Genomic DNA, 55,556 nt, shown 5'->3' with positions numbered 1-55,556 from the left:
CGCCGAGGCCGAGAGCGACGGCATCATCCAGGTCTCGACCGGTGGTGCCGAGTTCGCCTCGGGCACCAAGGTCAAGGACATGGTGACCGGCGCTGTGGCGCTCGCCGAGTTCGCGCACGTGGTTGCCGCGAAGTACCCGGTGAACATCGCACTGCACACCGACCACTGCCCGAAGGACAAGCTCGACGGGTACGTGCGTCCGCTCATCGCCATCAGCCAGGAGCGGGTCGACAAGGGCGGCAACCCGCTCTTCCAGTCGCACATGTGGGACGGGTCCGCTGTCCCGCTGGAGGAGAACCTCCAGATCGCGAGCGAGCTGCTGGACCTCGCGGCCAAGGCGAAGATCGTCCTCGAGATCGAGGTCGGTGTCGTCGGTGGCGAGGAGGACGGCGTCGACAACGAGATCAACGACAAGCTCTACACGACGGCGGACGACTACCTGTTGACGGTCGACGCCCTCGGTACCGGCGAGAAGGGCCGCTACCTGCTGGCAGCGACCTTCGGCAACGTGCACGGCGTCTACAAGCCGGGCAACGTCAAGCTCCGCCCGGAGATCCTCAAGCAGGGCCAGGACGTCGTGGCCGAGAAGCTCGGCCTGGCGGCCGGCTCGAAGCCGTTCGACCTGGTCTTCCACGGCGGCTCCGGCTCGCTGCTGGAGGAGATCCACGAGGCCGTGTCGTACGGCGTCATCAAGATGAACATCGACACGGACACGCAGTACGCCTTCACCCGTCCGATCGCGGCGCACATGTTCGCGAACTACGACGGCGTGCTGAAGGTCGACGGCGAGGTCGGCAACAAGAAGGCCTACGACCCGCGCAGCTACCTCAAGGCAGCCGAGCAGGCCATGGCCGCCCGCATCGCCCAGGCGTGCGAGCACCTCAAGTCGTCGGGCCGCATGATCGCGGGCTGACCGCTCTGACCCCACGCGGGGACCTTTCGTCCGCTCCTGTCGGGCGAAAGGTCCCCGCGTGGCGTTTCACGGGCTAGCGGAACGCGGCGGCGTTGCGGGAGGCCCAGGCCGTGAACGGGCGGGGCGCGCGGCCGAGGACGGTCTCGACGTCCGGGCTGACGCGCAGCTCGGTCCCGGTCGGGTTGCCGAGGATGTCGAGGGTGTCGTCGGCGAGCTCGGCCGGCATCACCCGCGCCATGCCCGCCCTGGCCTCCGCACGGGTGAGCTCGTGGAACCGCACCGGCTCGCCGAGCGCGGCGGCGATGGCCGCGGTCTGCTCGCGCGGCGTGACCACCTCCGGCCCGGTGAGCTCGTACACGCCACCGGTGTGCCGGTGGTCGGTCAGGCAGGCGGCGGCGACCTCCGCGATGTCCGCCGGGTCGACGACCGGCACGCCGACGTCCCCGAACGGCGCGGCCACGGTCCGTTGCGCACGGACGGACTCCGCCCACCACAGCGCGTTGGAGGCGAACCCGCCCGGCCGCAGGAGCGACCAGTCCGCACCCGACGACCGCAGCACGTCCTCCAGCGCACGCAGCTCGACCCGGGTCGTGCCGAACGGCCTGGTCACCACGCCCAGCGAGGACAGCAGGACGACCCGGCGCACCCCGCTCGCCACCGCCCTGGTGATGACGTCGGCCGGGTTGGCGCCGACGGCGTGCAGGTCCCCGGACAGCAGCACGAACAACGCCTTCGCCCCGGTCAGCGCCGGGTCGAGGCTCGCGGGCTCCGCGAGGTCGGCCACCACGTGCCGGACGCCGGACGGCACCTGCGCGGCGTGCCGCGACACCGCCGTCACCTGCTCGCCTGCCTCGGCCAGCGCCTGGACCAACGGCCGGCCCACGTTCCCGGTAGCCCCGGTCACCACGATCATGAACAGCTCCTTCGTCGTTGTGGGCACGACGCTAGGAACCGGGCTTACCATTCGTAAGGACGTACCTGCGGGTAAGCTCACAACGTGGCGGGAGGCGTGCAGGTGGACCAGACCGGGCAGGCGAAGCGGTATGACGTGTTTCACACCGACTGTCCCGCGCGGGACATGGTCGACCACGTCACCAGCCGGTGGGGCATCTGGGTGCTGATCTCCCTGCGCGGCGGCGACCTCAGGTTCTTCGAGCTGCGCGACAGCATCCGCGGCATCAGCGAGAAGATGCTCTCCCAGACCCTGCGCGGCCTCGTCGAGGACGGCCTGGTCTGGCGGCACGTGGAACCGACGACCCCGCCGCAGGTCAGCTACGGGCTGACCGAGTTCGGACGGGACGTCGGCGAACCACTCACGGACCTGTTCGACCGGATCACCAGCAAGCTCGCGGCGTCCGGCGCGGTCCGGCCGGAACCGCGCTAGCCCAGCTTCAGGCGCGCGGCGAGCAACTGCGTCTCCGGCCGCCGGATCGCCATGTCGCCCGCGGTCCACAGCACCGCCATCAGCACGGCCGTGACCGCCGCCGACGAGAACGAGATGGGCGGCGCCCACAGGTACTGCTGCTGCGCCCAGATCCCCACGTACCCGACCGTGGTGACCGCGGCCGACCCGAGCACCGCCGCGGCCGGCGTCGGCATCTTCACCAGGTGTGCCGCGTCGATCACCAGACCCACCGCGACCAGGAACAACGGCACCGCGGACTTCGGGAAGTCGATCCCGGCGAGCAACGGCCAGATCAGGCACCGGTACGCGATGTACCCGCCGGCCACCGCCGTCGCCGCCCACGGCCGGCCGATCGTGCGCCGCGCGATCACGAGCACGATGGCCGCCGCCACCAGGCCCCACACCGGGTAGACCCAGTCGGCGATGGGCAGCGCGAAGTTGACGACCGCCGCCCGCCCGACCGGGATGCCCAGCTGGTCGGCGGCGAACTGCAGCAGGATCGGCTCGGCCTCCGGCTTACCGCTGTCGTAGGCCTGCAACGCGCGCACGCCGTACTCCTGGTGCTGGTTGGGGAACCAGAAGTTCTCCAACACGAAGAACCACAGCGCCACCAGCCCGAACGTGCGCTGGTTGCCGGCGGGGAAGTACTTGATCCACCCGCGGACCGCGCCCGCCAGCATCACCGCCGTCCCCAGGTACAGCAGCGCGTGCGAGCCCGACCAGCTGGTGATGTCCAGGCCGTTGATCCGGTGGTTGATCACGTCGATCGGCAGGGCGATCAGAAAGATCCCGCAGCCGACCTGCATGAGCCGCACCGTGGCCTTGTCGACGCCGTAGCCGGTGAAGGTGTGGAACAGCGTGAGCCCCACCACGATCACCGTGCCGACGGTGTTGATCAGGTGCGGTGGCGCGAGGTCGTCGCGCAGCCACTTGAAGTGCCACGAGACGTCCCACGACGAGCCGATCAGCTTCAGCAGCAGCCCGACGAGCCACAACCGGTAGAGCTGCCTGGTCAGCACGGCAGGTGTCTCCCTGCCGGGCGCACCCCGCTCCCAGTACGTGTCCCTGAACTGCCTAACCCCCTGAATCATCCGCCCATCATGAGGTGACGGTCGGTGATCAGGAAGGCCGACTCACCCTGGTTTTACCCTGATGTTTCCAATTCGTGTGCACCACCGGGTGAATCGCGTTGATCTGTCCAGCTCGGCGCGGCACCATGCTCGCCCATGAGCAAGAAGATCGTCGCCGGTGTGCTCGTCACCGCCCTGGTGCTCGCCGTGGTGGCCACCGTCCTGAGGCTGTTCGTGTAGCAGTCACGGCGCGTGCGGCAGGATGGGCCGCATGGTTGAGAACCTCCTCGGGCCCGAGCCGACTCGTCTCCCCGACCGTCCTGAGGCGCAGGCCGCTGCGGACGGCGGGACGGACCCCGCCAAGATCGTGCGCGCCTACCCGGACTTCTCCGAGGCCTGGGCGTCGCTGGCCGAACGCTCGCTGCACGCCGGCGACCCGGTCGCCGCCTACGCCTACGCCCGCACCGGCTACCACCGCGGCCTCGACCAGCTGCGCCGCTCCGGCTGGAAGGGCTTCGGCCCCGTGCCGTGGGACCACCGGCCCAACCAGGGTTTCCTGCGCGCCCTCGCCGCGCTCGCCCTCGCCGCACGTGAGATCGGCGAGGACGAGGAGTGGGAGCGCTGCTCGAAGTTCCTCGCCGAGAGCGACCCGAAGGCACCGGCCGCACTCGGCCTCTGACGTCCGGGGGTGGTCGGCTCGCCACCGACCGCACCCGACTCCGCCACCGGCGGCGGCTTGGGGCCGCCGCCGGTGTGAGCCTGCTCGCCGCAGCACCGCAACCGGGTCTGCGCAGGTTGTGCCCCGTGGCCGTGGGATCAAGACTGGCTGCGGACGGCGAGCGGAAGACGGGGTGGCAGTGGTGGGCGCGGTGCGGGATGCGGTCGGTCGTGGGCTGAAGCGGTGGCGTGCCGCCGCGTTGCCGATCGTCCACTGCGCCCTGTCCGCCGGCCTGGCCTGGGTGGTGGCCACGCTCGTGATCGGCCACCAGCACCCGTTCTTCGCCCCCATCGCGGCGGTCGTCTGCCTCGGGGTCTCGCTGGGGCAACGGCTCCGGCGCGTCGGCGAGCTCGTCGTCGGCGTGTCGGTCGGCGTCGGCGTGGGTGACGCGCTGATCAGCTGGATCGGCAGCGGGCCGTGGCAGATCGCGCTGGTGGTCGCGCTCGCGATGTCGGCGGCGGTGCTGCTGGACGGCGGTTCGGTGATCGCGCTGCAGGCCGGGTCGAGCGCGGTGCTCGTCGCCACCCTGCTGCCGCCGAGCGCGGGCGGCGGGTTCGACCGCATGATCGACGCGCTGACCGGCGGGCTCGTGGGGCTGGCCGTCGCGGCGTTGCTCCCGGCCAACCCGATGACCGTCGCCCAGCGCCAGGCCAAAGCGCTCACCGGCACCCTGAGCAGCGCGCTGCGGAACATCGCCGAGGCCATCACCGGGCAGGACGCGGTGAAGGCGGCCGGTGTCCTCGCGGAGCTGCGGACCAGCCAGACCGCGATCGACGACTACAAGGCGGCGCTGCAGACCGGCAGCGAGATCGCGAAGATCGCGCCGATCCGGTGGCGCTCCAAGGACGAGCTCCGGCGGTACCACACGGCGGCGGGCCCGGTGGACTACGCGATCCGCAACACGCGCGTGCTCGCGCGCAGGACCATGGCGGCGCTCAAGGCGGAGGAGCAGATCCCGGACGGCGTGGCGCAGGTGCTCATGGCCTACGCGGACGCCGTCGACTGCCTCAGGGCCGAGCTGGAGAAGGGGCAGACGGCGCAGCGGACCAGGGAGGCCGTGCGGGACGCCGCACGTCAGCTGACCGCGCGGCGTCTCGGCGGGGACGGGTTCTCGTCCAAGGTGGTGCTGGCCCAGATCCGCAGCATCGCGGTGGACCTGCTGCAGGCGACCGGGCTGAACCGGAGCGAGGCGGTGGAGGCGCTGCCCCCGCTCAGCCCTCCGGCCGGTTCAGCAGACCCAGCAGCAGCGAGTGAACCGGCTCGTGGTCGCGAGGATCGGCCAGGGCGCACGCAGCGCCCGTGATGGCGTACCACTCTTCCGCGCCTTCGTAGCGGACCCGTGCGATGAGCTTTCCGTCCTCGGAGAGTTCCGTGCACAGTTCCAGGTCGCCCGTGACGACACCGACCTCGTCGGTCATCACGCCGCCGGGTCCGGCCTTGAAGAGCGAGGAGAGTGACGCCATCAGCACCTTCCGAGCATGTCCGCCAAAGCCGATTTCTCCGACGAGTTCACGCTGAGGCTCCAGCGGTACTTCGTGTGTACCCACATCTTCGCGTACGTGCACCAGTACGACGTCAGCGGCGGCTTCCAGGTGGCCGGGGTCTGGTCGCCCTTCGCCTGGTTCACGTTGTCGGTGACCGCGATGAGCTGCGGGCCGGACATGTCGTTGGCGAACGCCTGGCGCTGCGCCGTCGTCCAGGAGGCCGCTCCTGACCGCCAGGCGGCCGCCAGGGGCACGACGTGGTCGATGTCGACGTCGGAGGCCGCGGACCAGGTCGCGCCGTCGTACGGCGAGAACCAGCGGCCCGAGGTGGCGGCGCAGGACGAGTCGGTCACGACGTCGGTGCCGTCCCGCTTCAGCACGGCCTCACGGGTGTTGCAGGTCCCCGACTGGGTGATCCAATGGGGGAATTTGTCCCGTGAATAGCCCGTCATCGTGCCGTCTGCGCGCACGGTCAAGCCCGCCAGTTCCGCTTTCGCGGTGTCGGCGGTGGGGATGTTCGGCGGTGTCGCGAGTGCAGGGGAAACAAAGCCGATGGCGAGAGCAATCGTGGTGATCGCAACACCAATGGCCCGGTTAACTTTTGACATCGTCCCGACCTTCCTGGTTGGAAGTGATCGGGACCACCCTGGGTCACATTAAGAAATTAAGCAATGCTTTCGAGTGACACACGAGTGAACGACAACCGCCGAACAAGTCCATTTCTAGAGACCACGAACGAGCCGCAGGTCCTCGGTGTGGCGGTACCAGGTCCACTTGTCGACCGGCCTGGGGTGCCGGTGCCCGTCGAGGACGGCGGTCGTAGGCAGGCAGCCGAGCTGGAACGCGCGCGGCCGGCTCTCCCGCACCCGTGACCCGATCAGGCGCTTGTTGACGATCCGGACGGTGAGCCCCAGCCCGCCCTCGGTGTCGGGCGTGCACTCGACCCGCGACGCCTGGCCACGCAGCACGTTGTCCGCGTCGCTGTAACCGACGCCACGAACGGGCGACAAAACGCCGAGACCCATCAGCACTCCGCCGACGTCGTCGCGGATGAACGGCACGGGATCCACGTCACCGTTCAGGGCGATGTCCAACGCCCGCGCGGGGTCGGTCGACAGGCCCCACAGCGCGGCCACCGCCGACTGCCCGACCGGCACGAAACCGAGTGCGACGGACGCCAGCTTCTCCTTGCGCAGCAACCGAACCCCGACGGCGGCGAGGTCGGCGTCCGTGCCCGCGACGACCAGGCGTTCGACGTCCAGCCAGGGGTCGACGTGGTCCTTGCCGGGGCGGGCCGGCACCACCCGCACGTCGTCACGTTCAGTGATCTTTGGCAACTGCGTGTTTCCGCAGGCCAACACGATTCCGCGCACGGTCATCTCCTGGTCTACCCTCGCTTACCGGCATTCGCTCGAACCAGTCCAAGCGCTTGGAGTTTCACATGCCGGCCGTCGTGCTGATCGGTGCCCAGTGGGGCGATGAGGGCAAGGGCAAGGCCACCGACATCCTCGGTGAGCGTGTCCAGTGGATCGTCCGCTACCAGGGCGGCAACAACGCGGGACACACCGTCGTCCTCCCCGACGGCCAGAAGTTCGCCCTGCACCTGATCCCGTCCGGCATCCTCACGCCCGGCGTGAAGAACGTCATCGGCAACGGTGTCGTGGTCGACCCGGGCGTGCTGCTCGAGGAGCTCGCGGGGCTGGAGGAGAAGGGCGTCGACACCGGCGGCCTGCTGATCTCGTCCGACGCGCACCTGATCATGCCGTACCACGTGGCCATCGACAAGGTCACCGAGCGCTACCTGGGCAAGGCGAAGATCGGCACCACCGGTCGCGGCATCGGTCCCGCCTACCAGGACAAGCTCGCCCGCGTCGGCGTGCGCGTGCAGGACCTGCTGGACGAGAAGATCCTCCGGCAGAAGGTCGAGGCGGCACTGGACTTCAAGAACCAGGTGCTGGTCAAGGTCTACAACCGCAAGGCGCTCGATCCCGACCAGGTCGTGGACCAGGTGCTGGAGCGCGGTCAGCACTTCGTGCACCGCATCGCCGACACCCGCCTGCTGCTCAACCAGGCGCTCGACCGCGGCGAGATCGTCGTGCTGGAGGGCTCGCAGGGCACCCTGCTCGACGTCGACCACGGCACCTATCCGTTCGTCACGTCCTCGAACCCGACCTCGGGTGGCGCGACGGTCGGCTCCGGTGTGGGCCCGACCCGCATCAGCACCGTGATCGGCATCCTCAAGGCCTACACGACCCGCGTCGGCTCCGGCCCGTTCCCGACCGAGCTCGACGACGACATGGGCGAGTACCTGCGCAAGCAGGGCGGTGAGTTCGGCGTCACCACCGGCCGCTCGCGCCGCACCGGCTGGTTCGACGCCGTGATCGCCCGCTACGCCTCGCGCGTCAACGGCATCACCGACTACTTCCTCACCAAGCTGGACGTGCTGTCGGGCCTGGAGAAGGTGCCGGTCTGCGTCGCGTACGAGGTGGACGGCCGCCGCGTCGACGAGATGCCGATGACGCAGACCGACGTGCACCACGCCGTGCCGGTGTACGAGGAGCTGCCGGGCTGGTTCGAGGACATCTCGTCCTGCCGCTCGTTCGAGGAGCTGCCGGCCAACGCGCGGGCCTACGTCGAGTACCTGGAGAGCATCATCGGCGCCCGCGTGTCGGCGATCGGCGTCGGCCCGGGCCGCGATCAGACGATCGTGCGCCACGACGTTCTCGGCTGACCCAGACTATCTCGAAGTACGACGCTTTTTCACGATTTGGGCGTCGTTGACGAAGGGCCACGGCTCGCCTGTAATTCGCGCCGTGGCCCTTTCACTTGCCAGGAAACCAGCGCTCACCCAGCGCTGGACACTGCGCTGGATCAGCCCGGTGGCGCTGCTCCTGCTGTGGCAAACGGCCAGTTCAACGGGCCTGCTCCCACCCGAGAAACTGGCGTCGCCGCTGACCGTGGCGCAGTCGGCGGCCGATCTCGTCGCGAACGGCCAATTGGCTGACGCATTTCTCGTCTCACTGGGCCGCGTTTTCTTCGGATTTCTCCTCGGCGGCGTCGTCGGTGTCGCTCTCGGACTCGCCTCCGGTCTTTCCCGGTGGGGCGAGACGTTGCTCGACCCGCCCGTCCAGATGCTGCGGACGCTCCCGCACCTCGGCCTGATCCCGCTGTTCATCCTCTGGTTCGGCATCGGCGAGGAGCCCAAGCTCGCGCTGGTCGCGTCCGGTGTCGCGTTCCCGCTCTACCTGAACCTGCACTCCGGCATCCGGCAGACCGACGCCGGTCTGGTCGAGGCCGCCAGGGCACTGGGCTACAGCCGGTTCGAACGCGTCGTGCACGTCGTGCTGCCCTCGGCCGTGCCGCAGACCCTCGTGGGCCTGCGGATCGCGCTCGGCACCGCCTGGCTGTCGCTGATCGTCGGTGAGCAGATCAACGCCGACGCCGGGCTCGGCTACCTCATCAACAACGCCCGTGAGTTCCTCCGCACCGACGTCGTGGTCGTCGGCCTCGTGGTCTACGCGCTGCTCGGTCTCACGACCGACGCGCTGGTGCGCCTGCTGGAAAGGAGAGTGCTGCGATGGCGAACCCGGTGAGCGTGCGCGGACTGCGCAAGGCGTTCGGTGCGCGGACCGTCCTGGACGACGTCGACCTGGAGATCGCGCCCGGCGAGTTCGTGGCCCTGCTCGGCCGCAGCGGCTGCGGGAAGTCGACGCTGCTGCGCATCCTCGCGGGCCTGGACCGGGAGATCTCCGGCGAGGCACGGGTCTCCGGCACGGTGTCGATCGCGTTCCAGCAGCCGCGGCTGCTGCCGTGGCGCAAGGTCTGGCGCAACATCGCGCTGGGCCTGCACCGGCCGGACGGCCGCGAGGTCGCGCTCCGTGCGCTGGAGGAGGTCCGGCTGCCCGGTCACGCCGACGCGTGGCCGCTGACGTTGTCCGGCGGTGAGGCGCAACGGGTCTCGCTCGCGCGGGCGCTGGTCCGCGAACCCGACGTGCTGCTGCTGGACGAACCGTTCGGCGCGCTGGACGCGCTGACCCGCCTGGCCATGCACCACCTGGTGGAGGACCTGTGGTCCCGCCACCGGCCCGCCGTGCTGCTCGTGACGCACGACGTCGACGAGGCGTTGCTGCTGGCCGACCGGGTCCTCGTGCTCGACGCGGGCCGGGTCGTCGCGGAGCACCACGTGGACCTGCCCCGCCCGCGCCGCCGGGCCTCCGTTGTGGAGCAACGCACCCGCGTGCTCGCCGACCTGGGAGTGGATGTTGAAACAGCTGCCTAGCCGCACGTGGCTCAGCCTGCTGGCCGCGATCCTGTTCACGACCGGGTGCTCGGCGACCGCGCAGGACACCCCGGCGGCCGACGTCGTGCTGAAGGTCGGCGACCAGAAGGGCGGCGCGAAGGCGTTGCTCACCGCCGCCAACCTGCTGAACGACTTCCCGTACAAGATCGAGTGGGCGACGTTCACGTCCGGCCCGCCGCTGCTGGAGGCCGCGTCCGCCGGTGCGATCGACCTCGGTGGCGTCGGCAACACACCGCCGATCTTCGCCGCCGCCGCGAACGCCAAGATTGCCGCCGTCGCCGCGTCGAAGGGCGAGGTCGAGGCCGACGCGATCCTGGTGCCGGAGAGTTCGCCGCTGCGGACGGTGGCCGAGCTCAAGGGCAAGAAGATCGCGGTCGCGAAGGGCAGCTCGGCGCACGGCCAGGTGCTGCTCACGTTGCGCGCCAACGGGTTGAGCACCAAGGACGTGACGCTGAACTTCCTGCAGCCCTCCGACGCGTACGGCGCGTTCACCCAGGGCAAGGTCGACGCGTGGGCGGTCTGGGACCCCTACACCGCGCAGGCGCAGCAAGAGGCCAAGGCCCGCGTGCTGACCGACGGCCGCGGCAAGTCCAACGGGTACGGCTTCCAGGTCGCGGGCCGCAAGGCGCTGGACGACAAGGGGAAGCACGAGGCGATCAAGGAGTACCTGGTCCGCTACTACAAGGCGCAGAAGTGGGCCGACACGCACCGCGAGGAGTGGGCGAAGGCGTGGGCGGCGGAGACCGGGCTCAGGTACGACGTCGCGCTCACCGCGGTGAACCGCAACGGCGACCTGCCGGTGAAGATCGACGACACGCTGGTCGGGTCCGAGCAGGAGCTGGCCGACGCGTTCACCGAGGACGGGACGTTGCCCGGCAAGGTCGACTTCGCGAAGTTCGTCGACCCGCGCTTCCAGGGAGATCTCGCATGAGCATCACGCTGCACTGGTTCCTGCCCACCTCCGGCGACGGGCGCACGGTCGTGGAGCACTTCCACGCCAACCGCGCGCCGGCCGCGGGAGCCCGCCGCGAGCCGGACATCGACTACCTGGCGCAGATCGCGCGCACGGCCGAGCAGGTCGGGTTCACCGGTGTGCTCACGCCGACCGGCACGTGGTGCGAGGATGCCTGGCTCACCACGGCCGCGTTGATCAGCCAGACCTCGACGCTGAAGTTCCTGGTGGCGTTCCGGCCCGGCGTGCTCTCGCCGACGCTGGCCGCGCAGATGGCCGCGACCTACCAGCGGATCTCCCGCGGCCGGCTGCTGCTCAACGTCGTGACCGGCGGTGACTCCGTCGAGCAGCGGCGGTTCGGCGACTGGCTCGACCACGACGAGCGCTACTCGCGCACCGACGAGTTCCTCCAGGTCGTGCGCGGGGTGTGGAGCGGCGAGCCGTACTCGTTCCACGGCAGGCACTACCAGGTCGAGGGCGCGACCGTGCTGCGTGCGCCGGACCCGGTGCCGCCCATCTACTTCGGTGGCTCGTCCGACGCCGCGCTGCCGGTGGCGGCCGCCCGTGCCGACGTGTACCTGACCTGGGGCGAGCCGCCCGCCGACGTGGCGGCGAAGATCGCGCGGGTGCGGGCGCTGACGGACCGGCCGATCCGGTTCGGCATCCGGCTGCACACCATCAGCCGGGACACCTCGGCCGAGGCGTGGGCGGCGGCCGCGCGGTTGCTCGACGCGCTGGACCCGGCGGCCGTGGCGCAGGCACAGGCGCAGCTGAGCAAGTCGGAGTCCGTTGGGCAGCAACGGATGGTGGCCCTGCACGGCGGCGACCTCAGCCGCGGCGTGCGCGGCCTGGAGATACACCCGAACCTGTGGGCCGGGGTCGGACTGGTGCGCGGTGGCGCAGGGACGGCGCTGGTGGGCTCGCACGCCGAGGTGGCGGACCTGATCGAGGAGTACCACGCGATCGGGATCAGCGAGTTCATCCTCTCCGGCTACCCGCACCTGGAAGAGGCCTACTGGTTCGGGGAGGGCGTGCGGCCCCTGTTGCGGCAACGCGGGTTGCTCGGCGGGGACCGCACGCTCTCGCTCGCTAGCGCTTGACCTTGGCCTCGACGGCCGTGTCGGGGTTGTCCGCGAACACGCCGTCGAGCCCCTGCTTGAAGAACAGGTCGTACTCCTCGAAGGCCCGGCCGTACGCGGCCGGGTCGGTCGAGGACCGGAAGTCGGCCGGCAGGAACGAGTTCTCGTTGCGGAACGTCCACGCGTGCACGACCAGCCCGAGCTTGTGCGCGTCCTTCACGACCGTGGTCGGCGCCTTGAGGAAGCCGCCTGCGTCCCGCGGGATGATGATGTCCTTGGTCAGGCCGACGCCGTCGGCGTACGAGCGGACCTCGCGCAGACCGGCCGGCGTCACCAGGTCGGCGTAGGTGCGCTTGTCACCGGCGGCGACGAAGTCGTACGGCGCGCCGGAACCGTTGACCAGCTGGACGATCGGCACGCGCAGCGACCGGTTGAGCTCCTTGAGGTTCGCGACCTCGAACGACTGCACGTACACCTTGGCCCCGCGGCGGTTGAGGCCGTTGCGGTTGAGCGCGTCGACGAGCTTCGGCTCCAGCGCGAGCCCGATCGAGGAGAAGTACGTCGGGTGCTTGGTCTCCGGGTAGATGCCGATCTCGCGGTGCAGCTCGCGGGACAGGCGCTTCGACAGGTCGATGACCTCCTGCAGCGTCGGGATCTCGAAGCGGCCGTCGTAGAGCGTGTTGCGCGGGCGGATCGCCGGGATGCGTTCCTTGGCGCGCAACGTCTTCAGCTCGGCCAGCGTGAAGTCCTCGGTGAACCACCCGGTGACCGCGGTGCCGTCGATCGTCTTGGTCTTCCTGCGGTCGGCGAACTGCGGCTTGGCCGAGACGTCGGTCGTGCCGCCGATCTCGTTCTCGTGCCGGGCCACCAGCTGCCCGTCCTTCGTCGGCACCAGGTCCGGTTCGATGAAGTCCGCGCCCATGCGCGCCGCCAGCTCGTAGGACGCGAGCGTGTGCTCCGGCCGGTACGCCGAAGCGCCGCGGTGGCCGATCACGATCGGGCCCTTGTCGTCGTGTGCGGACGCGGACGGCAGCGACGCCACCACCGCACCCGCGAACACGAGGACCACGGCGGCCAGACCACGGCCTCGAACCCTCTTGGGATCCATCGTTCGACCTCCCATTTCGTGTTGAGAGCGCACCCAAGCATCGCAACACGAAAAGCAGGTGAACGGTTACTCACGAGACAGTGCTGCCTCCTCCAGGTCCAGCTCGCGCAGCACCCGGAACAGCACCTCGTCGTCGATCTCGCCAGAGTCCCTGGCCTTGATGAACTCGTCGCGTTCGGCGCTCAGCATCACCCGGCGCAACCGCCGGTACGCCGCGGCCGGGCTCTCCAGCTCCTGCCGCCCCAGGCGTTCCCACGCGGCGTTGCCCCGGTGCTCGGCGAGCGAGCGCAGCTGGTCGCGCACGTGGTCGGGCACGTCGTCGACCTCCTGGTCGAGCCGGTCGACCGCCGCCTGCGCCGCCCGGTGCTGCACCTGGGCCTCGGCCAGCGCGTCCTGCCGTGCGTCGTCACCCTCGAAGCCGATCTTGTTGATCAGCCACGGCAGCGTCGTGCCCTGTAGCAGCAGCGTGGCGACCGTCACGACGAACGCGCAGAACACGATGATGTCGCGGCCCGGCACGTCCGGCGGGATTGCGGCCGCCGCGGCGAGGGTGACCACACCCCGCATGCCCGCCCACGAGATCACCGTCACCTGCCCGAGGTGAGGTGGGCGTTCGCGTTCACGCAGCCGTTTCGACAGGTACCTCGGAATGTAGGTGGCCGGGTACATCCAGACGAACCGCGCGAGGATCGTCGCCAGCAGCACGGCGGTGGCGCCCAGCAGCAGGCTCGCGTTCAGGTCGGCGTCGGCGACGATCGACGACAGCTGCAGGCCGATGAGCGCGAAGACGAACGACTCCAGCAGCACGTCGAGCGACCGCCACACCGCCGCGTCCTGCAGCCGGGTCGAGTAGGTGCCGCGCGGCGAGTGGTGGCCGATGTACAGGCCCGCGACGACGACCGCGAGCACACCGGAGACGTGCGCCGCCTCCTCGGCGAGCAGGTAGGCGCCGAACGGCACCAGCAGGCCGAGCGCGCTCTCCAGCACGCCCTCGCACAACCGCTTGCGCAAGAACCTGACCACCACGCCGACGACCAGGCCGATCGCGATGCCGCCCGCCGTCACCAGCAGGAACATCCCGACGCCCTGCGCCGGGTGCATGGCGGTGCCGGCCGCTGCCGCCACCGCGACCTTGAACGCGGTCAGCGCCGTGGCGTCGTTGATCAGGCTCTCGCCGACCAGCAACGTCATCGCGCGGCGCTGCAGCCCGAGCTTGCGCCCGATCGCGACCGCGGCCACGGCGTCCGGCGGCGCCACCACGGCCCCCAGGACCAGCGCGGCGGCGAACGGCAGGTCCGGGAACACCAGCGTCGCCGTCACGCCCACCACGAACGTCGTGAACAGCACCAGCCCGACCGCGAGCAGGCCGATCGGCCGCAGGTTCGCGCGGATGTTGAGGTAGGAGCTGTCCAGCGCCGCGCTGTAGAGCAGCGGCGGCAGCACCACCAGCAGGATCAGGTGCGGGTCCAGCTCGAACTCCGGCACGCCCGGTATGAACGAGACCACGAGCCCGACGGCGACCAGCACCAGCGGTGCCGACCAGTTCAGGCGGCGCGCGATGGAGGTGACCACCAGCGCACCGAGCAACAGCAGCAGCAGTTCAGGCCCGACCATGCCGCTCATTGTGCGTAATGCTGGAAGCCCCGACCTGTTCGCACCGGGCGGCGCCGGTGCGGTGTGGACGGTCTGGCCGTCCGAGACTTTGCACTTCCTTTGGAATGATCCGCTGGGGCTGTGACCGCGCCCACAGTACGGTTCGACCGTGGCCAACCCGGACCTCGCCCGCATCGTCGCGGAGCACGACGAGGAGATGCCGTCGCGCGCGCTCTCACCCCGGTGGGAGCGGGCGCTGTGGATCGCCGGTCTGCTGATCGCGTTCCTCGTGCTGAAGCAGGTGTTCTTCCCGTTCGCCAAGGGGAGCCAGTACTACCTGATCATCTTCCTGGCGGTGACGCTGCCGCTGGTCTTCCTGTCCTACGGCCGCGGCCATGAGCCGCCGTGGTGGGACTGGGCGCTGGCAGCGCTGGCGTTCGTCGTGGGCGCCTACCCGCTGTTCGGCGGCTTCGACGAGTTCCTGAACCGGCAGGGCCAGCTCACCGGGCTGGACGTCGCCGCGGGCGCGGTGCTGCTGGTGCTGGTCCTCGAAGCCTGCCGGCGCACGACCGGGTGGGTGCTTCCGGTGGTGTGCCTGGCGTTCATCGCCTACGCCTACTACGGCGGGTTCCTGCCGCCGTCGTGGTCGATCGCGCACTCCGGCGTCGACTTCTCGCAGATCATCAACGGGTTCTTCAACGACGCCAGCGGCTTCTACGGCACGCCGCTGGACGTCGCGGCGACCTACATCGTGCTGTTCACGATCTACGGTGCCGTGCTGAACGCCTCCGGCGCCGGGAAGTTCTTCGTCGACATCAGCTTTGCCGCGTTCCGCAAGTCGCGGACCGCACCGGGACGCACCGCCGCGACGGCCGGGTTCCTGCTCGGCACGGTCTCCGGCTCCGGCACCGCGACCACGGTGTCACTGGGTGCGGTGACGTGGCCGATGCTGCAGAAGGCCGGGTATCCCAGGGAGAACGCGGGCGGGCTGCTGGCCGCCTCGGGCATCGGCGCGATCCTGTCGCCGCCGACGCTGGGTGCCGCCGCGTTCATCATCGCCGAGTACCTGCAGGTGTCGTACCTGTCGGTGCTGATCTGGGCGATCATCCCGACGCTGCTCTACTACCTGGGCATCGCGCTGGCCGTCGAGGCCGACGCGCGGCGGTTCGGGGCCAAGCCGGTCGACGTGGACGCGCCGCGGTTCCTCGACGTGCTGAAGCCCGGCTGGTACCACTTCCTGTCGCTCGGGATCATCATCGTCTTCCTGGCGCTGGACATCCCGGTCTACAAGGCCGTCGTGTACGCGACAGGCGTGGCGGCGCTGTTCGCGTTGGTCAGCCACCGGCGCGACTGGGTCCGGCTGGTCGCCGACTCCCTGTCGACCGGCGTGCGCTCGGCGTTCCCGGTGATCGCGGTGTGCGCGGCGGCCGGGGTGATCACGTCGACGATCACCAAGACCGGGCTGGGGCAAGCGCTTGCGGGGTCGTTGGTGGACCTGGCTTCCGCGCTGACCTCGGAACCGGCGGTGGTGCTGGCGCTCACCGCGGTGCTGGCGGCCGTGGCGGTGTCGGTGCTCGGGCTGGCCGTGCCGGTGACGGCGTCGTTCATCATCTCGTGGGTCGTCATCGGGCCCGCGCTGATCACGCTGGGCGTCGAGCCGGCCGAGACCGCGATGTTCATCTTCTACTACGCGGTGCTGTCCGAGGTGACGCCGCCGACGGCGCTCGCCGCGGTCGCCGCGGCCGCGCTGACCGGCGGCGACGTCATGAAGACGATGTGGCAGACGTGGAAGTACACGCTGCCCGCGTTCCTGGTGCCGCTGGCGTTCGTCCTGACCGACGAGGGCGCCGGGCTGCTGCTGCGCGGGTCGTTGCTCGACTCCGCGTGGACGTTCGCGGCGTCCGCGCTGGGGGTGGCCGCCCTCGCCGTGCTGACGGGCGGCTGGCTGTTCGGTCCCGCGCGCTGGCCGGAACGCCTGCTGTGCGTGCCGGCCGCGGTGTTCCTGCTTTACCTGCAGCCGCTGACGATCGCCATCGGGACCGGGTTCCTGGTGGCGGCCGTGGCGGTCCACCTGGTCACACGTAGGAGGGTTCCTGATGCTGCGTAGGTACGCGGTCGGTGCGATCGCCTTGGCGCTCGTGGTTTCCGGGTGTGGTGGCAAGCGCACGCCCACGACGCCGGACGCCGGCGGTTCCCAGGCGTCGTGCGAGGCCTCCGACGGGCGGATCACGATCGCCACCGGCAACTCCGGCGGCGTGTACTTCGTGGTCGGCGGCGGCCTGGCCAAGCTGATCAGCGACAACTCGAAGCTGAAGGCGTCGGCCGCGGAGACCGGCGCGTCCGTGCAGAACATCCAGCAGCTCGTCAGCGGCACGTACGACATCGCGTTCTCGCTCGCCGACACCGCCGCGGACGCCGTCAACGGCACCGGGGCGTTCAACGGCAAGAAGGAGAAGGTCGCCGCGCTGGCGCGGATCTACCCGAACTACACGCAGGTGCTGGTCAGGGCCGACTCCGGGATCAACTCGGTCGCGGACATGAAGGGCAAGCGGATCTCCACCGGGTCGCCGAAGTCGGGCACCGAGGTGATCGCGGGCCGGCTGCTGAAGTCGGCCGGTCTCAACATCGACTCCGACGTCTCGGCCCAGCGGCTGGACCTGACCAAGACCGCGGACGGCATGAAGGACGGCAGCATCGACGGCCTGATCTGGTCCGGCGGCCTGCCCACGCCGCAGATCACCGACATCACCACGTCGCTGAAGGACCGGGTGAAGTTCATCGACATCACCCCGCTGCTGCCGGAGATGAAGAAGATCAGCCCGGTGTACGACACCGCGCCGATCCCGGCGGCGACCTACGGCACCGCGGCGGTTCCCACGATCGTGGTGCCGAACCTGCTGCTCGTGCGGGAGGACTTCGCGGCCAACAACGCGTGCGCGGTGACCAAGCTGATCTTCGACAGGAAGGCCGACCTGGAGAAGGTCCACCCGGCCGTGAAGGACATCGACAGGGCGAAGGCCTCGGCCTCCGAGCCCGTTCCGCTGCACCCAGGAGCGAAGCAGGCCCTCGGCTGAACTACGCTGGCGCATCGTGCGCGTCCTGGTCATCGGGTCTGGAGCCCGTGAGCATGCCCTTGTCCTCGCGTTGTCGCGCGACCCGCAGCTGACGGCTTTGGCGTGCGCGCCGGGCAACGCCGGCATCGCGGGGCACGCCGAGATCTACGGCGTGGACGTCGCAGATGCCTCGGCCGTCGCCGCCCTCGCCAAGGAGTGGAAGGCCGACCTCGTCGTCATCGGCCCCGAGCAACCGCTGGTCGCCGGGGCCGCCGACGCGGTCCGCGAGCTCGGCATCCCGTGCTTCGGCCCCTCGAAGGCCGCGGCCTGCATCGAGGGCTCCAAGGCGTTCGCGAAGGACGTCATGAACGCCGCCGGCGTGCCGACCGCCCACAGCGAGGTGGTCGACAACCCGGCCCGCCTCGACGCCGCCCTGGGCCGGTTCGGGCCGACGTGGGTCGTGAAGGACGACGGTCTCGCGGCCGGCAAGGGCGTCGTCGTGACGTCCGACCTGGCCGCCGCCCGCGCGCACGCGATGACGTTGCTCGACGGCGGCCACCCGGTGCTGCTGGAGTCCTTCCTGGACGGTCCGGAGGTGTCGCTGTTCTGCGTCACCGACGGTGTCTCGGTGGTGCCGTTGATCCCGGCGCAGGACTTCAAGCGCGTCGGTGACGGCGACGCCGGGCCCAACACCGGTGGCATGGGCGCCTACGCGCCGCTGCCGTGGGCACCCGAGGGACTGGTCGACGAGATCGTGTCGCGGTGCGTGCAGCCGGTGGTCGACGAGCTGCGTGCGCGCGACACCCCGTTCATCGGTCTGCTGTACGCGGGCCTGGCGCTGACGTCGACCGGCGTGCAGGTGATCGAGTTCAACTGCCGCTTCGGCGACCCGGAGACGCAGTCGGTGCTGGCGCTGCTGAAGTCGCCGATCTCCACGCTGTTCCTGGCCGCCGCCAACGGCACGCTCGACGCGCATCCGGAGCTGGAGTGGGAGAACGGCTACGCCGTGACCGTCGTGGTCGCGGCCGAGGGCTACCCAGGCCGCCCGCGCACCGGTGACGTGATCACCGGCTCCGAGTCCGAGGGCGTCCTGCACGCGGGCACCCGCCGCCGCGAGGACGGCGCCGTCGTCTCCGCGGGCGGCCGGGTGCTGTCGGTGGTGGGCACCGGCAAGTCGCTGGCCAAGGCCCGTGAGCGCGCCTACAAGAAGCTCGCCGACATCCACCTGACCGGTTCCCACCACCGTTCGGACATCGCCCTGAGGGCCGTCGACAACCAGATCACGGTGCCGTGAGCCTGCTCGGGTGCGTCCTGGGAGGGGCCGTCGGCGACGGCCTCGGTGCGCCGGTCGAGTTCTCCTCGATCGACGTGATCCGCCGCCAGCACGGCCCGGCGGGTGTCGTCGACCTCCCCTCGCTGGAGATCACCGACGACACCCAGATGGTCCTCTTCACCCTGGAGGGCCTGCTCCTGGCCCGCCAGCACGGTGTCGACCCCGTGCTGACGGTGCGTGCCGCCTACGGCCGCTGGCTGCACACCCAGGGCGGCCCGCTCGTGGCCGACGACGGCTGGCTGATGTCGGACCGGCGCCTGCACTCGCGCCGGGCACCGGGCCACACCTGCATCACCGCGTTGAAGCACAACGAGAAGAACAACTCCAAGGGCTGCGGCGGCGTCATGCGCGCCGCCCCCGTCGCCGTGTGGTCCCCCGACGTGCGCGAGGTCTTCACCCTGGCGGTGGGAACGGCGCAGATGACCCACCACCACCCCAGCGGCTACCTGTCCGCGGGCGTGCTGGCGGCGATCGTCCGCTGCCTGCTCGACGGCGCGGACCTGCTGTCGGCCGTGGCGGTCGCCCGCGCCGAACTGGTCCGCTGGGAGGGCCACGAGGAGCAGACCACGTTGCTGGACAAGGTGGTCGGCCTCGGTCCCCTGACACCGGAGGAGATCGAGTCCGAGCTCGGCGGCGGCTGGGTGGGCGAGGAAGCCCTGGCCATCGGCCTGCACGCCGCCCTGGTCGCCCCTGACTTCGCCACCGCCGTGCGCCTGGCCGTGAACCACTCCGGCGACAGCGACTCGACCGGTTCCATCTGCGGCAACCTCCTGGGCGCCCGCGACGGCGTCGCCGTGATCCCCGACCGGTGGCTCTCCGTCCTGGAGCTCCGGGACGTGATCGAACGCCTCTGCCTCAGCTGGTGACCGGAACCCACAGCTCGGCCCTGGCCACGTCCCCGTCGATCTCGGTGTGCAACATCGACGGCCCTTCGACGCTCTCGTAGCTGTTCGACGGGAACCACTGCGTGTAGACGTCCCGCCACATGAACTGAATCGTCTCCGGGAACGGCCCTTCGCTCCGGAACACCGCCCACGTGTGCTTCGGCACCGTCACGGTCTCCATGTCCTCCGGCGCCTCCCGGCTGGTCACCACACCGTGGAAGTAGTCGAGGTGGTCACCCTCCTCGTTGCCCTCCTGGTTGCCGGTCAGCGCCACGATGCCACCGGGCTCCCCGTCAGCGAGCTCCTTCATCCTGCTGAGCGTCGGCATCCCGATGCCCTTGACGAACTCCACGATCGCCGGGTTCATCCCCAGGTGCACCAACGGCACCCGCGTCCCCCGGCCGACCACGCGGAACGCGTCCCTCTCGACGATCCGGTACTCCATGCTCGCACTCCCCTCGACGATCAACTTGAACCGCAGCACCTGCTGCGACTGCAACGCTCTCCCGGTCCTGCGGGCCTCCTGCGGCCCGATGCCGTGCATGCCCTTGAACGCCCGCGCAAAGGCCTCGTTGGACCCGTAACCCCACCGCACGGCGATGTCGAGCAACGAGCCGTGTCCACTGAGGACCTCACTCGCCGCCCTGGTGAGCCTTCTGCGCCGCACGTACTCGCTCAGCGGAATCCCGGCGAGCGCCGAGAACATCCGCCGGAAGTGGTACTCCGAACTCCCCGCGATCCGCGCGAGCTGCTTCACGTCGACGTCCCGGTCGAGGTTGTCCTCGATGTGGGCCATGGCCTGGTTGAGTCGTTCCAGCACGTCGTCAACGCTATGGGGCCGGGTGCCGCTCCACCCGACTTCCTGTGCCCGATCCGATCGCCTCGCTCGGCACGTTCCGCCGGGGGAACGAACGCTGAGTGACGTGGAACCGTCGAGGGGTGGTCTTCGTCCAACTACAGGTGCGTCTTACGCGGGCGTTGGTAGCCTGCGAAGCGAGACCGAACCGTCACCAACCGTACGGGGGTAGGACGTCGTGACACAGGAGAACGTGGGGGCGGATGCCGTTCTCGGTGCCGCTGCGGCGATGACTGGCGGTGTGATCGCGGGTGCGGTGGGCGCCTTCAAGGCCGCCTCGGCGGTGCTGGACAGGATGTCCGCAGGACCGTCGACGCAGCAGTTCCACGTCGACAAGGACACCGTCCTGAAGGCCGGCAAGGTCATCGCCGAGCAGTACGACAAGCTGGAGAAAGCTTACCGGCGAAATGTCCCCAAGCTGCGGATTCCCACGACCGACGACCAGGTCACCGCAGATGTCGTCGAGGCGTGGAATGACAGGCTGGTCTACCACACCGATTCCTATGCGAACCGGCTCACTCGTTACATGGAGGCGCTGGAAAGCCTTTCGGAGCAGTTGAAGACGTCGGCTCAGCAGTACGGGTACACCGAAGACGAAATCACCGCCGTGTTCAGGCCGAAAGCGTGACGATGCACCTGTCCAAGCTAGCTGCCGTGGTCGTCTTCGCCGTAGCCGTGTCGGCCTGTACGGCCAGCGGTGAGAAGGGGAATCCGACCCCGGCACCCCAGTCGCCGGCCCGTTCGTCCGGCAACGACTCCGCGAGCAAGCTGCCCACGCGTCCACAGGCTTTCAAGCTCGACGCAGTGGATTCCTGCAAGTTGCTCACGGCCGAGCAGCAGAAGCAGATCAAGATCGTAGGGGCCGAGGCGGTGAAACTGGACCTCGTGGAGGGGCAGGAATCACCCAGCTGTGATTTCGACGGAGACAGTGGCTTCGGTTACCAGGTCGGCACAGTGACGCACAAGGGCGTGGATTACTGGCTGCAGGGCGGCGGCAACGTCGACGCGAAGGTGATCAAGGTCGACGACTTCGGTGCCGTGGAGGTCAAGCTGAAAGGCGGCACGGGTTTCGACTGCTCCGTGGCAATCGACGTCGCCGATGGCCAGCAGCTGATGGTCAGCTACATCCCGACCACCACGAAGGAAAAGGACCAATCCGTCCTGTGCGGCAAGGCTGAGAAGGCCGCCGCATTCGCGCTCGCGACGCTCAAGACTTTGAAGTGAGGGGGAGCCATGTCGGGCTACAAGCAGCTCAATGACTGGAACTTCGAGGGTTGGTCCAACCAGGATCTCGCGAACGAGGTTCAGAAGCTTTCCAGCACCACGGTCGTGTCGCGGTTCAGCGAAGCCTCCGAGGCGCTGCGCACGCTGGCCAACAGCCTTGAGTCCATCGATCAGACGATTCGCGCGCAGCTGAAGGAACTCGAGATCGAGTGGGGCGGTGCGGCCGGCGAGCGGAGCCACGCGAAGCACGACGTGGTCGCCGCCGGGATCGACGGCAGCAGTGAGGCGTCGAACGACAACTCGCAGGCGATCATCCAGCAGGGCGAGAGCACGAGCCAGGCCCGGCACAGCACGCCCCCGTCGGAGACGTTGCGGGGAGACACCGAGCGGAACTTCGGCGACAAGGTCGTCGGTCTCGTCGGCATCGAGACCGATCACGCCGCCGAGGTCGCCGCCACGAACAGGGCTCGCCAGCAGGCCATCGACAGCATGAACGGCTACGTCGAGGGCAGTCGCGGTGCGCTTGAGAACTTCCGGCCGCCGCCACCGGCGCCGGACATCGTGGTGAGCAGCGCGGCTGTTTCCAGCCCGCCGGTCGGTCCCACCGTGGGCCTCCCGAACTCCACCCCGCCCGGAATCCACGGCACCCCGGGCACCGCAGGCTTCCCGGGCACCCCCGGTTCACCGGGTTCACCAGGCGTCCCGGTCGGCCCCACCCCGAACATCCCCGGCGGCACCACCGGCATCATCCCGGGCACCCCCACGCCCGGCCCGCTCGCCACCGGCCCCGGCCTCCCCAAGCCCTTCGGCTCCCCGCTCCCGGTCGCGACGTCGGCCGCCACCGCGGCGGCAGCCGGTCTGGCCGGTGCCGCGGGCAACGCGCGCGGCGCGCAGGTCGTCGGCGGCGGACGTGGCCCGAGCCAGGCACCGAAGACCCCGATCACCTCCACCGGCCCGAAGGGTGCCCCGAGCACGATCGGTGCCGGCGGCAAGGGTGGCGCCGGCGGTCCCGGCGGTGCGGGTACCGGTGCCGCGGGCAAGGGTGTGCCGGGCAGCGCGACGCCGGGTGGCGCCGCGGGCGTCGGTCCCGAGGCGAACCGGCCCGGTGCGGCCGGCGGCAAGGGTGGCGTCGGCGGCAAGGGTGCCGGGTCGCTCATGTCGCCCGCGGCCGGTGCGGCCAAGGGTGAGGGCGAGGAGGACGGCGAGCACGTGCGCAAGTACGGCGTCGACTCCGACGACGTGTTCGGTGACGAGCGCATGGTGGTGCAGTCGGTCATCGGCGAAGAACCGAAGGACAAGTAGATCCCTTGAGCTCACCAGGATCTGTGGTTCTGTCCACAGTGGAGTTCGCCGTGGTCTGGGAGGCGCAACGCCTCCCGGCCGCCCACGTCGCGCTCGACACGCGGATTCCCTCCATCACCCACACCGAGAAGGCCGAGGTGGTGAAGCGGGCCTGGGAGTCGCTCGAAGCGCGCGGCCTGGCCGGCAACGGCCGGGTCGTGCCCGAGCTCGCCGACGGGTTCGCGCTGCTCGCGAACGCGCAGATGTCGATCGACCTGTGGATCTGGGCCGACCGGCAGATCAGCGGGCTGGCCGCTGCCGTGGGCGACGAGGCCATCCTCGCCGTGCAGGACCGGGACGAGATGTGGCTGATCGAGGCGCGCGGCACGGCGCTGGCCGAGGCGGCGGTGTCGGTGGCCGGTGAGATGCCGGCCGGGTTCGGGCGTTCGATCAGCCTGCCGTACGACGACCTGGTGGCCGCGGCCAAGGACGTCGGTCAGGACGCCCAGCGGATGATCACCACCCTCGAACGCCAGGGCATGCGCCTCGGCGACGCCCAGGAGCTCGCCGGCATGCTCGACGGCACCTCCACGCGCGGGCAGTTCGGCGTGCAGCGCGGAGGTCAGCGCGCCGGCCGCGTCGTCTCCTTCCACGACACGCACAACGGCCGGTACCTGCGGCAGCTCAAGCCCAGCAGCGACGGCCGCAGGTGGTGCACCATCACGCCGGTCGACAACCACCGGCTGGCCGCCGCGGTCTGGGAGCTCTTCCAAGAGGTGTGAGCACGGAACCCCAGCGCCCGCCCGTGCGTCGTAACGCACGCGGGCCTGGGGGGCCAGGGGACGTCGCCCGCCGCATGCCGGGAGAGTTCCGCCGTGAGAGCAGCACTCACCCCGTCCGCGTTCCGCGCGGCGTGGGACCACCTCGACCTGGGCGCGATGCCGATCGTGCTGCACGTTCCGGAGTCCACAGTAGACTCCGATGAGCCGGATCCCAGGCTCGCCAATGCACTCCACCAGCTCGCCCTCCCCACCCTCGCCCTCGACCTGCGCCTCGGCATCGGCAGCACCTCGACGCGCGCGATGGTCGTCGCCGGCGGCATCAGGGCGGTGCTCACCCGCGACGAGGTCGTCGTCGAGGAGGTGGGCGACATGACCACCGCGCTCGTGGAGCTCGTGCCGGAGAAGGGTGTGCGGGCGTGGTTCGGCGCGTTCGCGATGACCGCCGACGGCCGCAAGCACCGCGTCGACGTGGTCGTGGACGAGGACATCACCCGTCCGGCGTTGAAAGGGCGAATCGACGCCCTGCTCGACACCATTCGTTCTAAGGTCTTCGAGAAGACATCGAGGGGGTAAGCGCGCATGGCTCTGGCGAAGTTCAACAGCGAAGCCATGGAACAGTGCCGCACAACCGTGAGCAGCCAAGCCGGACAATTCGGCGCGATCGGTGACGGCTTTTCCAATCAATACGGCAATCCGGACATCTTCGGAAAGCTCGGCGCATCCGGCACGATCTCCGGCGCGGTGAACGCGATGGACCAAGCGGGCGCACAGGAGTTCGAGGCGGCGGAAAAGGTGCTGCGCAAGGTCGAAGGCGCGCTCGACGCGATCCAGTCCAACGTGGAGGGCGTCGAGGACGCCAACCGGACCTCTTTCAGGGCGGTGTGACATGAGCGCGATGGACGAGGTCGCGGCCCTGCCCGGCGGCGCACCACTGGCCGAGCTCGCTGACAAGGTCGAGAACGCCCAGCCCCAAGCCGTGCGCGACATCGCGAACCGCTGGAAGCAGGCGGCCGGCAAGTGCGGCGACCAGACGAACGTGCTGCAGCAGTCCGTCTCCCAGCTCGACGGCGCCTGGGAAGGCAAGTCTGCCGACGGTTTCGTGGCCTACATGGCCAACCTCACCAAGTCCGGCACCTCGATGACGGACGCGCTCAACGGCGCCGCGGCCGACCTGGAGGCGGCCGCGAACGCGTTGGAAACCGCGAAGTCCTCGATGAGCCGCATCTGCGAGACCCTGCTGAGCCGCGCCCGCCAGGTCCGCCAGCAACTGCACGGCCAGCCGCAGGAAGACATCGACAGCATCATCCGCGGCTACTGCGCGGAAGCCGTCGGCGACGCCCAACCCGTTATCTCCCAAGCGGAAAACGCCCTCAACGCCGCCGCCGGCACGCTGAAGGGCCGCCCCGGCGCGCTCGCGCCGAAGTTCTCGTCCATTGAGGACCCGAACACCCAGACCTTCACGCCCGCCCCCGGCAAACCCGTGGAGTGGACCGCGAGCCCGCCGCCCGACGACAGCACGAAGTCCTCCAGTTCCGACGCCACGCCCACGCCCACACCGACCGAGGACCGTGGCCATGGCGGAGGCGGCGGAGGCGGTGGTGGTGGCAGCGCTTCCGGAGGGGGCGGTGGCGGAGGTGGCGGCAGCGTCGGCGGCATGGGTCCCAGCGGCGGCCCGCCGTCGGGCAGCCCGCCTCCCGGCAACGTCGAGGAGTGGATCCGCGAGGCCATCAAGATCTTGCAGGCCAACGGCATCCCGGTCACCGAGGACAACATCGACGAGATCTGGAAGATCATCGAGAAGGAGTCCAGCGGCAACCCGCACGCGATCAACCTCTGGGACTCGAACGCGCAGAAGGGCACCCCGTCCAAGGGCCTCATGCAGTGCATCGACTCCACGTTCAACGCCCACAAGCTGCCCGGCCACGACGACATCTGGAACCCGGTCGACAACATCATCGCCGGCGTCCGCTACACGTTCTCGCGCTACGGCGGCTTCGAAGGCCACCCCGGCCTGAAGGCGATGTCCCAGGGCGGCGGCTACCAGGGCTACTGATTCCGTCGCCCGATCGGGTGAGGCTTGTCCTGATCCCGGCGCTGCTCCGTCTGGTCTTCCGTGATGGAAACGCGCCGGTCATTGCTCGCCTCACCCAATCGGGTGGGCTTTGTCCGGATTCGTCCGCTCGCTCGTCTCGCATATGTGGAAGCGCGCGGATGGCGGCCGACAGGTGAACGGTCGCGATTGACCGAGGAGGTGATGTGGCCTGTCTTGGACACCCTCCTCGGCCCACCGAGCAGCCACGCGGCTGGCCGTCGAACACCTGGCCGTCGCGCACTGGGGCTGGTGGCGGGGTTGTGGAGTGCGGACAGCTCGCCGGACGCCTTGGCCTGGCGCCCGCGGCAGGAAGGTTGCCGCTGAAGGGGTGGCAGGAGGAGGCCGCCCGCCGAAGGGCAGCGGTAGGCAGCCCGCCGCGGAGAGACAGCGGCAGTAGGCCCACTGCCGGAGGGCTGGCAGTCGAGGGGCCGGCGGGCGAGGGCCTCGCCGCCGAGCGCTTGTCGGCCAACCGATGAACCCTCGTTGCCTACCGGCCGAGCCAGCCGCTGAGCCCGAGGCGCCGCTTCCGTGCCCGGCCCGCCGTTGATCCCGACCGGCCGTCGATCCCGGCCTGTCAGCGATCCCGGCCCGTCACCGAACCTGGCCCGTCACCGAACCTGGCCCGTCACCGAACCTGGCCCGTCACCGAACCTGGCCCGTCGCCGAACCTGGCCCGTCGCCGAACCTGGCCCGTCGCCGAACCTGGCCCGTCACCGAACCTGGCCCGTCACCGAACCCGGCCCGTCACCGAACCCGGCCCGTCACCGAACCCGTGCTGCGCGCGACATCTCAGACCTCGCCCACCCGCGGGGAGTTAGCCTGGCGCCATGCTGACCGTGGCTGCTCGCGCTGACGTCCCCCCGTTCCACGTCATGGACGTGCTCTCCGCCGCCGCGCAACGGCAGCGCACCCACGGCGACGTGGTGTCGTTGGCCGCAGGGCAGCCGTCGAGCCCCGCGCCCCGGCCGGTGCGGGAGGCCGCCGTGCGCGCGTTGGGTGAGCACGCGTTGGGATACACCGAGCAGTTGGGGATTTTGGAGCTGCGGACCGCGATCGCCGGGCACTACCGGCGGCAGTACGACCTGGCTGTGGGGCCGGACGACGTGGTGGTGACGACCGGGTCGTCGGGGGCGTTCACGTTGGCGTTCCTGGCGGCGTTCGACGCCGGGGATCGGGTGGCGTTGGCGCGGCCGGGGTATCCGGCTTACCGGAACATCCTGAAGGCGTTGGGGTGTGAGGTTGTCGAGTTGGCGTGTGGGCCGGGGACGCGGTTCCAGCCGACGGTGGAGATGCTGGCCGCGGCGCACGCAAACGGTGCGCTCAAAGGGGTCATCGTGGCCAGCCCGGCGAATCCCACCGGGACGGTTGCCGACATCGAGCCGATCGCGCGGTGGTGTGCGGGCAACGGCGTGCAGTTGATCAGTGACGAGATCTACCACGGGATCAGCTACGGGGAGCCGTTGCCGTGTGCGTGGGAGACGTCGCGGGATGCGATCGTCGTGAACTCGTTCTCCAAGGCCTTCGCGATGACCGGGTGGCGGCTGGGGTGGATGTTGCTGCCGGAGCGGTTGCGCAGGGCGGTGGACTGCCTGACCGGCAACTTCACCCTCTGTCCGCCCGCTTTGTCCCAGTTTGCGGCAGTTGAGGCGTTTCACCCGGATTCTTACGCGGAGACGGCCGAGCACCTCAAGCGGTACCGGGTCAACCGGGACCTGCTGGTCGAAGGGCTCACGAACCTCGGCATCGGGGAACTGGCGCCGGCGGACGGGGCGTTCTACGTGTACGCCGATGTGCGGCACCTCACCGACGACTCCATGGGGTTCTGCCGGAAGCTGCTGGACGACACGGGGCTCGCGATCGTGCCGGGCATCGACTTCGACCCGGTCGACGGGCACCACTTCGTGCGGATGTCGTTCGCGGGCTCAACGAACGACATCGAGGAAGCGTTGAGGCGTCTGAAGGCCTGGATGTGATCACGGCTAGAAAATGATCACTTCCGAGATGTGATCACACCGGGACGTGGAACAAGGGGAGGAACGACATGTGGGCGATCATCGGCTGGCTCGTCGCGATCTGGATCGTCCTCGCGGTCGTCGGCGCCGTCGTGAAGGGCCTTTTCTGGCTCGCCGTGATCGGGGGACTACTCCTCGCAGGTACGGTGGCGTACGGCGCCGTCAAATCGCGGCGCTGAGCACAGCTAAACCCTGGAACAAAAGCGCGGGAGCATTCACCATGTAGCGGTGTTGCAGTCCAGCGAGGCCCGCCTGCAGCGGTGGGAGAGCAGGGTCGAGTGGCCGTTGACGGTGCTCGCCGTGCTGTTCCTCGTGGTCTACGCGGTTCAGGTGCTGGACGACCACGTGTTCCTGCACGTGCCGCTCGAGGTCGTCTTGTGGCTGATCTGGGCGGTGTTCGCGGCCGATTACGTGATCAGGTTCAAGCTCGCGGTGGACAAGGCGCAATTCCTCAAATCGCACCTGTTCGACCTCGCGGCCGTGGTGCTGCCGATGGTCAGGCAGTTGCGGGTGTTGCGGCTCATCACCGTTCTCACGCTGCTGAACAAGAAGTTCCAGCACAGGATCCGGCAGCGGGTCAGCATTTACGTCGCGGGCGTCACGGCGCTCGTCGCGTTCTGCGCGAGCCTTGCCGTGCTCGACGCGGAAAGGCACGCGGACAACGCGAGCATCACGACGTTCGGGGACGCGTTGTGGTGGACGCTCACCACCATGTCGACGGTCGGGTACGGGGACCGCTACCCCGTCACGGTCGAAGGGCGGCTCGTCGCCGGGTTGCTGATGGTCGGTGGCATCGCGTTGCTCGGTGTCATCACCGGCACGATCGCCAGCTGGCTCGTCGAGAAGCTGCGGGGCGTCGAGGAAGCCGAGCTGGAGACCGTGCGGGAGCTGCGGGGGCTACGCGCTGAGATCGCCGAGCTCCGCGCGGAGCTCGAGGCGCGCGGCAGCGGCTGACGTCCACAGCCGCGCGTCGATGCCCGCGGCCAGCGCGCCGTCGACGTTCGTCTGGCGGTCGTCGTAGAACACCAGGTCCGAGCTGCCCACGACGTCCTTCAGGTCCTGCCAGATCTGGGCGTCCGGCTTGGCGTAGCCGAGGTCGCCGGAGAAGACGAGGTGCCGGAAGTGGACCGCCCACGGCTCCTTCTCGGCCAGCCGTGCGAACGTCACGGGCGCGTTCGACAGCAACGCCAGCGGCACGCCCAGCGCGGCCAGGTCCTCGATCAGCGCCACGGTCTGCGGCACCGGGTCGGTCAGCCAGCCCGCGTTGTCGAGGGCCGTCAGCTCCCGCACCAGCGCGGCGTCGACCGGCACGCCGAGCCGTGACCCGATCAGCTCCCAGTAGGCCGCGTCGGACCCGCCGCGGTCGTAGGCGTCACGGTCCCAGTACGCGGCCTCGAAGTCCGCGACCGGCACCCCGAGCCGCGCGGCCATGCCGGGGACCGCGGGGTTGCGCTGGCTGATGACCTCGCCGAAGTCGAACACGATCCAGCGCATCAGGCGGCCTCCCGCACCCGGTGGAGCACCTCGGTGATGTCCGCGGCGGTCACGTCCCCGTGCGTCACGAACCGGACCTTGCCGGCCATCGGGCTCGCGAGCACCCCGGCCTCCCGCAGCACGAGCAGCGTCTTGTCCAGCTCCGGCACCGACGCCAGGACGATGTTGGTCTCCGGCGCGGGAACGTCCCAGCCCAGCGCCCGCAGCCCGGCGGCCAGCGCCGCAGCGTTCGCGTGGTCCTCGGCCAGGCGGTCGATGCGGTCCAGCGCCACCAGCCCGGCCGCGGCCAGCACACCGCCCTGCCTGACCCCGCCACCGAGCATCTTCCGCACCCGCCGCGCCTCGACCACGAACGCGGCGGAGCCCGCCACGACCGACCCGACCGGCGCGCCCAGGCCCTTCGACAGGCACACCTGCACCGTGTCCACGCCCGCCGTCAACGCCGTCAGCGGCACCCCGAGCGCCACCGACGCGTTCCACAACCGGGCGCCGTCGAGGTGCACGGCCAGCCCGACCGACCGGGCCGCCGCGACCAGCGCCTCGTGCCCGGCAGCGGAGGTCAGCGTCCCGCCGGAGGCGTTGTGGGTGTTCTCCAGGCACAGCAACGAGGACCGCAGCCCGTAGTAGGGCGACTCGCCGCCACCCGCGGCGACCACGGCCTCGGGCGTCAGCGAGTGCAGCGCGTGCGGCATGCCGCCGGCCAGCCACGCCGCGGTGCCGAGCTCCGCGTCCAGCACGTGCGCGCCGAGCGGTGCCAGGAACCGGTCGCCGCGGCGCAGGTGCAGGAACAACGCGATCAGGTTGCCCATCGAGCCCGACGGCACCCACAGCGCGGCCTCGACGCCGAGCAGCGCCGCGACCCGTTCCTCCAGCGCGGCCATCGTCGGGTCGTGGTCGAGCACGTCGTCGCCGACCTCGGCGGCGGCCATGGCACGACGCATCTGTTCGTCAGGCCGGGTCACGGTGTCCGAACGCAGGTCAATGGGGGTCACGACCCCGATCACATCACATCACCCTCACGACCGAGGGGGTGATGTAGCTCTCGCTCGCGGTTCGTGCAACCGTGGGGCCCTCGGATTCCGTCCGGTAGGTGCAACTCGAGGAACGAGCGGAGAGCAGTCCGCGTGGATCAGCGCGACGAGCAGGAGTTCGCGGAGTACTTCGTGGCTCGCCGTGAGGCCGTGCGCCGAACGGCATACCTGCTGTGCGGCGACTGGCACCGCGCTGACGACTTCGCGCAGACGGCCTTCGTGGCGGTGCACAGGAGGTGGCGGAAGATCCGGGACAAGCAGGCCCTCGACGCCTACGTCCGGCGCACCGTGGTGCGCGCGGTGATCGACGAGTCACGCCGGCCGTGGCGGCGCGAGAAGTTCACCGACGTGCTGCCGGAGACGCCGGCCCAGGACCACGAGATCGGTGACACGGTCGCGACGCGTGAGGCGTTGATGAAGGGCCTGCGCAGGGTTCCTCCGAGGCAACGGGCGGTGCTCGTGCTGCGGTTCCTCGAAGGGCTCGACGTGACGGCCACGGCCGAGGTGCTGAAGTGCTCGGAAGGAACTGTGAAGAGTCAGACCGCTCGCGGGCTGACCGCGCTGCGGGAAGCCCTCGGGGACGCGATCGACGACCTGCGACCGGCGTCGTGACGGTGACCGGCGGGAGGAGGCTGTAGATGGACGAGAACAAGCTCGCGGACCTGTTCCGCGACGCCGCGAACGACGCACCACCCGCGGCCTTCGACGTGGCGGACGTCCGCACCGCGTCCCGCAGGGCCACCCAGCGCAGGCGCAACGCGATCGCCGGCGGCACCGCGCTCGTCGTGGTGCTCGGGTTCGGCGGCGTGGTCGCGGGTACCAACTGGGTGAACCAGGACAAAGGCACCGAGTCCGTCGCGGGTGCTGGCCAGCCGGAGGACAACTCGGCACAATCGCCGCTGTCCGCTCCGGTCGACCCGCCGAACGTGCAGACGAAGAACTTCCCTGGCGACCTGTCCACGCAGGGGGACACGTCACCGCCGGGAAGCGCCGACCCCAGTGTCGGCGGTCGCGCAGTGCAGGGCTGCGCGGTGGTGGACCGGGAGCTCGCCGTCGCCCTCGCCGGAGAGCTTTCGGTTCCACCGGACCTCGCGGCGGCACCGGCCGTCTCGTGCTCGCCGCCGTCGCGCTCGGCCGCGTTCAAGATCGACGGCCTGACGATCACGGCCGTCGTCACCGCGGACGAGTTCCTGCCACCCGGCGGCGCGGACACCGCGAAGGTCAGGACCGCCAGGGGCGAGGACCTCTACGTCTTCACGCAGGGCGACGGCGAGCTGAAGGGCCAGGCCAGGCGGGTCGCCGACGCGATCGCCCCCCGGTTCTGACCGGACCGGGGCCGCGCGCCCAGTACTCTGGCCCGACTATGACGGCAGCAACTCCCAAGGGGGAGCGCCGCAGGCAGGCGCTCGTGGAGGCCGCGGCCGAACTGCTCGTGGAGGGCGGGTTCGACGCGGTCCGGCACCGTGCGGTCGCCGAACGGTCAGGTCTGCCGCTCGCGTCCACCACGTACTACTTCGACTCGCTCGACGAGCTCGTCACCGCGGCGGTCGAGCTGCACGGCCGTGCCGAGCTCGCGAGCGGCCGGGCGAAGCTGGACGCGCTGCCGGACGGCGCTGCCGACGACGACGCGTTGATCGAGCTGGTCCTCGACCTGCTGGTCGGCCCGGACGTGACCGACACCGAGACGATGCTGCTGCGCTACGAACGCCTCGTCGCGACCGGCCGCCGCCCGTACCTGCGGCCGTTGATGCGCTCGATGGGCGCCGAGCTGCAGGACCTGGTCTCCGACATCTTCGCCCGCTCCGGCCGCGACCTCGCCGCCGACCGCGTCGAGGAGCTGATCGCACTCGTCGACGGCACGATGGTGAACGCGTTCATCGAGCTGAAGTCGGACCCGCGCGGTGTCGCGGCCAGGATGCTCCGAAAGGCCCTTTCGCGGCACGAGTGATGCAACCTCACGGGTGATGCAACCTCGCCTTCCCCCGGCGCGTTCCCCAGGGTGAGGACGCGAGAGGGGACCGCATGCGCAAGGCCGATGAACAGGGCTTTCGCGAGTTCGCAGCAGCCAATGCCGCGAGCTTGCGACGCACTGCGTACCTGTTCTGCGGTGACTGGCACACCGCGGAAGACCTCATGCAGTCCAGCCTGATGAAGATGTACCTCGCCTGGAAGCGCATCAAAGGGCTGGACAACCTGATCGCCTACGCCCGCAAGGTGCTGCTGCGCACCTGGCTGGACGAGAAGCGCAGGCCGTGGCGCAGAGCCGAGCAGCGCGACGGGGAGCTGCCCGACGCCGCCGACGAGCGCGTGGACCCGGACAACACCAGCGCGAAGCTGTGGGCGCGTGAGCTGGTGCACACCGCGTTGCTGCAGGTCCCGCCGAGGCAACGGGCTGTGCTCGTGCTGCGTTATTTCGAAGACCTCTCGGTTGCCGAGGTGGCGGTTGCCATGGGGTGCTCCGAGGGAACAGTCAAAAGCCAGACGGCGCGCGGTCTCGCGACGCTGCGCACCATCGTGGAGAAACTCGACAACAGTTCGGGGAGGGTCGCGTCGTGAGTGAACAGGAGATCCGCGAGGGCATGCTGTTGGCCGTCTGGGACGAGCCGCCGCTCGACTTCGACCCCGACGCGCTGATGAAGCGGGCCGAACAGAAAAAAAGTCGCAGACGGGCCCTGGCCAGCGTGGGAGTGGCCACCGCCCTGATCGTCGTGTCGGCGTTCGCGCTGCCGGGCCTGCTGCCCAAGACCGGTGACGGCGACCAGATCGCCGCGTCGCGGACCGACTCCAGCTCACCCGCGGCCGCCGAGTCGCCGACCAACCGGACGGTGCGCATCGGCGACGCCCTCGCCGCGAAGCTCCAGACGCGGGTGCAGGGTCTCCGGGACGTCAGCGCCTACGTCATGCCGGGCTCCTCGTTCCAGGTGATCACACCACCGTCCTCGACGACGGCGGCCAAGCCGGCCAGGGTCGAGGACGGGTCGCTGTCCGGCTACGTGTACCTGACCGACGACGTCGGGCCGACCTCGCTCCTGGTGCGGGCAGCGACGGGCCTGCAGAACGAGCGGAACCTGTGCTCCACCGCGATCATGTGCTCGGAGGTGGCGCAGGCCGACGGGTCGAAGGTCGTCCAGGCCCAGTTCCACGACGGCGCCTCGACGGTCGTGCGCGCGGTGGCGACGCGTGTCTTCGAGAGCGGCTACATGGTCCAGATCTCGGCGTTCACGACGAACCCGGCGACCGGCAGCGGTCTGCGGGCCGCGCTGCCGGTGTCTGTGGACGTGCTCACAACGCTGGTCACCGACCCCGCGATCCGCTGGGAGTGAGCCCGGCGTGCACTAACCTGGCGGCGTGACCAAGCCGCGCATCGCCAACGTCCTCGCAGGTCGCTACGCCTCCACGTCGCTCGCGACGCTCTGGTCGGCCGAGCACAAGATCGTGCTGGAGCGCCAGCTGTGGCTCGCGGTGCTGCGCGCGCAGGCGGCGGCCGGCATCGACGTGCCGGACGGTGCCGTGGCCGACTACGAGCGCGTGCTGGAGCAGGTCGACCTGGAGTCGATCGCCGCGCGCGAGCGGGTGACGCGGCACGACGTGAAGGCGCGCATCGAGGAGTTCAACGCCCTCGCCGGCCACGAGCACGTGCACAAGGGCATGACCTCGCGCGACCTCACCGAGAACGTCGAGCAGCTGCAGGTGCTGCGCTCGCTCGAACTGGTCCGCGGCAAGACGGCGGCCGTGCTGGGCCGGCTGGCCGCGCTGGCCGCCGAGCACACCGACCTGGTGATGGCCGGCCGCTCGCACAACGTCGCCGCGCAGGCCACGACCCTGGGCAAGCGCTTCGCCACGACCGCCGACGAGCTGCTGGTGGCGTTCTCGCGGCTGGACGAGCTGATCGCGCGCTACCCGTTGCGCGGCATCAAGGGCCCGGTCGGCACCGCGCAGGACATGCTCGACCTGCTCGGCTCCGGCGACAAGCTGGCCGAGCTGGAACGCACGATCGCGGGCCACCTCGGCTTCGAGCGGGTGCTGACCTCGGTCGGCCAGGTGTACCCGCGCTCCCTGGACTTCGACGTGGTGTCGACGCTGGTCCAGCTCGCCGCGGCACCGTCGTCGCTGGCGAAGACCATCCGGCTGATGGCGGGCCACGAGCTCGTGACCGAGGGCTTCAAGCCCGGCCAGGTCGGGTCCAGCGCGATGCCGCACAAGATGAACACCCGGTCGTGCGAACGCGTGAACGGCTTCGCGGTGATCCTGCGCGGCTACCTGTCGATGGTCGGCGAGCTCGCGGGCGACCAGTGGAACGAGGGCGACGTCTCCTGCTCGGTCGTGCGCCGGGTGGCGTTGCCGGACGCGTTCTTCGCGTTCGACGGCCTGCTGGAGACGTTCCTGACGGTGCTGGACGAGTTCGGCGCCTACCCGGCGGTCGTCGCGCGGGAGCTGGACCGCTACCTGCCGTTCCTCGGGACGACGAAGGTGCTGATGGCGGCCGTGCGCGCGGGTGTCGGCCGGGAGACCGCGCACGAGGCCATCAAGGAGAACGCGGTCGCGGTCGCCCTGGCGATGCGCGAGGAGGGCCTGGCCCAGAACGACCTGCTGGACCGCCTCGCCGCCGACCCGCGGCTGCCGCTGGACCGCGCCGCGCTCGACGCGCTGCTGGCCGACCGGCTGTCGTTCACCGGCGTGGCGTCGGCGCAGGTGGCCGCGGTCGTCGCGCAGGTCGCCGCGGTCGTGGAGAAGTACCCGGCGTACGAGCCGGAGCCCATCCTGTGATCGTCTCCGGCCTGTTCGCCTACCCCGTCAAGGGCTGCGGCGGCGTGCCCGTCACCTCGTCGGAGGTCGACCTCACCGGTCTGCGCGACGACCGGATGATGATGCTGGTCTCCGCCGAGGACGGCGTGTTCCTGTCGCAGCGGAACACGCCCGCACTGGCCGCCCTGCGTCCGTCCGTTGTGGACTCATCGCTGGTCGTCGGCGGCGAGTCGTTCCCGGTTGTCTTTGACGGCAACCGGATCCCGGTCGTCGTGCACAAGTGGGACGGCTTCGGCATCGACCAGGGCGACGCGCCCGCCGAGTACTTCTCCGACGTCCTCGGCCGGCCGGTCCGGCTGGTGCGCACCCCGCCGGACCTGCACCGCGAGTCGACCGGCGAGACCACCGGCGTCGTCGGCTACGCCGACGCCCACCCGCTCCTGGTGATCTCGCTGTCCTCATTGGACGGACTGAACGAGCGCATCCTGGAGCGCGGCGGCGAACCCGTGCCGATGGACCGGTTCCGCCCCAACGTCGTGGTGTCCGGCCAGCCGGAGCCGCACATCGAGGACCGGGTGCGGCGCGCCGCGATCGGTGACGTGGAACTGGGCTACGCCAAGGACTGCGTGCGCTGCGCGGTGCCGCTGGTCGACCAGGAGACCGGTCTGCGCGCCGGCCCGGAACCGATCCGCACGCTCGCCTCGTACCGCCGCGACCCGGACGGCGGCGTGACCTTCGGGATGAAGGCGGCCGTGGTCCGCACGGGAACGATCGCGGTCGGCGACCAGGTCGACGTGCTGGAGTGGGCCCCCTAGGCCTTCTGCCACCGCAACCGCTCGGCGCGCCGCTCGTCCTTGCGGCACACGAGCGGCTCCCCGCGCAGGCCGATGCCGATGGCCCCTTCGGGGTCGCAGCGCGCACCCTCGTTCACGAAGAGACCTCGCTGCGGAGCCTCCGTCGTGGTCACCGGCGGCGCGGGCGGCGGCTGCACCGGCGGTGGCGGCGGCTTGGTGGTGATCCGCGTCGTCGTGGTGGTGGTCGTCGAGGTCGTGGTCTTGACCGTGATCTCGGCGAGCTCGGGCGTCGGCACGATGCTGACCTGCTGCGTCGTGCTCGTGTGCGGCCCGCCGGACGGTGCGGCCGACTGCGGGTCGGAGTCGCCGCCCCAGCCCGCGACGGCGAGCACGACGAGCAGTCCCGCACTGGCGGTAGCCGGGATCAACAGGGCCTTTCGGGTGAGCACGGGGTGCACCTTAAGGCCCTTCGGGCTTGATCAGTAGTGGGGGACGGTGGCCGGAAAATGTCGGACCCCCTGAGTAGGTTGGGTTGCGAGGGGATCCCCGGCCGGGGGTACCCCTGCGCGAGCGTGCCGTGCGGCGCGGTCACGCCCACGCGCCTACGCGGTCACGCTGGCGCCTGGCGGTGTTCGGGGCTTGCGCGACGCTGTGGCGGGCCGCGCGTCGCTTGGGCTTGAGTTCGCGCTGGGACGGGCCTGTGCCTCGCCGGTACGGGCTCCGCCTCGCTGGGCTGGGTTCTCGCTGGGACGGACCGTGCCTCGCTGGGCTGAGTTCGCGCTCGGACGGGCCTCTACCTCGCTGCGCTGGGCTCGCAGCCAGTCGTGCAGGGCACGCCCCGCTGTGCCGCGGTTCGCCTGCCGCCGTGTCGAGGCCGGCGCCTCGCCACATCGGGCCCGCCCCCGTCGTGCTCGGCTCGCCTCCCGCCTCGCCAGACCCGCTTCCGTCCTGCCGACCGCGCGACTCGCCGTACCGACGCCCGCACCCTCGCCCTGCCGAACTCCGCATCCCCCAAACCCGAAGCCGGCCGCACCGGGGTGCGCACCGGCGCCGAGCGGCCGGGCACGTAGGCTGACCAGCGTGCCAACGCTCGCTGACTACCAGCACGTCGCCCGGGGCAAGGTCCGCGACCTGTACGAGGTCGACGACGAGCTGCTGCTGTTCGTCGCGTCCGACCGGATCTCGGCCTACGACCACGTCCTGAGCACCGAGATCCCGGACAAGGGCCGCGTGCTGACCGCGATGAGCGTGTTCTGGTTCGAGCGGCTCGGGCCGAACCACCTGGTCGCGGCGGACGACCCGCGGATTCCCGCCGAGGTGCGCGGGCGGGCGTTGCTGGTGCGCAAGCTGGCCATGGTCGACGTCGAGTGCGTGGCGCGCGGGTACCTGACCGGGTCCGGCATGGCCGACTACCGGCGGACCGGTGCGGTGTGCGGGATCGAGCTGCCGCAGGGGCTGGTCGAGGCGGACGAGCTGGACCCGCCGATCTTCACGCCCGCGTCGAAGGCGGAGATCGGGCAGCACGACGAGAACGTGTCGTTCGAGGTCATCGAGGCCAAGCACGGTGCCGAGCTGGCCAACAAGCTGCGTGACCGCACCATCGAGCTCTACAGCGAGGCACGTGCGTACGCCAAGACGCGCGGCCTGATCCTCGCGGACACCAAGTTCGAGTTCGGGCTGGACAAGCAGGGCGAGCTGATCCTCGCCGACGAGGTCTTCACGCCGGACTCGTCGCGCTACTGGCCGGCCGAGGGCTACGCGCCGGGGCGCGTGCAGCCGTCGTTCGACAAGCAGTACGTGCGCGACTGGCTGACCTCCGACGCGTCCGGCTGGGACCGGAAGTCGGACACCCCGCCGCCCCCGCTGCCCGCCGAGGTCGTCGAAGCCACCCGCCGGCGCTACATCGAGGCCTACGAGCTGCTGACCGGCCGGGCTTTCGCTGACTGGCTCGCGTGAGTTAGCTCTGGTTTCACGCGGATGTCACCACGGCGTGGCGCACTCATTGCGTGCACTCACAGCTCGTGGTCTCACTGTCCGGCATCGGTCCGCAGACACTCGACCGGTGCGCTGATCTGGCTGCGGCCCTCGAGCCGCGGCGGGTGCCGTTGTCGCTGCTCGTGGTACCCCGCGAGCTCGGCAGGGCGCAGGAGTGGGTGCGGCAGCGCGCCGCGCTCGGCGATGCCGTCGTGCTGCACGGGCTCGGGCAGCGCAGGCTCCCCGCGTACGAGGCGGGGCTGCTGCTGACCGGCGCCCGTGTGCAGCTGGAAGCCCTCGGGCTGGCCGCCGACACGTTCGCGCCACGGCGTTGTGTGGCGTCGCCGGGGACGTTGATGGCGCTGGCCAAGCACAGGTTCACGCGGTGCGCCGACGCGCACGCCGTTCGTGACGTCGGCACCGGGCTCGCGATCCTCGGGCGGCTGCACGCGCTGACCGAACGCACCAGCTTCGGCGAGCTGCGGTCCCGGGCGCTGGTCTACGCGGCGGCACGGTCCGCGCGGCGCGGTGGGCTCACCCGGATCACGGTCGACGCGCGCGATCTCCACCGGCCGGGGGCGCGGCAGGCCGTGCTCGACGCCGTGGACATCGCACTCGCCCACGACGCCGCGCCGACCACCTACGTCAGACTTCCGTCTCCTCGCCACGAGGCAGCGGCCTGACCTCGGTGCCTTCCGGCTTGAGGTTCTGGAAGTGGTGGTAGGCCATCTGCGGCATGGCCAGGACCGCCTCGTGGATCGGCACGGCCACCCGCGGCTTGACGGCCCGCATGAAGTCGACGGCCTCTCCGGTGCGCATCCACGGCGCGCCGGAGGGCAAGCCGAGCACGTCGACGTCCTCATCGGGCACGAACAGCGCGTCACCGGGGTGGTAGAACGCGCCGTCGCCGACCAGGTAGCCGGTGTTCGGGATGACCGGGATGTCCCGGTGGATGATCGCGTGCTGACCGCCGACGGCCTTGACCGTCGTGTCACCGATCTTCAGCACGTCACCCGGTCGAGCGACGGTCGGGTTCTCGACGCTCGGCGCTGATCCTTCGTCCACGACCAGCTGTGCCCGCGGGTTCGCTTCGAGCAGGCCCGGCAGCTTCTCGACGTCCAGGTGGTCGAAGTGCTGGTGTGTGATCAGCACGGCGTCCAGGTCCTCCAGGTCCTCGAACCCGGCCGAGAACGTGCCGGGATCGATCAGGATGCGGGTGCTCCCGGTGTCGAGGAGCACGCAGGCATGACCGAAATGGACAACTCGCACAGATTCCTCCATTACCGACGTTCGGCGGGCTGACACGGTCAGGTGACGTCGGAAGTATCAAAGGGCATGAGGAAAACCCTGCAACTCCTCACGGCACTGGCTCTGGCCCTGCCGATGACGACCGTTGTCCCTGCTACCACCACCACGTCTACACCTGCTCAGGCCCAATCGCCGCAGACGCAGGAAATCGGCACCGAGGAATCCGTCTCGGTCCGCGTGGGCGGCTCCACCCGTTCGACGGTGGTCGAACGACCCGGCTCCGGATACGTGAAGCTGCACTTCACCGACCTGCGGATCCTGCCGGGTGACGTGCTCACGGTGTCGAACCCCGACGGCACCGAGAAGTACACGTACACGCGCGACCTGAGGTCCTCGCTGACCGCCACGGTCGACTCGACCGGCTTCTGGGCCATGTCGATCACCGGCGACAGGGCGGTCGTGTCGGTGCGCAACGCGCTCAGCCGCGTCCGCGTCGACAAGCTCACCCGCGGCTACACCGAGGCCGAGATGTCCGCGCAGCCGTCGGTCAAGAGCATCTGCGGCACGAACGACTACAAGGACGCCGTCTGCTACCAGTCGAGCAACCCGACGGAGTTCGGCAAGACGGCTTCGGTGGCGAAGCTGCTGCGCAACGGCAGCTCGCTGTGCACGGCGTGGCGGGTCGGCCCCAACAACCGCATGCTGACCAACAACCACTGCTTCACCAGCACCACCGGCATCGAGGTGTGGTTCAACTACCAGTGCCCGACCTGCGGCGGCACCGCGTCCGCCGCGGTCACCAAGGTGCTGGCGGCCCAGGTCCTCAAGACCGACGCCGGACTCGACTACACCCTCTTCTCCGTGAACAACTTCGCGGCCATCAGCTCGTTCGGCTACCTCGAACTGGACGCGCGCGTTCCGGCCGTCGGTGAGGAGATGTACGTCATCGGCCACCCGGCCGGGAAGCTCAAGAAGCTGTCGTTGCGCGACAACAACAACGGCGGCGGCTACTGCATCGTGCGCGCGGTGAAGGTGAACGGCAACGTGTCGCAGTCCGACATCAGCTACATGTGCGACACCGAGGGCGGCTCGTCGGGTTCGCCCGTGCTGTCGAGGCGCACGCACAAGGTCATCGGCCTCCACCACTTCGGCGGCTGCCCGAACCAGGGCGTGCGCATCGACCTCGTCGCCGCGCAGATCGGCTCACTGCTCTGAGCCTCTCGTCGTGGTGATCAGCTCACCGCGGTGAGGATCTCCGCCTCCTCGTCGGGCGTCAGCCCCGCCTTGCGAGGCCGGTCCAGCCCGAGGCCGCGCTCGTACTCCAGCGAGTCGAGCGCGGTCTCGGCCAACGGCCGCGGGCGCAGCCCGTTCGCCAACGCCGCACTCACGTCCCGGCCGGTCATCCTGGCCCACTCCCGCGGCAGCCACAGCGGGATCGACCGCGGCCCCGACCAGGCGTTGACCTGCAGCTCCTCCAGCACCTCCTCCGGCACGGAGACCAGCTGCGTGCCGGGCGGCGCCGTGGCACCCGCGATCTCGCCGATCGCCATCTGGAACGGCATCACCGGCCCGGTCGAGTCGAACGTGCCGGTCACCCGCTCCTCGGCCGCGAACACGATCCACCGCGCCAGGTCCCGCACGTCGATGTGCTGGAACCCCAGCTCAGGGCTGTCGGGAACGACCACCCGGCCACCCCTGGACAGCCGCGCCGGCCAGTACCCGAACCGGTCGCTCGGGTCGTCGGGCCCGGTGATGAGCCCGGCCCTGACGATGAACTCCCTGCCCCGCATCGCCTCGCGCACCGCGTTCTCGCTCGCGACCTTGACGCTGCCGTACCGCTCGGACGTGAACTCCTCCGCCGGGTCGTCCTCCAGCGGCGGCAACAGCACGTCGCTGCCCGTCGAGTGGTCCGCGTAGACCGAGATGCTGGACACGAACGTCCAGTGCGGCGTCGTCGCCCCGAACGCCTCCAGCGCGTCCCGCACCCAGTTCACCGAGTACTTCGACACGTCCACCACCGCGTCGAACCGCTCACCGGCGAGCTGGTCGAACGCACCGGGCTCGTTCCTGTCGATCGGCACCAGGCGCGCGCCCTCCGGCACCGCACCGGAGGCGCCGCGGGCCCCGCAGACGACGTCGTGGCCCCGCCGGACCGCCTCCGCCGTGACGGCCTTGCTGAGGAACACGGTTCCGCCGAGCACCAGGATCTTCATGATCTCCAGCATCCGTCGGATGTCCCGGTTCTGCCAGCTGTCTCCGCTGTGAGCGAAACGTGCTCGATCGGCTGGAGTTCGTCCAGGGTCGTTCGGGACCGGATGAGACCGCTTCGACGCCCAGACGATCCGCACGGTGCTGGGACCCGTCGCGTGGTCGTCGAACCTCGTCCACGAGCACTGCCGGAGCACCAACGAGGAGCTGCTGTGGATCGCGGACGTCGTGGCGTGGTGCTACGGGTCCGGAGACGAATGGCGGGAGCGGGTGCTGCTCGTCATCCAAAGCCGATTCCGCCGTTCACTCGAACGTGAAATTCGGTGAAGATGTGCCGCCGAACACCTGTCGAGTTGATGAACACCCAGGTCAGGTAGGCTCTCGGGGTACCGCCAGCCCCCTCGAATCCCGGGAGCAGTCTGTCGTGGCCCGAGTCGTCGTCGACGTCATGCCGAAGCCCGAAATTCTCGACCCGCAAGGCCAGGCGGTGGCGAACGCGCTGCCGCGCCTCGGCTTTGACGGCATCACCGCTGTCCGCCAGGGCAAGCACTTCGAGCTGGAGGTCGCCGACGACGTCGACGACGCCACGCTCGCCAAGATCGCTGAGACCTTCCTCGCCAACCCCGTGATCGAGGACTGGACCGTGCGCAGGGTCGACGCATGAGGGTCGGTGTCATCACCTTCCCCGGCACCCTCGACGACGTCGACGCTCAGCGGGCCGTCAGGTACGCCGAGGGGGAAGCCGTGCCGCTGTGGCACGGCGACCACGACCTGAAGGGCGTTGACGCGGTCATCGTTCCCGGCGGGTTCTCGTACGGCGACTACCTGCGGTGCGGCGCCATCGCGCGGTTCGCCCCGGTCATGCAGGAAGTGGTCGAGGCCGCGAACAAGGGGATGCCCGTGCTGGGCATCTGCAACGGCTTCCAGATCCTCGCCGAGGCGCACCTGCTGCCGGGTGCGCTGGTCCGCAACCACAAGCTGCACTTCGTGTGCCGCGACCAGTGGCTGAAGGTCGAGAACAACTCGACCGCGTGGACCACCCGCTACGACGAAGGCGCCGAGATCCTCGTGCCGCTCAAGTCCGGTGAGGGCGGCTACCAGGCCGACGCGAACACCCTCGACGAGCTCGAAGGTGAGGGTCGCGTCGTGTTCCGCTACGTCGGCGAGAACCCGAACGGCAGCCGCAACAACATCGCGGGCATCACGAACGCCAGGGGCAACGTCGTCGGCCTCATGCCGCACCCGGAGCACGCGATCGACGCGCTCACGGGTCCGACGGACGACGGCCTGGGCATGTTCCTGTCCCTGCTCGACGCGGTGGTGAAGGCATGACCGTCGACACCGTCAAGAACGCGGAGAGCACGCCCGACCAGGAGCAGCCCTACAAGGAGCTGGGCCTGAAGGACGACGAGTACGCGCGCATCAAGGAGATCCTCGGCCGCCGTCCCACGGACGCCGAGCTCGCGATGTACTCGGTCATGTGGAGCGAGCACTGCTCCTACAAGTCGTCCAAGGTGCACCTGAAGTACTTCGGTGAGACCACCACCGACGAGATGAAGTCGAAGATGCTCGCGGGCATCGGCGAGAACGCGGGCGTCGTCGACATCGGCGACGGCTGGGCGGTCACGTTCAAGGCCGAGAGCCACAACCACCCGTCCTACGTCGAGCCCTACCAGGGTGCGGCGACGGGGGTCGGCGGCATCGTGCGCGACATCCTCGCGATGGGTGCGCGGCCGCTCGCGGTCATGGACCCGCTGCGGTTCGGCAAGCCGGACGCGGCGGACACCCGGCGCGTGCTGCCCGGCATCGTCGCGGGCGTCGGCGGCTACGGCAACTGCCTGGGCCTGCCGAACATCGGCGGCGAGGTCGTGTTCGACGAGTCCTACCAGGGCAACCCGCTGGTCAACGCGCTGTGCGTCGGTGCGATGAAGGTCGAGGACCTGCACCTGGCGCACGCGTCCGGTGCCGGCAACAAGGTCATCCTCTACGGCGCGCGCACCGGCCTCGACGGCATCGGTGGCGTCAGCGTGCTGGCGAGCGAGACGTTCGACGACTCCGCCGGCAAGCGCAAGAAGCTGCCGAGCGTGCAGGTCGGCGACCCGTTCACCGAGAAGGTGCTGATCGAGTGCTCGCTGGAGCTCTTCGAGAAGGGCATCGTCGTCGGCATCCAGGACCTCGGCGGCGCGGGCCTGTCCTGCGCCACGAGCGAGCTGGCGTCCGCGGGTGACGGTGGCATGCACGTGTGGCTCGACCGCGTTCCGCTGCGGGCCACGGGCATGACGCCGGCGGAGATCCTGTCCAGCGAGTCCCAGGAACGCATGTGCGCCGTCGTCGAGCCGCACAACGTCGACGCGTTCATGGAGGTCTGCCGCAAGTGGGACGTCATCGCCACCGAGATCGGTGAGGTGACCGAAGGCGACCGCCTGGTGATCACGTACCACGACGAGGTCGTCGTGGACGTGCCGCCGCGGACCGTCGCCCACGAGGGCCCGGTCTACAACCGGCCCATCCAGCGCCCGGCCGACCAGGACGAGCTGCAGGCGAACACGCCCGACGCCCTCGCGAAGCCCGCGAAGGACGAGCTGCTGGAGCTCATCAAGTCCCAGGCGGCCAGCCCCAACCTGGCCTCCAAGCGGTGGGTCACCCAGCAGTACGACCGGTACGTGCGCGGTGGCACGGTCCTGGCGCAGCCCAGCGACGGCGGCATGATCCGCATCGGCGAGGACACGCACCGCGGTGTGGCGCTCTCGACCGACTGCAACGGCCGCTACACCAAGCTCGACCCGTACGCGGGTGCGCAGCTGGCGCTCGCCGAGGCGTACCGCAACGTCGCCGCCACCGGTGCCACGCCGGTCGCGGTCACCAACTGCCTCAACTTCGGCTCGCCGGAGGACCCCGGTGTCATGTGGCAGTTCGAGCAGGCCGTGAAGGGCCTTGCGGACGGCTGCGTGGAGCTGGGCATCCCGGTGACCGGCGGCAACGTCAGCTTCTACAACCAGACCGGTTCCACGGCGATCCTGCCGACGCCGGTCGTGGGCGTGCTGGGCGTGATCGACGACGTGCGGCGCCGCATCCCCACCGGGATCGGGGCCGAGGCCGGCGAGACGCTGCTGCTGCTCGGTGAGACGCGGGCGGAGTTCGGCGGGTCGGAGTGGGCGCACGTCGTCCACGGCCACCTCGGCGGCCTGCCGCCGAAGGTCGACCTGCAGCGCGAGAAGCTGCTCGGCGAGGTGCTGGTCGCGGGCTCGCGGGACGGCATGGTCTCCGCCGCGCACGACCTGTCCGAGGGCGGTCTGGCGCAGGCGCTGGTCGAGACGTGCCTGATCGGTGAGACGGGTGCGCGGGTCTTCCTCGACGGCGACCTGTTCACCGAGCTCTTCAGCGAGTCGGCCGGCCGTGTGCTCGTGGCCGTTCCCCGCACCGAGGAGCAGCGCTTCACCGACATGTGCACCGCGCGCGCTCTGCCGTGGCGCAAGGTCGGCGTCGTGGACCCGAAGTCGAACGCCCTGGAGATCCAGGACCTCGGCTCGCTGCCGCTCGACGAGCTGCGCGAGTCCTGGGAGGGCACCCTCCCGGCTCTGTTCGACTGATTTTCGTGTCACGCGGGGGCCCCGCGTTCCCTTCCGGGGAACGCGGGGCTTCCGCGTTCCGGTGCGGCGGCGGGGTCAGCTTGCGGCGATGCGCTGGAGTTGGTCGAACTTGCCGTTGAACAGGTTCTGGTCGCCGGGGAAGAGGCCCGCCGCCTGCCACTGCCAGATGGTGTGGAAGGTGAAACCGGCCGGCAACGGGCCGAGCTGGTCGCCGTAGTGCGCGATCCACAGCGGGTGGTCGCGGCCGAAGTCGTACGAGCCGCCGACGCACTTGTTCCACCAGGTCGTGGACGTGTAGATGACCGGATGGCGTTTCGTCCGCGCGTGGACCGCGCCGCTGAACCCCCGCACCCACTCCGTCAACGCGGCCTGCGACATGCCGTAGCAGGTGTCGCCGTACGGGTTGTACTCGATGTCGAGCGCGGGCGGCAGCGTCCTGCCGTCCGGCGACCAGACGCCGCCGTTGTCGACGAAGTAGTTCGCCTGGGTGGCGCCGTCGGAGCGGTCGGGCAGCGCGAAGTGGTAGGCGCCGCGGAGCATGCCGATGCCGAACGAGCCGCCGTACTGCTGTTCGAACTTCGGGTTCTTGTAGCCGGTGCCCTCGGTCGCCTTCACGTAGGCGAACCGGGCTCCCTTGGCCCACGAGGCGGGCCAGTCGACGTCGCCCTGGTGGCTGCTGACGTCCATGCCGGGCACCTTGCCGTCGGCCGGTGGTGCCGCGGCCGTCCGGGTGCCCGTGCCCTCGTACCTCATGATCTGAGAACCCGCGAAGTGGTCCGCGGAGCCCTCTGGCAAGGGCGCCGCGGACGCGGGGGCCGGGGTCATCCCGGCGACGATCGCCGCAATGCTGATCAAGGTCCGCATGGACTAGATCGTGCGACCATTCGCCCTAGTCGGCCACCTGGCTCACCCGTCCAGGCGGGTCAGCTCCTCCGCGGTCAACTCCAGATGGGTGGCCGCCGCCGAATCCGTGATGCTCGCGGGCCGGGATGCACCCGGAATGGGGATGACGACCTCGGACTTGGCCAGCATCCACGCCAGGCACGCCTGGTGCGGGCTGACCCCGTGCGCGTCGCCGACCTCCTTGAACGGTCCGCTCAGCGCACCCGCCTTGCTGATGCCGCCGAACGGGCTCCACGGCAGGAACGCGATGCCGAGCTTGTCGCACAGCTCCAGCTCCGGCTCGCTCGACCGGAACGACGGCGAGAACTGGTTCTGCACCGCCGCCAGCCGCCCGCCGAGGACCTCGTTGGCCTGCACGATCTCGTCCGGGTTGAAGTTGGACACGCCCGCGTACCGGATCTTGCCGCTGTCCAGCAGCTCCTTCAGCGCCCCGACGGACTCGGTGATCGGCGTCCGCGGGTCGGGCCGGTGGAACTGGTACAGGAAGATCTGGTCGACACCGAGCCGCCGCAACGACCCGTCGACCGCCTTGCGCAGGTACTCGGGACGGCCGTCGAGCGCCCAGCCGCCACCCTCGACCCGCGTGTGGCCGCCCTTCGTCGCGACGAACACCTCCTCGGACCGGCCGCGCAACGCCTCGGCGATCAGCTCCTCGTTGTGGCCGAAGTCGCTGTCGTCGAGCGAGTAGGCGTCGGCGGTGTCGATGAACGTGACGCCCGCGTCGAGCGCGGCGTGGATGGTCTCGATGGCCTGGGCGCGGTCGGGCCGGCCCTGGATCGACATGGGCATCCCGCCCAGTCCGACGGCGCTGACCTCGACTTCTCCGATTCGACGCTTCTGCATGCCCTCCACTCTGCTCCACCTCGATTAAGCTGTCCAACGCAGAGAAGTGATTTCATTGAGCACCGCAGGTGATGAATCGTGGAACTCAGGCAACTGGAGCATTTCATCGCGGTCGCCGAGGAGTCCCACTTCACGAGGGCCGCGCGCCGCATGCACATCGCCCAGTCGGGGCTCTCCGCCTCGATCCGGGCGCTGGAGGTCGAGCTCGGCGCGCCGCTGTTCCTGCGCACCACCCGCCAGGTCGAGCTGACCCAGGCCGGTCGCGCGCTGCTGCCGGAGGCCCGGCGGGCGCTGGCCACCGTCGAGGCAGCACGGGATGCGGTGGCGGCGGTGCAGGGGTTGTTACGCGGCACGTTGTCCGTCGGCAGCCTCCAGTGCCTGCACGTGGTGCACCTGCCGGCGGTGCTGTCGCGGTTCCACGAGCTGCACCCCGGCGTCGAGATCCGGATGCGCCAGTCCGGCAACGCCGAGCTGGTCGAGGAGGTGCGTGCCGGCCGGCTCGACCTCGCGTTCGTGACGCGTCAGCCAAGGCTGGCCGACGACCTGCGGGTGTCCACTCTGGCCAGTGAGCCGCTCGTGCTGGCGTGCGCGCCGGGGAGTCCCTTCGCGGGCCGGGAGAGCGTCGCGCTGGACGAGCTGGAGGAGCAGCCGTTCGTCGACTTCAACGCCGACTGGGGCACGCGCGACGAGGTCGACCGCACGCTGGCCGCGGCCGGGGTCGACCGGCACGTCGCCGTGGAGGTCAACGACGTGCACTCACTTCTCGACTTCGTCGGGTTCGGTCTCGGGGTTGCGCTCGTCCCGCAGTCCTTCGCGGTCAAGCCCACCAGGGCGCACTTCGTCGGCCTTCGCGGGGACGTGCCCGTTGCCGAGACGGTCGTCGTGACCGGCCACACCGTCAGCGCCGCCGCGCACGTCCTGCTCGACATGGTCGTCGAGGCGCGGGCGGGGCGTCTGCGTGCCGCCGGTTAGCGCCCAGCCCTCGTGCGGCGTGCGCAAAGCGGTGCCGGGCAACAGCCGCAGCGAGCCCACCTGCTCCGGCGGCGGCGGGTCGACCAGCGCCAGGAACGTGCCGACGGTCGTGGCGCGGAAGTCCGCCTTGCGGTCGAACGTGCACTCGGTGAACGCGAGCCCGCCCTCGAACCTCGCCTCCGGCAGGGAGAGCCGGCCGTGGAAGTGCGAACCGGAGAACAGCGCCCGGCTGCGCACGTGCAGCTCGCGGAACTCCGTGATGCCGTAGAACTGCGCGCGCCGGCAGACGAACCGGTGCACGCGCCGGCCGTCGAGCTGGAAGTACTCCAGCGCCGCACCGGTCAGGTCGAGGTCGTAGAACTCCTTCTTCTTGTCGCCCCACGACAGCAGGTCGCGGATCAGCCGTTGCGCCGTGCGGCGGACCTGCTGCTCGCGCTGGTCCTCCGGCGGCACGGTGACGAACACCGTGTCCGGGTCGGCGCCGTCGTGCTCCCACGACGGGTGCGTGAAGGGTCGGCGCAGGTACGCGCACAGCACGTCGAGGACGGTCTGCTTGTAGCGCGGCGTGGAGGTCGCGAGCCACACCAGCGAGTGCATCGCGCCCACGCGCACCTGGTCGGCCTCGGCGCCGAGCAGCTCGACCGAGCGCGCGAACCGCTCGTCCGCGACCTTGTCACTCTCCAGCCAGTGCTTGCGGTCGTTGAGCCACAACGCGTACAGCGCGACGACCGCGCCACCCGCGACACCGGCGGTCTTCACGATCTCCACCGCGGGCGCCTTGACCCACCACAGCGCGAACGCCGTGCCGGTGGTGACGAGCGCGGCCGCGACGACGGCGAGCAGCCATCTCCACCTCACGTCAGTTCCTCCACGCTTCCGGCAGGTCGGGCTTCCGGGTGAACGTACAGCCGTCGGCCTTCACGTCGGCCCACCGCGACCCGGTGAACTTGGTCTCCCCCAGGAACTTCGAGTCGGTGAACACCGCCAGCGAGGTCGAGGTGAAGCGGCTGAACCACGCCTTGCCGCGCACCTCGGTGTGGTGCATGTAGAACCGGCCGTCCGCCTCGACCTCGGTCAGGTACACGTCACCGTGGATCACCATGTGGTGGAACGCGTTGGCCTCCCTGAGGTGCGCGACCCGCATGACCAGGTCGCCGACGTGCCGGTACGACAGGTCCATGTACTCCAGGTGCGCCTTGGTGAGGTTGAGGTCGTACAGCACCGGGTCCTTCTCCTCGTACCGCGGCAGCAGGTCCTCGATCAGCCGCTGCGAGGTCAGCCGGACCTCCAGCTCGATCTCCTCCTGGTCGGCGTCGAAGTCCTCCGGGTCGTCGAGGCGCTTGAACGGCCGGCGCAGGTACGCGCAGAGGATGTCGAGCACCGTCTGGGTGTACTCGGAGCGCGACTTCGCGAGGCCCGCGAGCGCGTGCATGGCGCCCACGCGGACCTGGGCCGTCTCGTGGCCCAGCAGCTCCACGGCGCGCGCAAACCGCTCGTCGGCCACGCGGGACCGGTCGTGGTCGGCGCGGCCGCGTTCGAGCTCCTGGCGGGCCTCCTCGACCTTGCGGCGCCGGTCGTTGAGCCACAGCGCGTACAGCGCCACGATCGCGCCGCCGGCGAGACCACCCGTCTTGACCGCCTCGTTCTTCGGCGCGCCGGGGTCGACGACCAGCAGGCCACCGCCGACCAGCAGGAACGCGCCGAGCGAGGCGAGAACGGTCGACAGCAGCAGGTTCTTCTGCCGGTGGTGCTTGCGCGCGAGCAGCACCAGTGCGGCAACCACGACCACCGCGCCGACGACCCAGAGGAACTTCACAAGGTGGGCATTGTGCCAACGTCGTGGTGTGTAACGCTGGCACATTGGCACATGATGTGTGCGGGGCAGGGCAAAAACGGAGGTGGCGGGTGGAGCGGCCGAACTGGGCGCCGGGAGACATCGACCTGGAACGGCCGAGCGTCGCGCGGGTGTACGACTACTGGCTGGGCGGCGCGCACAACTTCGCGGCAGACCGAGCGGTCGGTCAGCAGGCGCTGGAGATCATGCCCGAGCTGCGCGACGTCATCCTCAACCACCGCTCGTTCCTGCGCCGCGTCGTGCGCCACCTGCTCGGCATGGGCGTCCGGCAGTTCCTCGACCTGGGCTCCGGCATCCCGACCGTGGGCAACGTGCACGAGATCGCCCAGTCGGCCGACCCGGCGGCGAAGATCGCCTACGTCGACGTGGACCCGGTCGCGGTCGCCCACAGCCGGTCGCTGCTCAGCGGCAACGAGCGGGTGAGCGTGCTGCAGGCCGACGTGCGCGACCCGGCCGCCGTGCTGACCGCACCGGAGGTCACCGGCCTGCTCGACTTCGACGAGCCGGTCGCGGTGCTGATGATCGCGCTGCTGCACTTCGTCTCCGACGAGGAGGACCCGGTCGGCATCATCGCCGGTTACCGCGACCGGCTCGCTCCCGGCAGCTTCGTCGCCATCTCCCACGCCGGGTACGAGGCGGACGAGGAGACCGGCTCGTACCGGGCCGCGCGCAGCGTGTACGACCGCGGCGTCACCCCGATGACGTACCGCAACGGCGCCGAGTTCACCCGCCTGTTCGAGGGCCTCGAGCTGGTGGAGCCGGGCGTGGTGCGGCTGCCCGCCTGGCACCCGGAGTCGCCGGACGACCTCGGTGAGCCCGGAAGGCCCTTTCCGGCGTTCGGTGCCGTAGGCCGGAAGGCGTAAAGATGACTGCGCACCGCAACCGGCCGTATGCTGCGCGTTCGTGGCATTAGGGCCGAGAAGATGACCGAACGGGTTGACCACCGGGTGCGTGCCGACCGCTCTCCTCTGGACCCGGCCGTGCTGGCCGGTGCCGCGTCGTTCGCGCGCAGCTGGGCCACGGCCGTCATCGGCTCCAGCTACGTCCCGATGACACGTGCGGAGGTCGCCCAGCACCTCCAGGACCTCACCGAGCTGCTCGTCGAGGCGCTCTACGCGAGCCCGTTCCGCACCGCGCCCGGCTACGAGATCGGCTCCCGGCTGGTCGACGCGCACTTCACCGGCACCGACACCCTCGGCCGCACGATCCAGCTGCTCGGCGACGACCTGCTGGCCGAGCTGGGCGCGACCGGTGACGCACGGCTGCTGTCCCGGCTGGCGGCCCTGCAGGGCGCGTTGTCCGCCGGGTACGCCCGCGCGCTGCGGGAACGCACGCTCGCCGAGCAGGAGGCGATCAGGGCCGCCGTGCTCGACGCCCGCGACCAGGCGGAGGCGGCGCTGCGGGCCTCGGAGGCCCGGTTCCGCGCGATGTTCACCGAGGCCGCGATCGGCATCGGCATCGCCGCCATCGACGGCCGGATACTGGACGTCAACCAGGCTCTCCAGGACATGCTCGGGTTCAGCGTCGAGGAGATGCGCCAGTACAACGTGCGCGACCTCATGCACCCCGAGGACGCGGGCAGCGTGTGGCGGCTCTACGACCAGCTCATCGCGGGCGAGTGCGACCACTACCGGGCCGAGAAGCGCTTCCACCGCGCCGACGGCGAGCAGGTGTGGACGCACCTGACGCTGTCGCTGGTCCGCGACGACCACGGCGAGCCGCAGTACCAGGTGGCGATGATCGAGGACGTCACCGACCGGCACCTGCTGCAGAACCGGCTGCGCTACCAGGCGTTGCACGACCCGCTGACCGGCCTGCCGAACCGGGCGCTGTTCCTGGAACGCCTCGGCCGGGTGTTCAACAACCGCGGCAAGCACCTGCGGGCCGGCCTCTGCTACCTCGACCTGGACGGCTTCAAGGTCATCAACGACTCGCTGGGCCACGACACCGGCGACCAGCTGCTGGTCGAGGTCGGGCGCAGGCTCGACCACTCGGTGTCCGGCGAGGGCAAGCTGGTCGCGCGGATGGGCGGCGACGAGTTCGTGATCCTGGTCGAGGGCTCGTCCGGTGAGCAGGACATCGTCGACGTGGCCGACCGGGTGCTGACCGAGCTGGAGGCGCCCATCCGCATCGGCGGCCACGAGCTGTCGGTGTCGGCGTCCATCGGCATCGTCGAACGGCAGCTGTCCGGCACGACGGCCGCCGACCTGATGCGCGACGCGGACATCACGCTGTACTGGGCGAAGGCCGACGGCAAGGCGCGCTGGGCGTTGTACGACCCGGAGCGCAACGCCCGCGAGGTCGCCCGCTTCACGTTGTCCGCCACGATGCCGCGGGCGCTGGAACGCGACGAGTTCTACGTCGAGTACCAGCCGCTGGTCCGGCTGGAGGACTCCACGGTCGTCGGCGTCGAGGCACTGGTGCGCTGGCAGCACCCGGAGTTCGGCCGGCTCGCGCCGGACCGGTTCATCGAGCTGGCCGAGGAGACCGGCCTCATCGTCCCGTTAGGACGGTGGGTGCTGCGCAAGGCGTGCGAGGAGGCCCGGCGCTGGCTGGTGGAGTTCGGTGACGCGGCGCCGTTCGTGTCGGTGAACCTGGCGGTGCGCCAGTCGCGCGACCCCGAGCTGGTGCGGGACGTGAAGCGCATCCTCGACGAGTGCGCGCTGCCACCGCACCACCTGCAGCTGGAGCTGACCGAGTCGGCGATCATGGGCACCGCCGACGAGCCGCTGGAGGCGTTGCGGGCGTTGTGCGACATGGGTGTGCGCATCGCGATCGACGACTTCGGCACCGGTTACTCCAACCTGGCGTACCTCAAGCACCTGCCCGTGCACGAGCTGAAGATCGCCGGCTCGTTCATGGAGGGCCTGCGCGCCGAGAACGAGGAAGACCCGGTGGACGCGCAGATCGTGGCGACGCTGGTGCAACTGGCGCACGCGCTGTCGTTGGGCGTCACCGCCGAAGGTGTCGAAACGCCTGCTCAGGCCGCACGGCTGCTGCGGCTGGGCTGCGACACCGGCCAGGGCTGGTTCTTCGCCCGCCCCGGTCCGCCCGAGGACATCGACAGCCTGCTGCGTGGTGATCTCTAGAGCGGGGAACTCCGAGTGCCATGAGGATCCTGGCGCTCGTCGTGCTCCTGCTCGTCGCGGTGACCCCGGTCGCTCACGCCGCCGAGGTCGTCCCCCTCCCCGCCGACAAACAAGGCTTCGGCACGGCCAGAGGGGGCAGCCCGGTGTGGTTCACCCTCGGCCACCAGGGCCTGTCCGAGATCTTCCACCCGGACCTGAGCACACCGGCGACCCGCGAGACCCGGCTGCTCGTGGACGGCAAACCCGGTGCGGCGCGGACGGAACCCGCCGACGACCGGTCGCTGACGTTCCGCCAGCGGTTGCGCGGTGACGGCTGGCACGCCGTGCTCACCTACGTCACCGACCCGCAGCGCGCGGCCGTGCTGGCGGACGTGGAGTTCTGGTCGCAACGGCCCAGGAAGCTGTCGATCGACCACGTGCCGATGAAGGGCACGAGTGCCGTGGAGAGCACGCTGCCCACCGAACCGGTCCGGCACGCACGCGGCACGTTCGCCGTCGGGTTCGGTGACGGTGTCGCACGGGCGGCGCTGGGCCGCGGGTTCGACGCGGTGGCACGGGAGTACGCGCGGGGCTGGCACGCCTACCTCGACGGGCTGAAGCGGCCGCGGTCGGCGGACCGGCGGCTCTACGACATGTCGGTGATGGTGCTCGCGGCGACCGAGGACAAGACCCACCCCGGTGCGTCGATCGCGTCGCCGAGCTTCCCGTGGGCGTTCGGGTTCGACCGGCGGCTGGCGCCGGAGCTCGGCCCGTACGCGCTGGTGTGGCCGCGCGACCTCTACCACGTGTCCACGGCCATGATCGCCGCCGGTGACCGCGCGTTCGCCGTGCGGGCGCTGGACTTCATGCTGCGCGAACAGCAGCAGCCGGACGGCCACCTGCCGCAGAACACGCGGGTCGACGGCACGCCGGTGTGGCTCAAGGTCCAGCTCGACCAGACGGCGGCACCGCTGCTGCTGGCCTGGCACCTCGACCGGCGCGACAAGTCCACAGTGGACTTCCTGCGTCGCTCGGCCGACTTCCTGCTGGGCTACCCGAACGCGCCGTTCAGCGAGCAGGAGCGGTGGGAGAACCAGGACGGCTACTCGCCGGCGACGATCGCGTCCGCGGTCGCAGGACTGGTGTGCTTCGCGGACCTGTTGCAGCGCAACGGGGAGAACGCCGACCGGTACCTCGCCGCCGCCGACGAGTGGCAGCGGCGGGTGGAGGGCTGGACCGCGACGACCACCGGTCCGTACACGCCGAAGCCGTACTACCTGCGCGTCACCAAGGACGGAAAACCCGATCAGGGAACGAAGTACAACCTCGGTGACAACAACCCGGCCGACATCGACCAGCGCGCGGTCGTCGACCCCAGCTTCCTGGAGCTGGTGCGGCTCGGCGTCAAGCGCGCCGACGACCCGGTCGTCCGCAACACCGTCGCCGTGGTCGACGCACAGCTGAAGGAACAGGGCTACTGGCACCGGTTCACGCAGGACGGCTACGGCGAGACGGCCGACGGCCGGCCGTGGAACATCAACTGGCCGACGCCCACCCGCACGTACGGGCGGCTGTGGCCGTTGCTCAGCGGTGAACGCGGCGAGTACGAGCTGCTGGCCGGTGACCGGGCGAGTGCCGCCCAACGCCTGCGGGACGTCGCGGCGACCGCCAACAGCGGTCTGATGCTGCCCGAGCAGGTGTGGAACGGCCGGGGCACCACCTCGGCGACCCCGCTGGCCTGGACGCACGCGCAGTACGTGCGGCTGGCGTGGTCGCTCGACCGGGGTGAGCCGGTCGAGCGACCCGCTGTGGTGGTCAAGCGCTACGGCACTAGCTGACGGACCTCTTCGCGACGTTGTGGCCGGAGACCTCCACGACCGGCTGAGCCGAGCCGAGCGACGAGGACCGGTACTCGGCCCTGAGCGTCACCGTCTCGCCCGGCCACAGCGTCACGTAGTTGTCGCTCCACTGCGTCGGCAGCACCTCGGCGCCGCCCTGGCCCTTGCGCAGCGACGCCCGCACGAAGAACGCCACGGTGCTGCCGGTGTTCTTCAGCGTCACGGTGGTGGCCTGCCGGTCCTCACCGGCGGGTGCGGTCGACACGGTCGAGGTGACCGTGCCGGGCTTCAACGTGTTGAGGCCCTTGAGGTCCGCGTAACCGGACTGCGGCGTGTGGTACCAGGTGGAGCTGCCGTAGTTCAGCGTGTCGGCCTTGGTGGAGAGCCAGTAGACGTTGCGGTCCACGACGTTGCCCGCCGCGTCCTTGAGCAGCAGGCGCACGAAGTACGTCGTGGACAGCCCGGACGGCTGCGGCAGCGTGCCCGCCTTGGTCGGGCCGTTGGGCGCGACGGTCACGGTGCGCGTCTCGTCGGCCTTCTGCGTGCCGTCGAGGTTGAACAGCGTGATCTGCAAGCGGTGGTTGTTCGCGGGTTGCAGGCCGGTGTTCATGACGGACAACGACCTGTCGTCGTAGGAGTACTGCGCGTGCAACGGTCGCAGGCCCGCCTTGGCGCCGAAGTACGAGCCCGCGGTGGCGAGGTAGTAGTCGTACAGGTGCCAGTACAGCGTCGGCCAGGCGTTGTTGAGCATCCAGTAGATGACGCCGGTGGACGGGTTGGTGGCGTCGTTGAAGTTGTCGCCGAACGCCTCGAACTGCGCGCGGTTGGTCTCGTAGTTGGCGAGCTGGGCCTT

The 55,556-nt window shown here is 70.1% G+C and carries 57 protein-coding genes and 1 pseudogene (2 of these 58 only partly in view); 41 read left to right on the top strand and 17 right to left on the bottom strand.

Features of this window, described 5'->3' with window-relative positions:
- A protein-coding gene (gene fbaA, locus ADL03_RS44565; protein ID WP_053739699.1) for a class II fructose-bisphosphate aldolase crosses the window boundary here: on the top strand, positions 1 to 913 show its 3' portion. It extends 122 nt beyond the left edge of the window; 913 of the gene's 1,035 nt are visible here — the last part of the coding sequence; its start codon lies beyond the left edge, outside the window; its stop codon occupies positions 911 to 913.
- 73 nt (positions 914 to 986) lie between these two features.
- On the opposite strand, the gene ADL03_RS44560 is transcribed toward fbaA, so the two are convergent.
- Positions 987 to 1,826, bottom strand: coding sequence for an SDR family oxidoreductase (locus ADL03_RS44560; RefSeq protein WP_053739734.1), 840 nt, complete (start codon positions 1,824 to 1,826; stop codon positions 987 to 989).
- An 84-nt stretch (positions 1,827 to 1,910) separates the two neighbouring features.
- On the opposite strand from ADL03_RS44560, the gene ADL03_RS44555 reads away from it, so the two are divergent.
- A complete protein-coding gene (locus tag ADL03_RS44555; protein WP_053739698.1) occupies positions 1,911 to 2,297 on the top strand; it encodes a helix-turn-helix domain-containing protein in 387 nt (128 codons plus the stop codon).
- On the opposite strand, the gene ADL03_RS44550 is transcribed toward ADL03_RS44555, so the two are convergent.
- The gene (locus ADL03_RS44550; protein WP_053739697.1) at positions 2,294 to 3,409 is read right to left on the bottom strand and encodes a hypothetical protein; all 1,116 of its coding nucleotides are present in this window, start codon (positions 3,407 to 3,409) and stop codon (positions 2,294 to 2,296) included. The two genes, ADL03_RS44555 and ADL03_RS44550, sit on opposite strands and share 4 nt — an antisense overlap.
- 250 nt (positions 3,410 to 3,659) lie before the next feature.
- On the opposite strand from ADL03_RS44550, the gene ADL03_RS44545 reads away from it, so the two are divergent.
- Both ADL03_RS44545 and ADL03_RS44540 read left to right on the top strand, forming a co-directional pair.
- Positions 3,660 to 4,067, top strand: a complete 408-nt coding sequence (locus tag ADL03_RS44545) for a DUF3151 domain-containing protein (RefSeq protein ID WP_053739696.1) — start codon at positions 3,660 to 3,662, stop codon at positions 4,065 to 4,067.
- Between the two features lie 190 nt (positions 4,068 to 4,257).
- Positions 4,258 to 5,409 carry an aromatic acid exporter family protein gene (locus ADL03_RS44540; RefSeq protein ID WP_231642867.1) on the top strand — a complete coding sequence of 384 codons (1,152 nt, stop codon included), beginning with the start codon at positions 4,258 to 4,260 and terminating at the stop codon, positions 5,407 to 5,409.
- Between the two features lie 159 nt (positions 5,410 to 5,568).
- Here the strand turns inward: ADL03_RS44540 and ADL03_RS44530 are convergent, their stop codons facing one another.
- Both ADL03_RS44530 and ADL03_RS44525 read right to left on the bottom strand, forming a co-directional pair.
- Positions 5,569 to 6,042 carry an HNH endonuclease family protein gene (locus tag ADL03_RS44530; RefSeq protein WP_231642873.1) on the bottom strand — a complete coding sequence of 158 codons (474 nt, stop codon included), beginning with the start codon at positions 6,040 to 6,042 and terminating at the stop codon, positions 5,569 to 5,571.
- Between the two features lie 270 nt (positions 6,043 to 6,312).
- A complete protein-coding gene (locus ADL03_RS44525) occupies positions 6,313 to 6,927 on the bottom strand; it encodes a hypothetical protein (protein WP_197289191.1) in 615 nt (204 codons plus the stop codon).
- Positions 6,928 to 7,031: 104 nt separating this feature from the next.
- Here ADL03_RS44525 and ADL03_RS44520 point away from each other — a divergent pair, with 104 nt between their 5' ends.
- The 5 genes from ADL03_RS44520 to ADL03_RS44500 all read left to right on the top strand — a co-directional run bounded on the left by ADL03_RS44520 (position 7,032) and on the right by ADL03_RS44500 (position 11,942).
- Complete coding sequence (locus tag ADL03_RS44520; RefSeq protein WP_053739693.1) at positions 7,032 to 8,321, top strand: adenylosuccinate synthase; 1,290 nt, start codon at positions 7,032 to 7,034, stop codon at positions 8,319 to 8,321.
- Between the two features lie 82 nt (positions 8,322 to 8,403).
- Positions 8,404 to 9,183, top strand: coding sequence for an ABC transporter permease (locus ADL03_RS44515; protein ID WP_231642866.1), 780 nt, complete (start codon positions 8,404 to 8,406; stop codon positions 9,181 to 9,183).
- Positions 9,168 to 9,869: an ABC transporter ATP-binding protein gene (locus tag ADL03_RS44510; protein ID WP_053739692.1), complete on the top strand. Its 702-nt coding sequence runs from the start codon at positions 9,168 to 9,170 to the stop codon at positions 9,867 to 9,869. Before ADL03_RS44515 ends, ADL03_RS44510 begins: the two co-directional genes overlap by 16 nt.
- Positions 9,850 to 10,821: an ABC transporter substrate-binding protein gene (locus tag ADL03_RS44505; RefSeq protein WP_053739691.1), complete on the top strand. Its 972-nt coding sequence runs from the start codon at positions 9,850 to 9,852 to the stop codon at positions 10,819 to 10,821. The genes ADL03_RS44510 and ADL03_RS44505 overlap by 20 nt, the downstream gene beginning before the upstream one ends.
- Positions 10,818 to 11,942 carry an LLM class flavin-dependent oxidoreductase gene (locus ADL03_RS44500; RefSeq protein ID WP_053739690.1) on the top strand — a complete coding sequence of 375 codons (1,125 nt, stop codon included), beginning with the start codon at positions 10,818 to 10,820 and terminating at the stop codon, positions 11,940 to 11,942. Before ADL03_RS44505 ends, ADL03_RS44500 begins: the two co-directional genes overlap by 4 nt.
- On the opposite strand, the gene ADL03_RS44495 is transcribed toward ADL03_RS44500, so the two are convergent.
- Positions 11,932 to 13,029 (bottom strand): glycerophosphodiester phosphodiesterase, encoded by a 1,098-nt coding sequence (locus ADL03_RS44495; protein ID WP_082374094.1) that lies wholly within the window; start codon positions 13,027 to 13,029, stop codon positions 11,932 to 11,934. The genes ADL03_RS44500 and ADL03_RS44495 overlap by 11 nt on opposite strands.
- Before the next feature lie 66 nt (positions 13,030 to 13,095).
- Positions 13,096 to 14,643 carry a Na+/H+ antiporter gene (locus ADL03_RS44490; protein WP_231642865.1) on the bottom strand — a complete coding sequence of 516 codons (1,548 nt, stop codon included), beginning with the start codon at positions 14,641 to 14,643 and terminating at the stop codon, positions 13,096 to 13,098.
- A 148-nt stretch (positions 14,644 to 14,791) separates the two neighbouring features.
- On the opposite strand from ADL03_RS44490, the gene ADL03_RS44485 reads away from it, so the two are divergent.
- The 4 genes from ADL03_RS44485 to ADL03_RS44470 are packed head-to-tail and all read left to right on the top strand — an operon-like array spanning position 14,792 to position 19,874.
- Positions 14,792 to 16,729, top strand: a complete 1,938-nt coding sequence (locus ADL03_RS44485) for a TRAP transporter fused permease subunit (RefSeq protein ID WP_231642864.1) — start codon at positions 14,792 to 14,794, stop codon at positions 16,727 to 16,729.
- Complete coding sequence (locus ADL03_RS44480; protein WP_053739687.1) at positions 16,719 to 17,696, top strand: TAXI family TRAP transporter solute-binding subunit; 978 nt, start codon at positions 16,719 to 16,721, stop codon at positions 17,694 to 17,696. Before ADL03_RS44485 ends, ADL03_RS44480 begins: the two co-directional genes overlap by 11 nt.
- 16 nt (positions 17,697 to 17,712) lie before the next feature.
- Positions 17,713 to 18,969 (top strand): phosphoribosylamine--glycine ligase, encoded by a 1,257-nt coding sequence (gene purD / locus ADL03_RS44475; protein WP_053739686.1) that lies wholly within the window; start codon positions 17,713 to 17,715, stop codon positions 18,967 to 18,969.
- Complete coding sequence (locus ADL03_RS44470) at positions 18,966 to 19,874, top strand: ADP-ribosylglycohydrolase family protein (protein WP_053739685.1); 909 nt, start codon at positions 18,966 to 18,968, stop codon at positions 19,872 to 19,874. The genes purD and ADL03_RS44470 overlap by 4 nt, the downstream gene beginning before the upstream one ends.
- Here the strand turns inward: ADL03_RS44470 and ADL03_RS44465 are convergent.
- Entirely contained in the window at positions 19,864 to 20,712 is an 849-nt protein-coding gene (locus ADL03_RS44465; protein WP_053739684.1) for an AraC family transcriptional regulator, read from the bottom strand. The genes ADL03_RS44470 and ADL03_RS44465 overlap by 11 nt on opposite strands.
- 214 nt (positions 20,713 to 20,926) lie before the next feature.
- On the opposite strand from ADL03_RS44465, the gene ADL03_RS44460 reads away from it, so the two are divergent.
- The 10 genes from ADL03_RS44460 (at position 20,927) to ADL03_RS44420 (ending at position 29,093) form a co-directional block, all read left to right on the top strand.
- A complete protein-coding gene (locus ADL03_RS44460) occupies positions 20,927 to 21,376 on the top strand; it encodes a hypothetical protein (protein ID WP_157529800.1) in 450 nt (149 codons plus the stop codon).
- A gap of 2 nt (positions 21,377 to 21,378) precedes the next feature.
- Positions 21,379 to 21,972: a DUF3558 domain-containing protein gene (locus ADL03_RS44455; protein WP_053739682.1), complete on the top strand. Its 594-nt coding sequence runs from the start codon at positions 21,379 to 21,381 to the stop codon at positions 21,970 to 21,972.
- A 9-nt stretch (positions 21,973 to 21,981) separates the two neighbouring features.
- On the top strand, positions 21,982 to 23,274 hold the full coding sequence (locus ADL03_RS44450) for a hypothetical protein (RefSeq protein WP_053739681.1): 1,293 nt from the start codon (positions 21,982 to 21,984) through the stop codon (positions 23,272 to 23,274).
- A gap of 23 nt (positions 23,275 to 23,297) precedes the next feature.
- On the top strand, positions 23,298 to 24,035 hold the full coding sequence (locus ADL03_RS44445; RefSeq protein ID WP_197289189.1) for an ESX secretion-associated protein EspG: 738 nt from the start codon (positions 23,298 to 23,300) through the stop codon (positions 24,033 to 24,035).
- A 93-nt stretch (positions 24,036 to 24,128) separates the two neighbouring features.
- The gene (locus ADL03_RS44440; protein ID WP_053739679.1) at positions 24,129 to 24,608 is read left to right on the top strand and encodes an ESX secretion-associated protein EspG; all 480 of its coding nucleotides are present in this window, start codon (positions 24,129 to 24,131) and stop codon (positions 24,606 to 24,608) included.
- A gap of 6 nt (positions 24,609 to 24,614) precedes the next feature.
- Positions 24,615 to 24,920 (top strand): hypothetical protein, encoded by a 306-nt coding sequence (locus ADL03_RS44435; RefSeq protein WP_053739678.1) that lies wholly within the window; start codon positions 24,615 to 24,617, stop codon positions 24,918 to 24,920.
- Between the two features lies 1 nt (position 24,921).
- Complete coding sequence (locus ADL03_RS44430; RefSeq protein WP_082374093.1) at positions 24,922 to 26,088, top strand: WXG100 family type VII secretion target; 1,167 nt, start codon at positions 24,922 to 24,924, stop codon at positions 26,086 to 26,088.
- Positions 26,089 to 26,954: 866 nt separating this feature from the next.
- The gene (locus ADL03_RS44425; protein ID WP_053739677.1) at positions 26,955 to 28,100 is read left to right on the top strand and encodes a pyridoxal phosphate-dependent aminotransferase; all 1,146 of its coding nucleotides are present in this window, start codon (positions 26,955 to 26,957) and stop codon (positions 28,098 to 28,100) included.
- 68 nt (positions 28,101 to 28,168) lie between these two features.
- A complete protein-coding gene (locus ADL03_RS49210) occupies positions 28,169 to 28,318 on the top strand; it encodes a hypothetical protein (protein ID WP_197289188.1) in 150 nt (49 codons plus the stop codon).
- Between the two features lie 49 nt (positions 28,319 to 28,367).
- Positions 28,368 to 29,093, top strand: coding sequence for a potassium channel family protein (locus ADL03_RS44420; RefSeq protein ID WP_082374091.1), 726 nt, complete (start codon positions 28,368 to 28,370; stop codon positions 29,091 to 29,093).
- Here ADL03_RS44420 and ADL03_RS44415 read toward each other — a convergent pair.
- A complete protein-coding gene (locus tag ADL03_RS44415) occupies positions 29,037 to 29,633 on the bottom strand; it encodes an HAD family hydrolase (protein ID WP_053739676.1) in 597 nt (198 codons plus the stop codon). The genes ADL03_RS44420 and ADL03_RS44415 overlap by 57 nt on opposite strands.
- Positions 29,633 to 30,625, bottom strand: coding sequence for a low specificity L-threonine aldolase (locus ADL03_RS44410; protein WP_231642863.1), 993 nt, complete (start codon positions 30,623 to 30,625; stop codon positions 29,633 to 29,635). Before ADL03_RS44410 ends, ADL03_RS44415 begins: the two co-directional genes overlap by 1 nt.
- A 132-nt stretch (positions 30,626 to 30,757) precedes the next feature.
- Between ADL03_RS44410 and ADL03_RS44405 the strand changes: the two genes are divergently transcribed.
- The 7 genes from ADL03_RS44405 to ADL03_RS44375 all read left to right on the top strand — a co-directional run bounded on the left by ADL03_RS44405 (position 30,758) and on the right by ADL03_RS44375 (position 36,225).
- The gene (locus ADL03_RS44405; protein ID WP_053739675.1) at positions 30,758 to 31,276 is read left to right on the top strand and encodes a SigE family RNA polymerase sigma factor; all 519 of its coding nucleotides are present in this window, start codon (positions 30,758 to 30,760) and stop codon (positions 31,274 to 31,276) included.
- A 26-nt stretch (positions 31,277 to 31,302) separates the two neighbouring features.
- A complete protein-coding gene (locus ADL03_RS44400) occupies positions 31,303 to 31,989 on the top strand; it encodes a hypothetical protein (RefSeq protein WP_053739674.1) in 687 nt (228 codons plus the stop codon).
- Between the two features lie 38 nt (positions 31,990 to 32,027).
- Positions 32,028 to 32,612, top strand: coding sequence for a TetR/AcrR family transcriptional regulator (locus ADL03_RS44395; protein WP_053739673.1), 585 nt, complete (start codon positions 32,028 to 32,030; stop codon positions 32,610 to 32,612).
- A gap of 74 nt (positions 32,613 to 32,686) precedes the next feature.
- Positions 32,687 to 33,220 (top strand): RNA polymerase sigma factor, encoded by a 534-nt coding sequence (locus ADL03_RS44390; RefSeq protein ID WP_053739672.1) that lies wholly within the window; start codon positions 32,687 to 32,689, stop codon positions 33,218 to 33,220.
- Entirely contained in the window at positions 33,217 to 33,987 is a 771-nt protein-coding gene (locus ADL03_RS44385; RefSeq protein ID WP_053739671.1) for a hypothetical protein, read from the top strand. The genes ADL03_RS44390 and ADL03_RS44385 overlap by 4 nt, the downstream gene beginning before the upstream one ends.
- Before the next feature lie 25 nt (positions 33,988 to 34,012).
- Positions 34,013 to 35,431: an adenylosuccinate lyase gene (purB, locus tag ADL03_RS44380; protein WP_053739670.1), complete on the top strand. Its 1,419-nt coding sequence runs from the start codon at positions 34,013 to 34,015 to the stop codon at positions 35,429 to 35,431.
- Positions 35,428 to 36,225, top strand: a complete 798-nt coding sequence (locus ADL03_RS44375) for an MOSC domain-containing protein (RefSeq protein WP_063798916.1) — start codon at positions 35,428 to 35,430, stop codon at positions 36,223 to 36,225. Before purB ends, ADL03_RS44375 begins: the two co-directional genes overlap by 4 nt.
- Here the strand turns inward: ADL03_RS44375 and ADL03_RS47930 are convergent.
- Positions 36,222 to 36,653, bottom strand: a complete 432-nt coding sequence (locus tag ADL03_RS47930) for a hypothetical protein (protein WP_157529798.1) — start codon at positions 36,651 to 36,653, stop codon at positions 36,222 to 36,224. The two genes, ADL03_RS44375 and ADL03_RS47930, sit on opposite strands and share 4 nt — an antisense overlap.
- Positions 36,654 to 37,284: 631 nt before the next feature.
- Between ADL03_RS47930 and ADL03_RS44365 the strand changes: the two genes are divergently transcribed.
- Positions 37,285 to 38,160 carry a phosphoribosylaminoimidazolesuccinocarboxamide synthase gene (locus ADL03_RS44365; protein ID WP_053739668.1) on the top strand — a complete coding sequence of 292 codons (876 nt, stop codon included), beginning with the start codon at positions 37,285 to 37,287 and terminating at the stop codon, positions 38,158 to 38,160.
- Positions 38,161 to 38,210: 50 nt separating this feature from the next.
- Positions 38,211 to 38,861 carry a hypothetical protein gene (locus ADL03_RS44360; RefSeq protein ID WP_053739667.1) on the top strand — a complete coding sequence of 217 codons (651 nt, stop codon included), beginning with the start codon at positions 38,211 to 38,213 and terminating at the stop codon, positions 38,859 to 38,861.
- Here ADL03_RS44360 and ADL03_RS44355 read toward each other — a convergent pair.
- Positions 38,824 to 39,447 carry an MBL fold metallo-hydrolase gene (locus ADL03_RS44355; RefSeq protein ID WP_053739666.1) on the bottom strand — a complete coding sequence of 208 codons (624 nt, stop codon included), beginning with the start codon at positions 39,445 to 39,447 and terminating at the stop codon, positions 38,824 to 38,826. The two genes, ADL03_RS44360 and ADL03_RS44355, sit on opposite strands and share 38 nt — an antisense overlap.
- Before the next feature lie 66 nt (positions 39,448 to 39,513).
- On the opposite strand from ADL03_RS44355, the gene ADL03_RS44350 reads away from it, so the two are divergent.
- Complete coding sequence (locus ADL03_RS44350; protein WP_063798915.1) at positions 39,514 to 40,641, top strand: serine protease; 1,128 nt, start codon at positions 39,514 to 39,516, stop codon at positions 40,639 to 40,641.
- A gap of 17 nt (positions 40,642 to 40,658) precedes the next feature.
- Here ADL03_RS44350 and ADL03_RS44345 read toward each other — a convergent pair whose 3' ends face one another.
- Entirely contained in the window at positions 40,659 to 41,639 is a 981-nt protein-coding gene (locus ADL03_RS44345) for an NAD-dependent epimerase/dehydratase family protein (RefSeq protein WP_053739726.1), read from the bottom strand.
- A 136-nt stretch (positions 41,640 to 41,775) separates the two neighbouring features.
- Here ADL03_RS44345 and ADL03_RS44340 point away from each other — a divergent pair, with 136 nt between their 5' ends.
- The 4 genes from ADL03_RS44340 (at position 41,776) to purL (ending at position 45,224) form a co-directional block, all read left to right on the top strand.
- Positions 41,776 to 41,961: a hypothetical protein gene (locus tag ADL03_RS44340; protein ID WP_053739664.1), complete on the top strand. Its 186-nt coding sequence runs from the start codon at positions 41,776 to 41,778 to the stop codon at positions 41,959 to 41,961.
- A 97-nt stretch (positions 41,962 to 42,058) separates the two neighbouring features.
- Positions 42,059 to 42,298, top strand: coding sequence for a phosphoribosylformylglycinamidine synthase subunit PurS (gene purS, locus ADL03_RS44335; protein ID WP_053739663.1), 240 nt, complete (start codon positions 42,059 to 42,061; stop codon positions 42,296 to 42,298).
- Complete coding sequence (gene purQ / locus ADL03_RS44330; RefSeq protein ID WP_053739662.1) at positions 42,295 to 42,966, top strand: phosphoribosylformylglycinamidine synthase subunit PurQ; 672 nt, start codon at positions 42,295 to 42,297, stop codon at positions 42,964 to 42,966. The genes purS and purQ overlap by 4 nt, the downstream gene beginning before the upstream one ends.
- Positions 42,963 to 45,224, top strand: coding sequence for a phosphoribosylformylglycinamidine synthase subunit PurL (gene purL, locus ADL03_RS44325; RefSeq protein WP_053739661.1), 2,262 nt, complete (start codon positions 42,963 to 42,965; stop codon positions 45,222 to 45,224). The genes purQ and purL overlap by 4 nt, the downstream gene beginning before the upstream one ends.
- Before the next feature lie 75 nt (positions 45,225 to 45,299).
- Here purL and ADL03_RS44320 read toward each other — a convergent pair whose 3' ends face one another.
- Both ADL03_RS44320 and ADL03_RS44315 read right to left on the bottom strand, forming a co-directional pair.
- The gene (locus ADL03_RS44320; protein ID WP_053739660.1) at positions 45,300 to 46,088 is read right to left on the bottom strand and encodes a lysozyme; all 789 of its coding nucleotides are present in this window, start codon (positions 46,086 to 46,088) and stop codon (positions 45,300 to 45,302) included.
- Between the two features lie 42 nt (positions 46,089 to 46,130).
- Positions 46,131 to 46,970: an aldo/keto reductase gene (locus ADL03_RS44315; protein WP_053739725.1), complete on the bottom strand. Its 840-nt coding sequence runs from the start codon at positions 46,968 to 46,970 to the stop codon at positions 46,131 to 46,133.
- 78 nt (positions 46,971 to 47,048) lie between these two features.
- Between ADL03_RS44315 and ADL03_RS46420 the strand changes: the two genes are divergently transcribed.
- Positions 47,049 to 47,942 (top strand): LysR family transcriptional regulator, encoded by an 894-nt coding sequence (locus ADL03_RS46420; RefSeq protein ID WP_082374090.1) that lies wholly within the window; start codon positions 47,049 to 47,051, stop codon positions 47,940 to 47,942.
- Between the two features lie 150 nt (positions 47,943 to 48,092).
- On the opposite strand, the pseudogene ADL03_RS51000 reads toward ADL03_RS46420, so the two are convergent.
- Positions 48,093 to 48,539, bottom strand: a pseudogene (locus ADL03_RS51000) (hypothetical protein); the annotation flags it as partial.
- Positions 48,540 to 48,801: 262 nt separating this feature from the next.
- Positions 48,802 to 49,758, bottom strand: coding sequence for a pentapeptide repeat-containing protein (locus tag ADL03_RS44300; RefSeq protein WP_082374089.1), 957 nt, complete (start codon positions 49,756 to 49,758; stop codon positions 48,802 to 48,804).
- A gap of 89 nt (positions 49,759 to 49,847) precedes the next feature.
- On the opposite strand from ADL03_RS44300, the gene ADL03_RS44295 reads away from it, so the two are divergent.
- The 3 genes from ADL03_RS44295 to ADL03_RS44285 are packed head-to-tail and all read left to right on the top strand — an operon-like array spanning position 49,848 to position 54,703.
- A complete protein-coding gene (locus tag ADL03_RS44295) occupies positions 49,848 to 50,660 on the top strand; it encodes an SAM-dependent methyltransferase (RefSeq protein ID WP_053739657.1) in 813 nt (270 codons plus the stop codon).
- A 60-nt stretch (positions 50,661 to 50,720) separates the two neighbouring features.
- Positions 50,721 to 52,886, top strand: coding sequence for a bifunctional diguanylate cyclase/phosphodiesterase (locus ADL03_RS44290; protein WP_197289187.1), 2,166 nt, complete (start codon positions 50,721 to 50,723; stop codon positions 52,884 to 52,886).
- A gap of 20 nt (positions 52,887 to 52,906) precedes the next feature.
- Positions 52,907 to 54,703, top strand: a complete 1,797-nt coding sequence (locus ADL03_RS44285; protein WP_053739656.1) for a glycoside hydrolase family 15 protein — start codon at positions 52,907 to 52,909, stop codon at positions 54,701 to 54,703.
- On the opposite strand, the gene ADL03_RS44280 is transcribed toward ADL03_RS44285, so the two are convergent.
- A protein-coding gene (locus tag ADL03_RS44280; protein WP_053739655.1) for a glycoside hydrolase family 2 TIM barrel-domain containing protein crosses the window boundary here: on the bottom strand, positions 54,696 to 55,556 show its end. The gene runs 1,785 nt beyond the window's last position; 861 of the gene's 2,646 nt are visible here — the last part of the coding sequence; its start codon lies off the right edge, out of view; it ends in the stop codon at positions 54,696 to 54,698. The genes ADL03_RS44285 and ADL03_RS44280 overlap by 8 nt on opposite strands.

It is taken from the genome of Nocardia sp. NRRL S-836, from assembly GCF_001279525.1.
GTDB lineage: Bacteria > Actinomycetota > Actinomycetes > Mycobacteriales > Pseudonocardiaceae > Lentzea.
The sequence above is the reverse complement of the archived record's forward strand: the minus strand, read 5'-3'. Positions and strand labels throughout refer to the sequence as shown.

What these genes read in the sequence shown, in the direction of transcription:
- ADL03_RS44560 (WP_053739734.1), bottom strand. Translation starts at nt 1,826, where the DNA reads ATGATCGTGGTGACCGGGGCTACCGGGAACGTGGGCCGGCCGTTGGTC.
- ADL03_RS44550 (WP_053739697.1), bottom strand. Translation starts at nt 3,409, where the DNA reads ATGATTCAGGGGGTTAGGCAGTTCAGGGACACGTACTGGGAGCGGGGT.
- ADL03_RS44545 (WP_053739696.1), top strand. Translation starts at nt 3,660, where the DNA reads ATGGTTGAGAACCTCCTCGGGCCCGAGCCGACTCGTCTCCCCGACCGT.
- ADL03_RS44530 (WP_231642873.1), bottom strand. Translation starts at nt 6,042, where the DNA reads ATGACGGGCTATTCACGGGACAAATTCCCCCATTGGATCACCCAGTCG.
- ADL03_RS44520 (WP_053739693.1), top strand. Translation starts at nt 7,032, where the DNA reads ATGCCGGCCGTCGTGCTGATCGGTGCCCAGTGGGGCGATGAGGGCAAG.
- ADL03_RS44510 (WP_053739692.1), top strand. Translation starts at nt 9,168, where the DNA reads ATGGCGAACCCGGTGAGCGTGCGCGGACTGCGCAAGGCGTTCGGTGCG.
- ADL03_RS44505 (WP_053739691.1), top strand. Translation starts at nt 9,850, where the DNA reads ATGTTGAAACAGCTGCCTAGCCGCACGTGGCTCAGCCTGCTGGCCGCG.
- ADL03_RS44500 (WP_053739690.1), top strand. Translation starts at nt 10,818, where the DNA reads ATGAGCATCACGCTGCACTGGTTCCTGCCCACCTCCGGCGACGGGCGC.
- ADL03_RS44495 (WP_082374094.1), bottom strand. Translation starts at nt 13,029, where the DNA reads ATGGATCCCAAGAGGGTTCGAGGCCGTGGTCTGGCCGCCGTGGTCCTC.
- ADL03_RS44490 (WP_231642865.1), bottom strand. Translation starts at nt 14,643, where the DNA reads ATGGTCGGGCCTGAACTGCTGCTGCTGTTGCTCGGTGCGCTGGTGGTC.
- ADL03_RS44480 (WP_053739687.1), top strand. Translation starts at nt 16,719, where the DNA reads ATGCTGCGTAGGTACGCGGTCGGTGCGATCGCCTTGGCGCTCGTGGTT.
- ADL03_RS44455 (WP_053739682.1), top strand. Translation starts at nt 21,379, where the DNA reads ATGCACCTGTCCAAGCTAGCTGCCGTGGTCGTCTTCGCCGTAGCCGTG.
- ADL03_RS44450 (WP_053739681.1), top strand. Translation starts at nt 21,982, where the DNA reads ATGTCGGGCTACAAGCAGCTCAATGACTGGAACTTCGAGGGTTGGTCC.
- ADL03_RS44435 (WP_053739678.1), top strand. Translation starts at nt 24,615, where the DNA reads ATGGCTCTGGCGAAGTTCAACAGCGAAGCCATGGAACAGTGCCGCACA.
- ADL03_RS44430 (WP_082374093.1), top strand. Translation starts at nt 24,922, where the DNA reads ATGAGCGCGATGGACGAGGTCGCGGCCCTGCCCGGCGGCGCACCACTG.
- ADL03_RS44425 (WP_053739677.1), top strand. Translation starts at nt 26,955, where the DNA reads ATGCTGACCGTGGCTGCTCGCGCTGACGTCCCCCCGTTCCACGTCATG.
- ADL03_RS49210 (WP_197289188.1), top strand. Translation starts at nt 28,169, where the DNA reads ATGTGGGCGATCATCGGCTGGCTCGTCGCGATCTGGATCGTCCTCGCG.
- ADL03_RS44415 (WP_053739676.1), bottom strand. Translation starts at nt 29,633, where the DNA reads ATGCGCTGGATCGTGTTCGACTTCGGCGAGGTCATCAGCCAGCGCAAC.
- ADL03_RS44400 (WP_053739674.1), top strand. Translation starts at nt 31,303, where the DNA reads ATGGACGAGAACAAGCTCGCGGACCTGTTCCGCGACGCCGCGAACGAC.
- ADL03_RS44395 (WP_053739673.1), top strand. Translation starts at nt 32,028, where the DNA reads ATGACGGCAGCAACTCCCAAGGGGGAGCGCCGCAGGCAGGCGCTCGTG.
- ADL03_RS44390 (WP_053739672.1), top strand. Translation starts at nt 32,687, where the DNA reads ATGCGCAAGGCCGATGAACAGGGCTTTCGCGAGTTCGCAGCAGCCAAT.
- ADL03_RS44350 (WP_063798915.1), top strand. Translation starts at nt 39,514, where the DNA reads ATGAGGAAAACCCTGCAACTCCTCACGGCACTGGCTCTGGCCCTGCCG.
- ADL03_RS44345 (WP_053739726.1), bottom strand. Translation starts at nt 41,639, where the DNA reads ATGAAGATCCTGGTGCTCGGCGGAACCGTGTTCCTCAGCAAGGCCGTC.
- purQ (WP_053739662.1), top strand. Translation starts at nt 42,295, where the DNA reads ATGAGGGTCGGTGTCATCACCTTCCCCGGCACCCTCGACGACGTCGAC.
- purL (WP_053739661.1), top strand. Translation starts at nt 42,963, where the DNA reads ATGACCGTCGACACCGTCAAGAACGCGGAGAGCACGCCCGACCAGGAG.
- ADL03_RS44320 (WP_053739660.1), bottom strand. Translation starts at nt 46,088, where the DNA reads ATGCGGACCTTGATCAGCATTGCGGCGATCGTCGCCGGGATGACCCCG.
- ADL03_RS44315 (WP_053739725.1), bottom strand. Translation starts at nt 46,970, where the DNA reads ATGCAGAAGCGTCGAATCGGAGAAGTCGAGGTCAGCGCCGTCGGACTG.
- ADL03_RS44290 (WP_197289187.1), top strand. Translation starts at nt 50,721, where the DNA reads ATGACCGAACGGGTTGACCACCGGGTGCGTGCCGACCGCTCTCCTCTG.
- ADL03_RS44285 (WP_053739656.1), top strand. Translation starts at nt 52,907, where the DNA reads ATGAGGATCCTGGCGCTCGTCGTGCTCCTGCTCGTCGCGGTGACCCCG.